The organism is Kitasatospora sp. NPDC004272, from assembly GCF_053603035.1.
In genome coordinates, this window is record NZ_JBSGET010000024.1 from 1 (window position 1) to 56,568 (window position 56,568).

Sequence of the window (56,568 nt, forward strand, 5' to 3'; positions counted from 1 at the left end):
GGGGGGGGGCGGTGGGGGGGCGCCCCCCCCCCCCCCCCCGCGCGCCGGCGCCCTACTGCTCGAAGCGCTCGCGCAGCGCCCGCTTGAGGATCTTGCCGCTGGAGGTGAGCGGCATCGCCTCGACGAAGTGCACCCGGCCGGGCTTCTTGTAGGAGGCGATCCGGCCGCGGGTGAAGTCGATCAGCTCCTGCTCTGCGGGCCGCTCGGCGCCCGCCCTGAGCACCACGACGGCGGTGACCTGCTCGCCCCACTTCTCGTGCGGCAGGCCGATGACCGCGACCTCGGAGACCGCCGGGTGCTCGGCCAGGACGGCCTCGACCTCGACGGGGTACACGTTCTCCCCGCCGGTGATCACCATGTCCTTGAGCCGGTCGGTGACGTAGAGGTAGCCGTCCTCGTCCAGGCGGCCGGCGTCGCCGGTGCGCAGCCAGCCGTCGGCGGTGAACAGTTCGGCGGTGGCCGCGGGCCGGTTCCAGTAGCCGGGCGTGTTGTGCCGGGAGGAGACCTGGATCTCGCCGACCCCGCCGGGCGGCAGCTCGGCGCCGGTCACCGGGTCGGTGATCCGGACCCGGACGCCGTGCATCGGCCGGCCGGTCGAGTTCAGCAGGTACTGCCGGGGGCCGTCCGGGTCGTGCTCGTGGTCCAGCAGGCGCGCGGTGCTGCCGACCGTCTCGGTGAGGCCGTACTTCTGGACGAAGCCGCAGCCGAAGACCGCCATCGCCCGGCGCAGCAGCGGGGGCGTGACGGGCGAGGCCCCGTAGACGATCAGCCGCAGGCGGGAGAAGTCCCGCCCGTCGACGCCGGGCAGCAGGGTCAGCACGTGCAGCACGGACGGGACGAAGAAGGCGTGGGTGACGTGCTCGCGCTCCATCGTCTCGACCACGGCGGCGGGTTCGAAGTCGGGGAACATCAGCGTGTGGGCGCCGGCGCTGAGGGCGCTGCTCAGCCAGCCGAGGCCGGCGATGTGGAACACCGGCATGACGCAGAGGGCGACCGAGTCGGCGTCCCAGCGGTACTCGGCGAGGGCGTGCTCGTCCGCGTACAGGCTGCCGAGGGTGACCTGCACGCCCTTGGGGGTGCCGGTGGTGCCGGAGGTGTACAGCAGCAGGGTGACGGCTTCGGGGTCGAGGCCGCCGCCGGGGTCGTCGTCGGGGTGGGCGGCGATCCGCGCCTCGTAGGAGGCGGCGCGGCCGTCCGGGGCGTCCCCGGTGACCAGGACCTCCAGGCCGGGCAGCGCCTCGCGCAGGGCCAGCGCGGCCTCCAGGAAGGCGGGTTCGGTGACCAGGGCGCTCAGATCGGCGTCCCGGGCGACGGTCAGCAGTTCGGGGCCGGCCAGCCGCCAGTTCAGCGGGACGGCGACCAGTCCGGCCTTGCCGCAGGCGATCAGGACCTCGCCGCCCTCGGGGCGGGTGCGGGTCAGCGAGCCGATCCGCGCGCCGGGCGGGGCGGTGGCGAGCAGGGCGCGGGCGAGGCGGTTGGTGCGCGAGTCGAGTGCGGCGTAGCTGGTGGTGCGGCCCTCGCAGGTGATCGCCGGGGCGGTGCCCCGTTCCCGGGCGTGGCGGCGGACCACCTCGGGCAGGTGCTGGCCCATCCGGGCCTCCAATTCGTCGACGTTGACGCTCGGACGTGGTGGGGGGAGGTGCGGTGGAAGGGGGACCGCCCCCGGCGCGGCGGGCGGGGGCGGTGCGGTGCGGGCCGGTTCAGCCGCGGGGGCCGCCCGCGACGTACAGGACCTGGCCGGTGACGAAGCCGGCCTCCTCGCGGGCGAAGAACGACACCGCCTGGGCGATGTCCTCGGGGCGGCCGACCCGGCGCACGGGCGTCTTGGCGGCGGCCGCGGCCTGGAAGTCCTCGAAGCTCATGCCGACCCGCTCGGCGGTCTTCGCGGTCATCTCGGTGACGATGAAGCCGGGGGCGACGGCGTTGGCGGTGATCCCGAACTGGCCGAGCTCGATGGCGAGGGTCTTGGTGAGGCCCTGCATGCCGGCCTTGGCCGCCGAGTAGTTGGCCTGGCCGCGGTTGCCGAGGGCGGCGGTGGAGGACAGGTTGACGATCCGTCCGAAGCGGGCGCCGACCATGTGCTGCTGGCAGGCCCGGCTCATCAGGAAGGCGCCGCGCAGGTGGACGTCCAGGACGGAGTCCCACTCGTTCTCGTTCATCTTGAACAGCAGGTTGTCGCGGGTGATGCCGGCGTTGTTGACCAGCACGACGGGCGCGCCGAGCTGCTCGACGACGGCGGCGACGGCCGCGGTCACGCTGTCGCCGTCCGACACGTCGACGGCGACCGCGAGGGCCCGGCCGCCCCGCTCCTCGATCGCCGCGACGGTGCCGGCGCAGCTCTCGGCGTCCAGGTCGAGGACGGCGACGGCGTAACCGTCGGCGGCCAGCCGCAGGGCGGTGGCGGCGCCGATGCCGCGGGCGGCTCCGGTGACGACGGCGACGCGGGGGGTGGTGGCTTCGGACACGGGGATTCCTCGGAGGGTGGTAGGGGTGCGGGAGGGGCGGGGTTCAGGCGTAGACGCGGACGACGGTCTCGGCGACGCAGGCGGGCTTGGCGGAGCCCTCGATCTCGACGGTGACGGTGGAGACCACCTGGTGGCCGCCGGGCACCGGCTCGGCGGAGCTGATCGCGACCGAGGCGCGGATCCGGGCGCCGGCCTTCACCGGGGCGGGGAAGCGGACCTTGTTGAGCCCGTAGTTGACGCCCATCCGGACGCCCTCGGTGCGGTACACCTGCCGGGTGAGCGCCGGGATCTGCGACAGCGTCAGGTAGCCGTGCGCGATGGTGGCGCCGTACGGGCCCTCGGCGGCCCGCGCCGGGTCGGTGTGGATCCACTGGTGGTCGCCGGTGGCGTCCGCGAACAGGTCGATCTGGTGCTGCTCGACGGTGCTCCACTCGCCGGTGCCGACGTGGGTGCCGGCCGCGGCGGCGAGCTCGGCGGGGGAGGCGAAGACTCTCATGACGATCCGTTTCTCGGGGCGAACGTGACGGTGCCGGTGGCGGCGTGCCCGGCGCCCAGGTCGGCGCCGTCGGGGCCGCGCGGGGTGCCGTGCACGGTGACCGGCGCGGGGGCGAACAGCGGGCTGCGCGAGCGGTACGCGAACTCGGCGACCCGGCGGCCGGGGGCGTGCCGGCGGGGTAGTTCGAGCAGCGCGAGGGCGAGCAGCGGGCCGTGCACGACCAGGTCGGGGTAGCCCTCGGTGCCGGTGGCGTAGTCCCGGTCGTAGTGGATGCGGTGCGCGTTGTAGGTGAGCGCGCTGAACCGGAACAGCAGCGTCGGGTCGGGCCGCAGCTCGAACGACCAGGGCGCGTCCGGCACCGGCGGGAGGACGGCCGGAGCGGGCGGGAGGAGGGCCGGGGCCGGCGCCGGGGCGGGCTGCTTGTAGACGAGGTCCTGCTCCTCGGTGGTGCGCACCTCGCCGTCCACCAGCAGCTCGTGGCGCACCGTCACCAGCAGCAGCCACCCGGAGCCGCCCCGGCGGGTGCGGACCGAGGCGACCTGCGAGCGGCGGGTGACCAGGTCGCCGATCCGGAGCGGGGCGTGGCAGCGGACCCGGCCGCCGCCGAACATCCGGCGCCGGTCGGGCAGCGGCGGCAGGAACGGGCCGTCGTGCGGGTGGCCGTCCGCACCGAGTTCGGCCTGCGCGGGCCGCTCCAGCAGGTACAGCCAGTGCCAGAGCGGGGGCAGTTCGTCGCCGACGGCCCGGGCGGGCGGTTCCTGGTCGAACAGGGCGGCCAGCGCGACGGCGGGGTCGGCGGTGACGAAGCCGGTGCTCTCCACCGGTGCGGGCCGCCAGTGGGCCGCCGCGCGGGCGAACGCCTCGGGTGCGGCGGCGTCGGGGGCGCTCATCCGAGTGCGTCCGCGGTGCCGAGCAGGGCGGTGGCCTGGCTGGAGAGCACGCCGCCGTTGCCGTTGACCAGGGCGACGTCCACGTCCGGCTGCTGGCGGGCGCCGGCCTCACCGCGCAGCTGCCGCACCGCCTCGATGATCAGGAAGATGCCGTACATGCCGGGGTGGCAGTAGGCCAGGCCGCCGCCGTTGGTGTTGACGGGCAGCTCGCCGCCGGGGGCGATCCGGCCGCCGGAGACGAAGGCGCCGCCCTCGCCCTTGGCGCAGAAGCCGAGGTCCTCCAGGAACAGGATCGGGTTGATGGTGAACGCGTCGTACAGCTGGACCACGTCCACGTCGGCGGGCTTGAGGCCGGCCATCTCGAAGGCGCGGCGGCCGGAGTCGAGGGCGGCGGTGGTGGTGAGGTCGGGCATCTGCGAGATGGAGCGGTGCCAGTGGGCCTCGCCCGCGCCCAGCAGGTAGGCGGGCGCCGCCCGCAGGTCGCGGGCGCGTTCGGCGGAGGTGACGATCACCGCGCCGCCGCCGTCGGTGACCAGGCAGCAGTCCTTGCTGGTCAGCGGGTAGCTGATCAGCTGCGAGCCGAGCACCTCGGCGACGGTCAGCTGCCCCTTGCCGTGGGTGAACGCGGCCGGGTTGAGCTGGGCCCAGGCCCGGGCGGCGACCGCGACCTCGGCGAGCTGCTCCCGGGTGGTGCCGTACTCGTGCATGTGCCGGGAGGCGGCGAGCGCGTACATCGAGACGGGGTAGCGCGGCCGGTAGGCGTCCTCCCAGGGCAGCAGCTTGGTCGGCGAGACCAGCCGGCCGCCGTCGCTGCGCTGGGTGGAGCCGTAGGCGATCAGCGCGGTGGTGCACAGGCCGGCCTCGATGGCGGCGGCGGCGTGCAGCAGGTGGGAGACGAAGGAGGAGCCGCCGATGTTGGAGGAGTCGCTGTAGCGCGGGCGGATGCCCAGGTACTCGGCGACGTCCATGGTCGGCATCGGCAGGTAGGAGGAGGCGCAGAAGAAGCCGTCGATCTCCGACTTGGCGATCCCGGCGTCCTTCAGGGCGCGGGCGGTGGCCTGGCCGATCAGGTCGAAGTGGGTGAGCCCCGGGGCGACCTGGCCGAGGTCGGACTCGGCGACCCCGACGACGGCGGCCCGGCCGCGCAGGTCGGTGCCGCTCATGCGTCCTCCCCGTTCTCCAGCGGGACGAAGACGGCGAGCGGCACGCCCGCGTCCTCGACCACCCGCAGCCGGACCCGGTCGCCGATGGCGACCTCCTCGGGCGCGCGGCCCTCGACCCGGCTCATCATCCGGAAGCCCTCGTCCAGGTCGATCAGGGCCACGTTGTACGGGTCGGCGCCGCGCTGGTGCAGCACGGTGGTGGCGTAGACGGTGCCCAGGCCCGCGCTGGTGCGCCAGCCCGGGGACGGTTCGCCGCAGGTCGGGCAGAGCACCCGGGGGTGGAAGACGGCGCTCTCGCAGCCGTCGCAGTGCTGGAAGCGCAGTTCGCCGGCGGCCAGGCCGGCCGCGTACGCCAGGGCGGGGGCGGTGGTGGCGGCGGTGCTCATCGGCGGCCTCCGTCGTCGATCCGGTGGCGGGCGACGTGCTGCTTGGCGATGACGTTGCGCTGGATCTCGTTGGTGCCCTCGCCGACGATCATCAGCGGGGCGTCGCGGAAGTAGCGCTCGACGTCGAACTCGGTGGAGTAGCCGTAACCGCCGTGCACCCGCACCGCGTTGAGGGTGATCTCCATGCACACCTCGGAGGCGAACAGCTTCGCCATCCCGGCCTCCAGGTCGGCGCGCTGCCCGGAGTCGACCCGGGCGGCGGCGTCCAGGGTGAGCAGCCGGGCGGCGCGCAGCTTGGTCGCGGAGTCGGCCAGGTAGTGGCCGATCGCCTGGTGCTGCCAGATCGGCTGCCCGAAGGAGTGCCGTTCCTGGGCGTAGCGGGTGGCGTCGTCCAGGGCGGCCTGGGCGACGCCCAGCGCCCGGGAGGCGACCTGGATGCGGCCGATCTCCAGGCCGCGCATCATCTGGGCGAAGCCGGCGCCGGGGGTCTCGCCGAGCAGCGCCGACTCGGGCACCCGGACGCCGTCGAAGACCAACTCGCAGCTCTCGACGCCCTTGTAGCCGAGCTTGGGCAGGTCCTTGGAGACCTCGTAGCCGGCGCCCTGCTCGACCAGCAGGATGGAGTAGCCCTTGCCGGCAGCCGGTTCGGTGCGGGTGAGCAGGGCGATCAGGCCGGCCCGGCGGGCGTTGGTGATCCAGGTCTTGGTGCCGTTGATCGTCCAACTTCCGTCCGCCAGGACGGCCTTGGTGCGCATGGCCTGGAGGTCGGAGCCGCCGCCGGGTTCGGTGAGGGCCATCGCGGCGCGCAGTTCGCCGGTGGCGAGCCGGGGCAGGTAGGCCCGCTGCTGCGCGGGGGTGCCGAAGGTGCGGATCAGGTAGGTGACCACGGAGTGGCTGCCCATCGCGCCGGCCAGGGACATCCAGCCGCGCGCCAACTCCTGGGCGACCAGGGCGAAGCAGGCGGTGGAGACGTCGACGCCGCCGTGCTCGGCGGGGGCGAGCAGCCCGAACACGCCCAACTTCTTCATCTGCTCGATGAGTTGCTCGGGATAGGTGTTGTTGTGCTCCAACTCCTGTGCGACCGGGCGGACTTGGCGGTCGACGAAGTCGGCGACCACCTCGACGACGGCCCGCTCGTCCTCGCTGAGGGTGGCGGACAGGGGGATCTCGGTCATCGCCATCTCAGGCGGCCTCCTTCAGCAGGGCCTTGCCGATGATCAGTTTCTGGATCTCGCTGGTGCCCTCGTAGATGCGGAACAGCCGGGCGTCGCGGTAGCAGCGCTCGACGGCGGTGCCGCGCATGTAGCCCATGCCGCCGTGGATCTGCACGGCCAGGTCGGCGGCCCGGGAGACCATCTCGGAGCAGTAGAGCTTCGCGGCGGAGGGGCCGATCCGGCGGTCCTCGCCGCTGTCGTAGGCGCGGGCGGCCTCCAGCACCATGGCCCGGCCCGCGTACACGCCGGTCTGGATCTCGGCGAGCATCGCCTGCACCAGCTGGAACTCGCCGATCGGCCGGCCGCCCTGCCGGCTGGCGGCGGCGTACGCCACCGACTCGGCGAGCAGCCGCTGCGCCATGCCGACGCACATCGCGGCGATGTGCACCCGGCCGCGGACCAGGGACTTCATCGCCGCGCCGAAGCCGGCGCCCTCGGCGCCGCCGACCAGCGCGTCCGGGCCGACCCGGACGGCGTCGAAGAACACCTCGGCGGTCCAGGCGCCGGCCTGGCCGGTCTTGTGGTCCTTCGGGCCGACCGAGACGCCGGGCAGGCGGGCCTCGACCAGGAAGACCGAGATGCCCTTGGTGCCGTACGTCTCGGGCCCGGTGCGGGCGAAGACCACGAACAGGTCGGCGAGCGGCGCGTTGGTGATGAACCGCTTGGCGCCGGTGATCACCCAGTCGTCGCCGTCCCGGACGGCCCGGGTGGTCAGGCCGGACGGGTCGGAGCCCGCCTCGGCCTCGGTCAGCGCGAACGAGGCGACCTGGCCGGCGGCCAGCCGGGGCAGCCAGGTCTCCTGCTGGGCCCGCGTCCCGGCGTTGACCAGCACCTTGCCGGCGATGCCGTTGTTGGTGCCGAACATCGAGCGGAACGCCGGGGTGGTCCAGCCGAACTCGAACGCCAGTTGGACGTCCTCGGTGAGCGTGGCGCCGAGCCCGCCGAACTCCTCGGGCAGCGTGTAGCCGAACAGGCCCATGGCCGCGGTCTTCTGCCGCAGGTCCGCCGGGATGGCGTCGGTCTCCTCGATCTCCTCCTCGCGCGGCACGACCTGCTCGCGCACGAAGTCGCGGACGGTGTCCAGGACTTCCTTGAATTCACCGGCCTCCATGGGCGGTCCTTCCTCTCCGCGGGGGCTACGGGTTCAGAGCAGTTCGAGGATCGTGGCGTTGGCCATGCCGCCGCCCTCGCACATCGACTGCAGGCCGTAGCGGATGCCGTTGTCCTTCATGTGGTGGACCAGGGTGGTCATCAGCCGGGCGCCGGAGCCGCCCAGCGGGTGGCCGAGCGCCATCGCACCGCCGTTGGGGTTCATCCGGGCGTAGTCGGCGCCGGTGGCGCGCTGCCAGCCGAGCGAGACCGAGGCGAACGCCTCGTTGATCTCGTACGCGCCGATCTCGTCCAGCGCCAGGCCGGAGCGCTCCAGCACCTTGGCGGTGGCCGGGATCGGGCCCTTGAGCATGGTGACGGGGTCGACGCCGGTGACCACGCCGGTGTGGAAGCGGGCGATCGGCGTCCAGCCGTTGCGGGCGGCGATCTCGCTGGTGGTGATCAGCAGCGCGGCCGAGCCGTCGGAGATCTGCGAGGCGTTGCCGGCCGAGACGACGCCGTCCTCCTTGAACGGGGTCTTCAGACCGGCCAGCGCCTCGACGCTGCCGCCGCGGCGCACGCCCTCGTCGGTGTCGAAGACGCTGCCGTCGGCCAGCGTCACCGGGGTGATCTGGCCCTGGAAGCGGCCCTCGTCGATGGCGCGGGCGGCGCGCTCGTGCGAGTCCAGCGCGTGCCGGTCGAGTTCGGCGCGGGTCAGGCCGAACTCCGCGGCGATCATCTCGGCGCCGACGCCCTGGTTGAACCGGTAGTCGTCGTACCGCTGGGCGACCAGCGGCCCGTACGGGTGGCCGAACTGGCCGCCGGCCCGGGTGGAGCCCATCGGGACGCGGGACATCGACTCGACGCCGCCGGCGACCGCGATGTCGTACTGCCCGGCGATGACGGCGGCCGCGACCTGGTGCACGGCCTGCTGGGAGGAGCCGCACTGCCGGTCGACGGTCAGGCCGGGCACGTGCTCGGGCCAGCCGGCGGCGAGCACCGCGTAGCGGCCGACGCCGCCGGCCTGCTCGCCGACCTGGGAGACGCAGCCCCAGACCACGTCGTCCACGGTGGCCGGGTCGAGCCGGTTGCGCTCGGCGAGCGCCCCGAGCACGTGGGCGGAGAGGTCGACGGGGTGGATGCCGGACAGCGCGCCGCCCGGCTTGCCCTTGCCGACCGGGGTGCGGACGGCGTCGACGATGACTGCATCACGCATGACTGATCGCTCCTGAGGGTGTGGTGGGGGTCCGGCCTGGTTTAGCGGGGGGCCATCCGGATCGCGCCGTCGAGGCGGATCGTCTCGCCGTTGAGCATCGGGTTCGCCACGATCGCGGCGACCAGCTGCGCGTACTCCTCGGCGTGGCCGAGCCGGCTCGGGTGCGGCACCTGGGCGCCGAGCGCGTCGCGCACGTGCTGCGGGGCGCGGCCGAGCAGCGGGGTGTCGAACAGGCCGGGCGCGATCGTCATGACGCGGATCTTCTGCGCGGCCAGGTCGCGGGCGATCGGCAGCGTCATGCCGACGATGCCGCCCTTGGACGCGGAGTAGGCGCACTGGCCGATCTGGCCGTCGAAGGCGGCGACGGAGGCGGTGTTGACGATGACGCCGCGTTCGCCGTCGACCTCCTCGGCGCGGGCGGTCTCGGCGGCGGCGAGCCGGATCACGTTGAAGGTGCCGATCAGGTTGATCTCGACGACCCGGGTGAAGTCGGCCAGGTCGTAGGGGGTGCCGTCCTTGCCGACGGTGCGGCCGGCCTTGCCGAGGCCCGCGCAGTTGACGGTGATCCGCAGCGGGGCGCGGTCGGCGGCGGTGGCGACGGCGCGGGCCACCGCCTCGGCGTCGCGGACGTCGCCGGGGACGAAGTGGGCGCGCTCGCCGAGCTCGGCGGCGACGGCCTCGCCGTTGGACGTCGGCAGGTCGAGCAGGACCACGTGGGCCCCGTCGGCGTGCAGGCGGCGGGCGGTGGCCAGGCCGAGGCCCGAGGCGCCGCCGGTGATGAGCGCGGAGGATCCGTTGGTCTGCATGGTGCTCTCCCTGGGGGTGCCGGGCTCAGAGGCCGAGGGACTTGGCGATGATCGTCTTCATGACCTCGCTGGTGCCGCCGTAGATCCGCGAGACCCGGGTGTCGGCGTACAGCCGGGCGATCGGGTACTCGGTGACGTAGCCGTAACCGCCGTGCAGCTGCAGGCACTTGTCGATGACCCGGCCGGCGGCCTCGGTGCAGAACAGCTTGGCCTTGGCGGCGTCGACGACGCTGAGCTCGCCCCGGTCGTGCAGTTCCAGCGCCCGGTCGGCCATCAGCTGGGCGGCCTCGACCTCGGTGGCGCACTCGGCGAGGACGAACTTGGTGTTCTGGAAGGCGGCGACGGGCTTGCCGAAGACCGTGCGGTCCTTGACGTAGGCGGTGGCGAAGCGCAGCGCGGCGGCGGCGGTGGCGGCGCCGCCGATCGCGATGGTCAGGCGCTCCTGGGCGAGGTTGTGGGCGAGGTACTCGAAGCCCTTGCCCTCCTCGCCGAGCAGGTTCTCCACCGGCACGACCACGTCGCTGAAGGAGAGTTCGGCGGTGTCGGACGCCTTGAGGCCGATCTTCTGCAGCTTGCGGCCGACCGCGAAGCCGTCGCTGGCGGTCTCCACGCACAGGATGGAGAGTCCGGCCCGCCGGTCCTCGGCGGTGGCGGGGGCGGTGCGGGCGACCACCAGGACGAGGTCGGCCAGGGCGCCGCCGGTGATGAAGGTCTTGGCGCCGTTGAGCACGTAGTGGGTGCCGTCGGCGGAGAGCTTCGCGGTGGTCTGGATGTTGGCGAGGTCGGAGCCGGTGCCCGGCTCGGTCATCGCGATGGCGGTCATGAGGTCGCCGGAGACGAAGCCGGGCAGCCAGCGCTCCTTCTGCTCCTGGGTGGCGTAGGCCAGCAGGTAGGGCAGGATCAGGTTGGCGTGGACGCCGTAGTTGCCGAAGGAGACGCCGGCCCGGCTGGTCTCCTCCAGGATCACGGCCGTGTACTTGAAGCTGCTCTCGCCGGCGCCGCCGAACTCCTCGGGCACCTGGATGCCGAAGACGCCCAGCTCGCCGAGCCGGCGGTAGAAGTCCCGGGGCGGGTGGCCCTGCTCCTCCCACTCGGCGTAGACCGGCGCGACCTCCTTGGCGATGAAGTCCCGGATGGTCTCCCGGAAGGCCTCGTGGTCCTCGTTGAACACCGCACCGCGCACGGGTGGCTCCTTCTCTGTGGGGTCGGGCGTGGGTTGTGAGGCAGGTCCTACGGTCTCCCTGCTCCCCAACCTTTCGAACGATCGTTAAAATAGGTGGCAAGCGCATCCACTGTCCAGTGATGCCGTTCACACCACCCCCTCCCCTCCTCGCCGAGAGGCCCCTCATGAGCTCTCCCTCGCTGGCCGGACGCACCCTGCTGATGTCCGGCGGCAGCCGCGGCATCGGCCTCGCCATCGCCCTGCGGGCCGCCCGCGACGGCGCGAACGTCACGCTGATCGCCAAGACCGACGTCCCCGACCCCCGGCTGCCCGGCACCATCCACACCGCCGCCGCCGAGATCGAGCGGGCCGGCGGAAAGGTCCTGCCGTTCGTCGGCGACATCCGCGACGAGGCGGCCGTCGCCGAGGCGGTCGAGGCGACCGTCGAGCGCTTCGGCGGCATCGACGTCGTGGTGAACAACGCCTCCGCGATCGCGCTCAGCAACCCGGGCGAGCTCCCGCTCAAGCGCTACGACCTGCTGATGGACGTCAACGTCCGCGGCACCTTCCTGCTGAGCTCGCTGGCCCTCCCGCACCTGCTGCGCTCCGACCGGGCGCACGTCCTGACCCTCTCCCCGCCGCTGAACCCGGACGTCCGCTGGCTGAAGGACCACGCGCCGTACACCGTCAGCAAGTTCGGCATGACGATGGTCACCCTCGGCATCGCCGAGCAGCACCGCGGCACCGCCCTCGCGGCCAGCTGCCTGTGGCCCGCCACCATCATCGCCACCGCGGCCTCCGCGATGACCCGCGGCGAGGACGAGGCCCGCCGCACCAGCCGCACCCCGGCGATCATGGCCGACGCGGCCCACGCGGTCCTCACCGCCCCGGCCGCCGAAACCACCGGCCGCTGCCACGTCGACGAGGACGTGCTGCGCGCGGCGGGCGTCACCGGCTTCGACGGGTACCGGGCCGACCCGGCGAGCACCGAGCCGCTGCGCCGCGACATCTTCCTGTAGGAAGCGCCCGACCGCCCTCCGGCGGGGAGATCCGGTCGACACCCGGAACCCCGCCGGAGAGCACGGCGGGATGCCGAAGAACCGCCCCGCCGATCCGGAGGCCCGGCGGCGCGAGTTGGAGCGTGCCGCCCGCGCCGGGCGCACGACGCCGGGGCGGTCCGGCCCCGGCCGCGCCGCGGCCCCACCGTCCCCACCGCCGACCGGCGGGGCCGCGCACGACGCCGCCGCGGCGGCTCCCCCGCTCAGTCGGCGGCCCGCTCAGTCGGCCGCCCGCTCCAGCAGCGCCGCCGCCCGCAGGTAGACCGGGCGGTCGACCATCGCGCCGTCCAGGCCGACCGCGCCCAGCCCGGCGCGTTCGCCCGCCTCGTACGCCTCGACCACCCGGCGGGCCCGTTCGAGCTCGGCCGGCTGCGGGGCGAACTCCCGGTTGGCGAGGGCCACTTGGTCGGGGTGGATGCAGTACTTGCCGCGGAAGCCGAGGGCGCGGGCGTGCCGGGCCTGGGCGGTGAAGAGCGCGGCGTCCCGGTAGTCGGCCTCCGGGCCGTCCATCGCGCCGATCCCGGCCGCCGCGGCGGCGGCCGCCAGCCGGGCCCGCGGGTACTCCAGCTCCCGGGCCTCGCGGGTGCGCTGGATGCCCATCGAGGCGGTGTAGTCCTCCGCGCCGAGCGAGACGGCGGCCAGCCGCGGGACGGCCCGGCAGGTCTCCTCGACCCGGGTGAGGCCCTCGGCGGACTCGATCCAGGCGATGATCCTGATCCGGCCGGGTGCCAGGCCGCGCACCCGCTCCAGGAAGGTCAGGTAGTGGTCGGCGGCCCGCAGCACCTCCGGGCCGTGCACCTTCGGCAGGTGGACGCCGTCGAGGGCGGGGCCGACCACGGCGTCCAGGTCCGCCTCCAGCAGCCCGGTGTCCAGGCCGTTGGGCCGGACGTACAGCAGCCGCCCGCGCTTGGGGTAGTCGGGCAGCCGGCGGGCGACCAGGGCGCGGGCGGCCGCCTTGTCGCGGTCGGCGACCGAGTCCTCCAGGTCGAACAGCAGCGCGTCGGCCGGGACGTGCTCGGCCTTGTCGACGAAGCGCTCGCGGATGCCGGGCACGGACAGCATGGAACGGATCGCGGCGTGGGCGTCCAACGGGTACCTCCGGGAAAAGGGGCGGCGGGCCCGGCGCCGGCGGACGCGCGGGCCCGCCGCGGCGGGTGGGGTGGCGGGTGGTCAGGAGAACTCGGCGCGCACCGCGTCGGTGTGCGCGCCGAGCGCGGGCACCGCGCCCATCAGGGCCTCGCGGCCGTGCACGGTGACGGGCGGCAGCAGGCCGCGCAGCGGGCCGGAGGGGGTGTCGAACTCGCGCCAGCGGTCCCGGGCGGCCAGTTGCGGGTGGTCGGCGAACTCGCCGACCGAGCGCAGCCGGGCGTTGGCGATGCCCGCCGCGTCGAGCCGTTCCAGCAGTTCGTCGGAGCCGAGCGCGCCGAAGTGCTCCTCCAGGATCGCGGTGAGGGCGGCGTCGTTGCGGTGCCGCAGCGGGTTGTCGGCGAACCGCGGGTCGCGGACCAGCTCGGGCCGTTCCAGGACGCGTTCGCACAGCGCGACCCAGTCGCGGTCGCTCTGCACGCTGAGGAACACCTGGCCGCCGTCGCCGGCCCGGTAGTGGCCGTACGGGGAGATGGACGGGTGCCGGGCGCCGCTGCGGCCGAGCGGCGCGGGCCCGTACAGGCCGTGGAACAGCGGCTGGCCGAGCCACTCGCCGAGGGCGTCCAGCATGGAGACGTCGAAGGCGGTGCCCTTCCCGGTGCGCTCGCGTTCGTACAGGGCGGTCAGCACGCCGGTGTAGGCGTACATCCCGGCGGCGATGTCGGCGATGGAGATGCCCGCCCGGGCGGGGGTGTCGGGGGTGCCGGTGAGCGAGACCAAGCCGGTCTCGCACTGCACCAGCAGGTCGAACGCCTTCTTGCTGGTGTAGGGGCCGGTGTCGCCGTAGCCGGAGATGCCGCAGCGGATCAGCCGGGGGTGCCGCTCGCCCAGCTCCTTCGCGCCGAGGCCGAGCCGGTCGGCGGCGCCGGGGGCGAGGTTCTGGACGAAGACGTCGGCCCCGGCGAGGATCCGGTCGAACAGGGCCCGGTCGGCGGCCTCCTTCAGGTCGAGGACGACGCTCTCCTTGCCCCGGTTGCACCAGACGAAGTAGGCGGACTGGCCCTTGGCGGCCCGGTCGTAGTCCCGGGCGAAGTCGCCGCCGGGGCGTTCGACCTTGATCACCCGGGCGCCGAGGTCGGCGAGCTGGCGGGTGGCGAACGGCGCGGCGACGGCCTGTTCGAGGGAGACGACGGTGATGCCGTCGAGTGGTTGCACGACGCGCTCCTCCGGTTGGTCGGGTGCCTGGTCGAGTTGGAAGACCGGCAGGCGGTCGGGGCGCTGCTGCGAGTCGAAGCGGACCTTCGCCCCGACCCGGGCGCGGCCGGGCAGCAGCGAGCGCACCTGGGCCTTGACCCGGAAGCCCTCGGCGAGCTGGACGACGGCCACCCGGCGCGGCGGGTTCCCCTTGACCCGCTGCTCGGTGTGGCTGTGGATCCAGCCCGCCCCCGCGGTGTGCCGCCACTCCAGGTCGGTGCAGCCGCACACCCCGCACAGGCTGCGCTCCCGGGCCTCGCTGCTGCCGCACCAGGTGCACCGCTGGAAGCGCAGCAGGTCGCTCATCATGCCTCCGCGGTCCTTCCCCGTTCGCGCAGGACCCGCTTGAGGATCTTCCCGGCCGGGGAGACCGGCAGCTGCGGCAGGAACTCCAGGTGCCGGATCCGCTGGTAGGGGGCGACGTGCGCGGCGACGTGCGCCTTCAGCTCGTCCGCCAGCCCGGGCGTCGCGGCCGCCCCGGCCTGCAGCACCACGTACGCGGCGGGCAGTTCGCCCGCGGCGGCGTCCGGCAGGCCGACCACCGAGGCCTGGGCGACGGCGGGGTGCTCGCACAGCAGCGCCTCCAGCGGGCCCGGGTAGACGTTGTAGCCCTTGTAGATCAGCATGTCCTTCGCCCGCCCGACCAGGAAGTACCAGCCGTCCTCGTCCTGCCGGGCCAGGTCGCCGGTGCGCAGCCAGCCGTCCTCGAACTGCTCGGCGGTCAGGGCGGGTTGGTCGAGGTAGCCGCCGGTGATCTGCGGCCCGCGGGCCCACAGCTCGCCGGTTTCGCCGGTCTCGACGGGGGTGCGGCCGTCCGTGCCGCGCAGCTGCGCCTCGGTGTCGAACAGCGGGACGCCGACGCTGCCGCGCGGGGTGCCCGCGTCCGGTTCGAGCGGCGGGAAGAGCAGCCCCTGGGTGGCCTCGCTGAGGCCGTACGCCTCCATCACCAGGGCGTTCGGGAAGACCTGCCGCAGTTCGTCCATGGTGGCGGGCTCCAGCGGCGCGGCACCGGAGGAGAGCAGCCGGACGGCGCCCAGGTCGCGGTCGCGGATGCCGGGGGCGGCGAGCAGGGCGTGGAACAGCGAGGGCGAGCCGGTGACGGTGTGCGCGCCGTGCCGCTCGACGGCGTCCAGGTAGCGGGCGGGGTCGAAGCGGCCGAAGACCACGGCGGTGACGCCGCTGGCGACGAAGAGGTTCTGGGTGACGGTGCCCATCGCGTGGAACATCGGGGCGATCGCGACCACGGTCGCGCCGCCGAGCGGCACGGTGAAGCGGGCGTCGGCCGTCGGGACGCGGTGCAGCGTGATCCGGCCCTCGGCGTCGGTCCGCGGCACGGCGGCGCTGCGCCAGCAGGCCATCTGCAGCACGTTGGCGAGCAGGTTGCGGTGCAGCACCCGGATCGCCTTGGGGCGGCCGGTGGTGCCGCCGGTGAAGGCGAGGTGGGCGACGTCCTCGGGCCCGACGGGGGTGGCGGGCGCGGGGGCGCGGGTCAGCAGCTCGGCGAGCGGGACCACCTGCCCGGCGAGGCGCTCCGGCACCGCGGCCGCCGCGGCGGGGGCGGCCGCGGTGGGCTCGACCAGGACGGCCAGGCGCAGCCGGCCGCCCGCCGCCTCGGCGAGCTGTCCGGCGCAGGAGGGGTGGGTGAACGCGGCGGTGGCCCCGATGTCGGCGAGCTGGCTGCTGAGCGCGGCCGGGGGCAGCGCCGGGTTGAGGGCCGCCATGGTGGCGCCGGCCAGCAGCGTCCCGTAGTAGGCGACGGTGAACCAGGCGGAGTTCGGCAGGTGCAGCGCGACCACGTCGCCGGGCCGCACGCCGTGCTCGCGCAGGCCCTGGGCGGTGCGGCGGGCGCGCTCGTCCAGTTCGGCGAAGGAGATCCGCAGATCGCCGTCGACCAGCGCGGTGCGTTCGCCGTAGGTGGCGGCCGAGCCGGCGAGCAGGTCGGCGACGCTGCCGGCGGGGTAGGTCAGGCTGCGGGGCATGCCCGTGGGCCACGGTGCGGTCATCTGAGGACTCCCTTGTCCACCAGTGCGTCCAGCTCGGATTCGTCCATCCCCGCCCCGGTCATGACGGTACGGGTGTCGGCCCCGACGGTCGGGGGCGGGGCGGGTTCGCCCGGCGGCGTGGCGCCGAAGCGCGGGGCCGGGGCGGGTTCGGGGGCCCCGGTGGGGCCGGGGCGGAAGGTGCCGCGGGCGGCGTTGTGCGGGTGCAGCGGCGCCTCGCCGAGCGACAGCACCGGGGTGACGCAGGCCTGGGTGCCGGCGAAGTGCGCGGCCCAGGCGTCGCGGGGGCGGGCGGCGAAGCGGTCGGCGAGCTTCTTGCGCGCGGCGGGCCAGCGTTCGGTGTCGTGCTGCCGGGCGAGGTCCGGGTCGTCGGCGAGGCCGAGGCCGGCCAGCAGGTCGGCGAAGAACTGCGGTTCGATCGCGCCGACCGCGACGTGCCGGCCGTCGGCGCACTCGTAGGTGGTGTAGAACGGGGCGCCGCCGTCGAGCAGGTTGACGCCGCGCTCGTCGCGCCAGCGGCCGGCCGCGAGGAAGCCGTACGTCATGGCGAGCAGGGCGGCCGAGCCGTCGGTCATGGCGGCGTCCACGACCTGGCCGCGTCCGGTGCGGGCGGCCGACAGCAGGGCGGCGGCCACGCCGAGGGCGAGCAGCATGCCGCCGCCGCCGAAGTCGCCGACCAGGTTGAGCGGGACGACCGGGGCGCCGCCGGCCGGGCCGACGGTGTGCAGGGCGCCGGAGAGCGCGATGTAGTTGATGTCGTGGCCGGGTTCCTGGGCCTTGGGGCCGTCCTGCCCCCAGCCGGTCATCCGGCCGTACACCAGCGCCGGGTTGCGCGCCAGGCAGGTGTCGGGGCCGAGGCCGAGGCGTTCGGCGACGCCGGGGCGGAAGCCCTCGATGACGGCGTCGGCGCCGTCGACCAGGCGCAGCACGGCGGCGGCGCCCTCGGGGTGCTTGAGGTCGGCGGCGACCGAGCGGCGGCCGCGGTGCAGGACCGGGAAGCCGGGGCGGCCGGCGTCGGCCGGGCGGTCGATCCGGATCACCTCGGCGCCGAGGTCGCCGAGCAGCATCGCGGCGAACGGGCCGGGGCCGATGCCGCCGAGTTCGACGATCCGCAGGCCGGCCAGCGGGCCGGCCGCCGTCGGGCCGCCGGTCGCCGGGACGCCGGTGGACGGGGGGCCGCCCGCCGCGGGGACGCCGGTCACCGGCCGGTCCAGCGGGGGGCGCGCTTCTCGGCGAAGGCGCGCGGGCCCTCCTTGGCGTCCTCGGAGGCGAACACCGGGTCGATCAGGGCGCGTTGGCGCCGCCAGCGTTCGGCGGCGGGCCAGCCGGGGGCCTCGGTGACGATCCGCTTGGTGGCCCGGACGGCGAGCGGGCCGTTGGCGGCGATCTCGGCCGCGAGGGCGCGGGCGCCGGCCAGCGCGCCGCCGTTCGCGGTGAGCCGGTTGACCAGGCCGAGGGCGTGCGCCCTGGGGGCGTCCAGGAAACCGCCGGTGAGGGCGAGTTCCATCGCGACCTGGCGCGGGATCCGCTCGGGCAGGCGCATCAGCCCGCCGGCCGCGGCGACCAGGCCGCGCTTGACCTCGGGGAGGCCGAACCGGGCGTCCTCGGCGGCGACCACCAGGTCGCAGGCGAGGACGATCTCGCAGCCGCCGGCCAGCGCGTGGCCCTCGACCGCGGCGATCAGCGGCTTGGCGGGCGGGGCCTCGGTGAGCCCGGCCAGGCCCCGGCCCTCGACCACGGGGCGCTCGCCGCGCAGGAACGCCTTGAGGTCCATGCCCGCGCAGAACGTGCCGCCGGTGCCGGTGATCACGCCGACGGTGAGGTCGTCGCGGGCGTCGAGCACGTCGAGCGCGGCGGCGACGCCCTCGGCGACCGCGCGGTCCACCGCGTTGCGCGCCTCGGGCCGGTTGATGGTGATCACGGCGACGCCGTCGCCGTACTCGGTCAGAACCGCATCGGACACGGGGGCCCTCCAGGAGTGCGGGGATCAGCCAAACGACCATTCGAACGATCGTTAAACTAGAGCGGCGGTGCCGCCCTGTCCACCCCCGTGTGGCGCAGGCCACCCCGGCGGCCGCCCCGTGCACGGACGGGCCCGGGACGGCGGCACCCCTATGATCGGAGGGCGAAACGCCCAGGAACCGCGAGGACGCACCCGGATGAGCTCCACCACCCAGAAGCTGATCATCGAGACGGCACGGCAGGAGTTCGCCGAGCGCGGCTACGGCGCCACCTCGATCCGGGACATCGCCCGCCGCTCCGGCATGAGCCTGTCCGCCCTGTACCACTACTACCCCGGCAAGCAGGAGCTGCTGCGGGCGATCATCGACGAGGGCATGGACGAGTACTTCCACTCCTGCGACCAGGCGCTGGAGCGGGCGGGGGACGACCCGGCCGAGCGGCTAGCCGCCCTGGTGGAGGCCACCGTCCGGTTCCGCGCCGAGCACCCCGCCAAGAGCAGCATCACCATCACCGAGCAGCGCAGCCTGGAACCGGAGCACCTGGCCGCCTACGAGGCCCGCATCGCCGGGGCCACCCAGCAGTGGGCCGGCATCATCCAGGCCGGTCTCGACCAGGGCGTCTTCACCACCCCGCACCCCGACGACGCCCGCCGCGCCGTCATCGCGATGTGCAACGCGGTCGCCCAGTGGTACCGCCCCGGCGGCGAACTCGGCGAGGACGACCTGGTGGAGCGGTACGTCAGCCTGGCCCTGACGATCGTGGAGTACCGCCCGCGCGGCGTCGTGCGGCGCCCCGCCCGCTGACCCGCCCGCACCCCTCCCGGCGGCCCGCCCCGCCCACTCCTCCGGCCCGCCCCGTCCACTCCCCCGGCCCGCCCCGGGCCGTTCCGGCCGCACCCGTTGACACGGCCGGGCGGCCGTGGTTCGGTGCACCCACTCGCCACTATCGAACGATCGATAATCACTTCCTGGAGTGGACCGCGATGGCCGACGTCATTGAGCACGACCGCTTGTTCATCGGGGGGCGCTGGGTGGCCCCCGCCGGCGGGGACACCATCACCGTGGTGTCCCCGCACACCGAGGAGGTCATCGGCCGGGTCCCGCACGCCGGCCCGGCGGACGTGGACGCGGCGGTGGCCGCCGCGCGCGCGGCCTTCGACCACGGCCCCTGGCCGCGGATGTCGGTCCACGAGCGGATCGAGGTCGTCCTGCGGATCAAGGACGGCCTGGCGGCCCGCGCGCCCCGGCTGGCCGCGCTGATCTCCGCGCAGAACGGCTCGCCCGTCACCTGGGCGGCCACCGGCCAGGTGATGAGCGCGGTCGCCACCTACGGCACCACCGCCGGGGTGGGGCGCGAGTTCCCCTTCGAGGAGTGGCGGCACGGCATGGGCGGACCGCTGCTGGTCCGCAACGAGCCGGTCGGCGTGGTCGCCGCGGTCGTGCCGTGGAACGTGCCGCAGTTCGTCACCGCGACCAAGCTGGCCCCCGCCCTGGTCAGCGGCTGCACGGTGGTGCTGAAGGCCTCGCCGGAGACCCCGCTGGACGCCTACCTGCTGGCCGAGGTCGCCGAGGCGGCCGGGCTCCCGGCGGGCGTGCTCAACGTGCTGCCCGCCGACCGGGAGACCAGCGCCTACCTGGTGGCGCACCCGGGCGTCGACAAGGTCGCCTTCACCGGCTCGGTCGCGGCCGGCAAGGCGGTGATGGCGAGCGCCGCCGACCACCTGCACCGGGTGACGCTGGAGCTCGGCGGGAAGTCCGCCGCCGTGATCCTGGCGGACGCCGACCTGGCCCAGGTCGTCCCGGCCCTGATGGCGGGCTCGTACATGAACAACGGTCAGGCGTGCATCGCGCTGACCCGCGTCCTGGTGCCGGAGAGCCGGTACGAGGAGATCGCCGCCGCGCTCACCGCCGCCGTCGCGGCGCTGAGGGTCGGCGACCCGCTCGACCCGGCCACCCAGGTCGGCCCGTTGGTCACCCGGCGCCAGCAGCAGCGCAGCCTGGAGTACGTCCGGATCGCGCTGGCCGAGGGCGCCACGCTGCTGACCGGCGGCGGCGTCCCGGCCGACCGGGCGAAGGGCTGGTACGTCGAGCCGACGCTGCTCGGCGACGTCACCAACGACATGCGGATCGCCCGCGAGGAGGTCTTCGGCCCGGTCGTCTGCCTGATCCGCTACCGGGACGAGGAGGACGCCGTCCGGATCGCCAACGACTCGGACTTCGGCCTGAGCGGCGCGGTCTGGGCCGGGGACGCCGAGCACGGGCTCGACGTCGCGCGCCGCATCCGCACCGGCACGATCAACGTCAACACGATGCGGGTCGACTTCCTCGGCCCGTTCGGCGGCTTCAAGAACTCCGGCATCGGCCGCGAGTTCGGCCTGGAGGGCCTGCGCGCCTACCTGGAGCCGAAGACCGTCTACCTGCCGCAGTCCGTGCAGGTCCCCGCCCCGAGGAGGAACACCGTGCGTGCTGCCGTGCTCCAGCAGACCGGCGACGAGGTGCTCGACGTCCGCGACGACGTGACGACCCGGCCGGTCGGCCCCGGCCTGGTCCGGATCAGGATGCGCGCCGCCAGCCTCTGCCACTCCGACGTCTCCGGGATGAACGGCACCCTCGCGCTGCCGACGCCGTTCGTGCCGGGCCACGAGGGCGCCGGCGAGATCGTCGAGACCGGGGAGGGCGTCACCCACGTCGCGCCCGGCGACCGGGTGGTGGTCTGCTGGATGCCGCCCTGCGGGACGTGCGGCTCCTGCCGGCGCGGCGAGGGCAACCTCTGCCTCAGCGGGATGGCCAACGTCACGACCCCGACCTTCAGTTCCGGCGGCAGGCCGGTCTTCGGCTTCATCGGCACCGGCACCTTCGCCGAGGAGATCGTCGTCCCCGGCAACGCCGCGGTGCCGCTGCCCGACGACGTGCCGTTCGAGGTCGGCGCGCTGATCGGCTGCGGCGTCACCACCGGCATCGGCGCCGCGCTGCACACCGCGAAGGTCGCGCCCGGCTCCAAGGTCGCGGTGATCGGCTGCGGCGGCGTCGGGATCAGCGTGGTCCAGGGCGCCCGGGTGGCGGGCGCCGCCGTCATCGTCGCCGTCGACCCGGTCGCCGGGCGCCGCGGCTGGGCGCGGGAACTGGGCGCGACGCACGCCGCCGCCCCGGAGGAGTTCGCCGCGCTGACCGCCGAACTGACCGGCGGCGAGGGCTTCGACTACGTCTTCGAGGTGGTCGGCAAGCCCGCCACCGTCCGCACCGGCTACGACGCGACCCGCCGCGGCGGGACGCTCTGCCTGGTCGGCGTCGGCGCGCGGACCGACTTCCCGCAGATCAACCTGGCCGAACTGGTCATGCACGAGAAGAAGTTGCTGCCCTCCTTCTACGGGGGCACCGACGTGCTGGAGAACTTCGCGCGGATCATCGAGCTGTGGCGGGCCGGCGAGGTCGACCTGGAGAAGATGATCACCCACCGGGTGCCGCTCGCCGACGCCAACGAGGCGGTGCGCCAGATGCGCACCGGCGAGGCGCTGCGCACCGTCCTGACCATCGACTGAGCCCGGGCCGGGCCCGTCCGCCCGCCGCCCGACCGGCCCGCACCGGGGACGCCCCTCCGGTGCGGGCCTCAGCCGCGCGCCGGCCGCCGGACCGTGCGCGGGCGGTACTCGACCACGGTGAGCGCCAGGGAGACGTACCGCTCCGCCAACTCCTCGACGGTGGACGGTCCTTCGGGCCGGTACCACTGGGCGACCGCGTTGCACATCGCGATCACCGCGCGCCGGGCGTCGTCCGGGTACGGGGTCAGGAAGATCCCCTCCGCCACGCCCTGCTCGATCACCTCCCGGAACTGCCGGGTGCCGCGCTCCTCGCTCTCCCGGTAGCGCGCGAGGTGCTCGGGCTCCAGGCTCCGGCCCTCGGTCAGCACGATGCCGCTCTTCACGGGGTGGCCCGCCCGGAACCGGACCGTCGCCGAGACCAGCGCCTCCAGCCGTTCGGCCGGGTCCTCGCCGACCGCCGCGAGCGCCGCCTCGCAGGCGCCGAAGTAGGCCGCCATCCCGTCCTCCAGGATGGCGACCAGCAGTTCCTGCTTGCCCTTGTAGTAGTAGTACAGGGCGGACAGGCTGACCCCCGCCCGCCGCGCGATGTCCCGGATCGACGTCGCCCCGTACCCCTGCTCGGCGAACTGCGCGCGGGCGGCCTCGATGATGGCCGTGTGGCCTGCGGGTGCGGGTCGGCTGGGCACGGTGCTCCGATCTGCTGGGCGGACTCCGGCCCCCGGGCGGACCGGACGTCCGTCCGGTCCGGTCCGGCAGCGCCATCGTAGGGGAGAACGCCGGACGGCCCGCGCCGGCGCCTCCCGTGGGGGACGCGCGGACGCGGGCCGTGGCCGGGCGGTCGCCGGGCAGCCGCCGGGCAGCCGCCGCCGGGCCTCCGCTACGGGAGGGCGAGCCGGAAGCCGGGGCGGGGCGCCTGGAGCAGACCGAGGAGGGTGCCCAACGCCTCGGCGTCGCCGTCGAGTTCGGCGCGGCCCGCGGCGGCCTCGGCGGCGAACGTGGTGCGCCGGCCGAGGACGGCGGCCAGGACGGCGAGCGCGGTGCGCACGGTGAGCTGCGGCCGCTCACCGCCCGGGGCGCCGCCGCGCATCGGGGTCAGCACGCCGTTGGCGAGCAGCAGCGTCCAGACGTCCGTCCCGCCGTCCGCCTCCGCCGCGAACTCCCAGCGCAGCAGCAGCCGGTGGGCGGCGGCGCGGGGGCCGTCCACCCGCACCGCGAGCGCCTTGAAGAGCTGGTCGGCGGGCAGGCCCCAGGCGATGCCGCCGCCCGAGCCGGAGCCGCTGCCCGGCGCCCCGCGGTCGGAGGGGTCGCGCAGGTCGCGGGCGCCGCAGAGGTAGAAGTTGCGCCAGGTGCCGTTCTCGCAGCCGTGGGCGAGCCTCTCGAAGGTCTCGGCCTGCAGTTCGCGGGCCGTGCGGTTCTCCGGGTCGGCGAACACCACGTGGTTGAGCACCTCGGCCGCGAAACGCAGGTCGCCCGCGTCGATCGTCCGGCGGGCCTTCTCCAGCACGGCCGCGGCGCCGCCCATGAACTCCACGTACCGTTCGGCGGCCGCGACCGGCGGGTGCGGCCACAGGTGGGCCGGGTTGCCGTCGAACCAGCCCATGTACCGCTGGTAGACGGCCTTGGTGTTGTGGCTGAGCGAGCCGTAGTAGCCGCGCGCGTGCCAGGCCCGGGCCAGCTGCGGCGGGAACTCGGCGAGTTCCTCGGCGATCTCGGCGCCGGTGAGCCCCTGGTTCATCAGCCGGACGGTCTGGTCGTGCAGGTAGGCGTAGGCGTCGCGCTGCTCGGAGAGCACGGTCAGCAGTTCCGCCCGGCCCCAGGTCGGCCAGTGGTGGGAGCCGATCAGGACGTCCGCGCGGTCCGCGTACCGGGTGATGGTCTCGGTCAGGTACCCGGCCCAGGCCTGCGCGTCGCGGACCAGCGCGCCGCGCAGGGTCAGCACGTTGTGCAGGGTGTGGTTGGCGTTCTCGGCGACCAGCAGGACGCCGTGGTCGGGCAGCAGGAAGTTCATCTCGGCGGGCGCCTCGGTGCCGGGGGTGAGCTGGAACTCCAGCCGGACGCCGCCGAGTTCGAGGACCTGCCCGGTCGCGGTGACCAGGTCGGTGGGCGGGATCAGCCCGACCTTCCCGCTGGAGGTGCCCTGGCCGAGGCCGAAGCCGATCGCACCGTCCGGGGCGGCGGGCAGGCCCACGCCGTACATGTACTGGGCGCGGCGCAGCATCGCGGGCCCGGCCACCACGTTCTCGCTGACGGCCTCCTCCATGAAGCCGACCGGGGCCACGATCCGCACCCGCCCGCCGGCCGCGTCGGCGTCGGGGACGATGCCGCGCACCCCGCCGAAGTGGTCGGTGTGGCTGTGCGAGTAGACCACCGCGGCGACCGGGAGGTCCCCCCGGTTGCGGCGGTACAGCGCGAGGCCGGCGGCGGCGCACTCCTCGCTGATCAGCGGGTCGACGACGACCAGGCCCTCGGCGCCCTCGATGATCGTCATGTTGGAGACGTCCAGGCCGCGGACCTGGTAGACGCCCTCGACCACCTCGAACAGGCCGTGCAGGGAGTTCAGCCGCCCCTGCCGCCACAGGCTGGGGTCGGCGGTCGCGGGGCACTCCTCGGCGAGGAAGGCCCAGCGCTCGCCGTCCCACACCACCCGCCCCTCGGCGTTCCGGACCACGCACGGATCCAGCGCGTCGAGCCGGCCCCGGGAGGCGTTGGCGAAGTCGGTGGGGTCGTCCCAGTCGAGCCCGGCGGCGGGAGCGGGTGCGGGTGCGGACGCGGGCTCGGGTGCGGGTGCGGACGCGGGCTCGGGTGCTGCGGTCATGGTGCCTCGATTCGTGGTGCGGTACGGGCGGGTGCAGGACGAACGGGTGCAGGACGAACGGGTGCAGGGCGAACGGGTGCGGTGATCGGCAGGGCGCCCAGGGCGCGCAGGGCAGCGGGGCGGTGGGCGGGGCCGGTCCAGATCCAGGCCCACTTAGCGAACGTTCCATCACCGCTTGCCGCCGCACGAAACCATGACCATCCAGCCCTGTCAATCACTGCGGCAGCGCGGGATCAGCCCGAGCCGAAGGTTCTTTTTCGAACGATCGTTAAGATACGCTTGGCTTTCCGTAGCGCCGCAGCCGTTCCGACCTGAGGAGATCGCCATCACCACCATCCCCTGGGGCGTCGGCTCCGGTCTCGACCGGGTCCGGCGGCTCGCCGAGGACCTGCCCGCCTCCGACTACCTCCCGCACACCCACCTCGGCCTGGCCATCGACCGCGCCGAAAAGGGGCACGTGGAGCTGCGCTGGACGCCCGGCGACGCGGTCCTCAACCGGGCCGGCATCGTCCACGGCGGGTACATCGCGACCGCCCTGGACGAGGCCTGCGGCCTGGCCGCCGCCAGCGCCAGCGAACCCGCGACGCCGTTCCTGACCATGAGCCTGAACGTCGACTACCTCCGCCCGGTGCTGGCCGGCGACGTCTACGCCGTCACCGGGGCGGTGCTCCAGGCCACCCGCACCCGCACGCTGGTCCGGGCCACCGTCACCGACTCCCTGGGCCGCCTGTGCTGCCAGGCCTCGGGCGCCCTCACCCCGAACCGCAGGCTGCTCGCCGCCGCGGCCGCGAACACCTGACCCCGCGTCCGCCCGAGGGCCCGCGTCCGCCGGAGGGCCCGCGTCCGCCGGAGAACCGGCAGCCCGCCCAGCCCAGCAGGAAGCCGGCCGGCACCGACAGCAGCCCCGGGTACACCAGCGGGGACCAGGCGAAGTCCCGGCCCGGGAAGAGCGCGAGCGGGCCCCCCGACACCGTCGGCGACAGCGCCTGCAGCAGCACGGCGCACCCCAGCCCGCCGTACAGCGCCCACAGCGCGCCCGCCCGGCCGAAGTCCCGCCGGAAGAGCGCGTAGAGCGTCGCGGGGAGGATCGAGGAGGCCGCCGCGGTCAGCGCGAAGGTCGCCAGGAACTGCACGTTGGAGCGGTGCACGGCGAACGCCAGGCCGGTGCCGGTCAGGCCGGTGGCCGCGACGGCCCAGCGGGCGGTGCGCACCTCCCGGGCCTCGGTGAGCCGGCCCGCCCGCAGCGCGTGGGCGTGCAGGTCGTGGGCCAGCGCGGTGGCCGCGGCCAGGGTGAGGGCGGAGACCACTGCCAGGGCGGTCAGGAACACCGCGCACGCCACGGCGGTGAACAGCACCGCCCCGAACCCGCTCGCCGGGCCGCCGCCCAGCGTCCCGGTGAGCAGCAGCAGCGCGGCGTCCCCGCTCGGGGCGGCCCGCAGGATCGCCGGGCCGCCGACCATGGCGGCGGCGCCCAGCCCGAGCACGGCCGCGGTGGCGACGACCGCCCCGGCCACCGCGACCGCGATCCCGGCGCTGCGCCGGGCGGTGGCGCCGTCCGGGGCGCAGCCCAGCCGCATGGTGAGGTGCGGCATGCAGGCGCCGCCGAGGACGACCGTCAGTTGCAGGCTCAGGAAGTCCAGCCGCTCCACCGTCCCGTGCCCCCGGTAGGCCCCCGGCCGCAGGTACTCCCCCGGCCGGCCGCTGCCCCGGGCCGCCGCCGTCAGCAACTGCGCCGGGTGGCGGCCGAAGTGGGCCAGCAGGGTCACGGCGACGACGGCCAGTGCGGCGAGGAGCACGAAGACCTTGAGGACCTGGACGACGTTGGTGCCGCGCATCCCCGCGGCGACGGCGAAGCAGGTCATGACGCATCCGATCAGCACGGTGCAGGCCAGTTGCGCGCCCCGGCCGTCGGCCCCGGCGAGCTGGGCGGTCGTGTTCCCGGCCTGGACGAGCTGCACCACCAGGAAGGGCAGGGTGACGGCGAGCGTGGCCACGCCGACCGCGACCCGCGGCGCGCGTCCGGGCAGCCGGCGGGCGAGGACGTCGCCCAGGGTGAACCGGCCCGCCTCGCGCAGGGGTTGGGCGAGCAGGCAGAGCAGCCCGAGGGCCAGGACGCTGCACAGGGCGATGCTCAGCCCGTCGAATCCGGCGAGGGCGATCACCCCGGTGGTGCTCAGCAGCGTGACGGCCGAGACGTAGTCCCCGGCCAGGGCGAGCCCGCCCCGGAGCGGGGTCAGCCGGCCCTGCGCCGCGTAGAAGCCCCGCAGGTCGTCGTCGTCCGAACCGGCGAGCAGCCCGAACAGCAGCAGGACGCCGACGATGACGACGAAGGCGACCAGCACGGAGGCGTGCGCGGGGGCGGTCATCCGGCGACCGCCCCCGCGCGGCCCGCGCCGTCCGCGCCGTCCGGGGTGGCGGCGTCGAGGGCGGCGGCATCCGGGGCGGCGGCGTCGAAGGCGGTGCACCGTCTCTCGTGGTGCAGGACCGTGCCCAGCAGCACCAGCGCCTGGCCGGCCAGGAGCAGCACGCCGACCGTGACCGGGCCGAGCACCGGCGCGGCGAGCAGGTCGCCGGCGCCGTAGGCCGACAGGACCAGCAGGAGCAGGCCAGGGCCGTTGGCCAGTACGAAGGCCCGCCGGGCGCCGCCGGTCGGTGCGCCGGTCGGTGGGGGGAAGGGTGTCACGGGAGTCGTCCTCCAGCGGGGATCGGGGGTGGGAGCCGGGGATGGGAACCGGGGGCGGGGCGCCGCGCACTCCGGGGGCGCCGGTCCGCTCAGGACAGTGCTGGGCGGGTGCGGCCGTGTCCACCGGGAGGCCGCAGGACGTGGAGGGCGCCCATCCGGCGGGGGCCGCGCTGGGCGCTCGCACAGGCCGGGCTGCTCCGGGCCGAGCCGCTCCGGGCCGGGCCGAGCCGGACCGATCTGCCCCGGAGTCCCGGCCGCGGAGGTCTCGGTCCTGCGGCGGATGGGCAACGGCGTGGTGCGAGCCTTCAAACCTGTCGATCGTTCGTTTAGTATTCCGGGCGCGTCCCGGAACGGCCGCAGCACTCCGGCTCCCCCCACGACGCAGCCCGGCCGCAGGCACCGTTCGACCGCCCCCGCCGCCGGACCTGCCACAGGCCAAGGAGGATCCCCATGCCCGTACGGCACGTCGTCAGCCACGGACCCGCACCACGACCGGACGGTCCGGCGGCGGCCCCGCTCGCGGCCCCGGCCTCAGCTCCGGTCGCGGCCCCTGCCTCAGCCCCGGTCCCGGTCGCGGACACCCGGGAGGTGTTGCACTGGGCGACGGACGTCGTGCGCGGCGGGGTCGCGGACCTCGCCGCCGAGGTGATGGAGCGGCTGCGCGAGGCCGAGCCGTTCTACCGGGACAGCGCGATCGCGCCCGCGGACTCGCTGGAGGTGACGGGACGGGCGCTGCTGGCCGGCCTGGACTCCATCAAGTCGCCCGACCTGAGCAGTCGTTCGGCCCGGCTGGCCTGGCAGATCGGGGTGCGCCGGGCCCGCCAGGGCGCGCCGCTGCCCTCGCTGCTGCGCGCCTACCGGCTGGGGGGCGAGGCCCTCTGGGACCGCCTCGTGCAGGCCGCGTCCGACCGCCGGCCGCAGGACGCGTTCCTGATGGCCCGGGCGGCCGCCTCCGTCTGGGCCCTGGTCGACCGCGACTGCCAGCTGATGGCGGACGCCTACCGGGAGACCGTGGGCGAGTTGCGGACCCGGCCGGCCGAACGGGTCCGGGCGCTGCTGGACGTCCTGGTGGACGGCCGGATCGACGACCTCGGCGTGGCGGGCGCGGCGACCGAGCTCGGGGTCCCGGTGTCCGGTCGGTTCGCGGTCGCGATCGTGCGCACCCCGCTCGGCCGGCCGGCCGGGAGCGGCGGGGCCGTCCTGGCCGAGCCGCCCGGCGTCCGGCTGCTGCGGACCCCCCGCAAGCACGGCGAGGTGGTGATCGCCTTCCTCGGCGAGGCCGAACTCGGCGTCCTCACGGCCGCGTTCACCGCCGCCGGGCTCGGCCAGGTCGGCATCGGCCCGGTGGTCGACCGGCTGGCGGCCGTCGGCCGCGGCCACGAACTCGCGGCCCTCGCCCTGCGGACCTGCACCCGTGACCAGGAGGTGGCGTCCCTGGGGGCGCGGCTCCCGGCCGGTCTGGTGGTGGGCCGCCCCGACCTGGCCGGGGTCCTCCTCGACGGCGTGCTGGGCGCCGTCCTCGCGATGGACCCGGGTGACCGGGAGCCGCTGCTGGCGACGCTGGCGGCGTGGATCGAGTGCGGCGGTTCGGCCCGCGGCGCGGGCACCCGGCTCTACTGCCACCGCAACACCGTGCTCAACCGGCTGCGCCGACTGGAACAGATCACCGGCCGCTCCCTGGACCGCCCGCAGGACCTGGTGGAACTGGTCCTCGCCCTGGAGGCGTTCCGCACCGGTGCCGCCCTCCAGGGCTGACCGGCGGCGCGAACGCGGCTGCGAACGCCGGTGCGCGAGCCCGCCCTCCAGGGCTGACCGGCCGCGCGAGCACCGCTGCGAACGCCGGTGCGCGGTGCCGTCCGCGGAGGCGGGCCGCACCGCGCACCGGCGGCGGTCAGCCGTCCGCGCCGGGCTGGAAGCCGGCCAGCGCGGGGGCCTGGACCGGGCCCTCGACGACCGCGAGGCCGCCGGGCGTGCCCTTGGCGGGCTTGAGGACGAAGCTCTTGGTGCTGGAGGGCTTGGCCGGGTCGGTGAAGTCGTAGACGATCCCGAGTCCGGTGTCGAGCGAGGCGACCTCCGTCCGGGCGGCCAGGATGCCCTTGCGCGAGAGGTCCTTGTCGGCACAGGCCCGCTTGAGCACGGCGACCGTCGCGGAGCCGCCGTTGTAGCCGGCCAGCACGCCCATGTCGATGGTGGACTGCGGGAACTTGGCCCGGTAGTCCGCCACCAGCTTCTCGGTCGCGGGCAGGTCGGCGCCGATGGCCGGCGAGGGGCTGACGGTGTAGAGCAGCTTCTCCAGCGCCGGTCCGGCGGGGGTGTCCAGCAGTTGCGGGGCGTAGGAGGCCGCGTTGGCGAGGAAGGGCACCTGGGAGCCGGCGGCCGCGGAGACGCCGACCAGCGAGGCGACCTGCTTGGGCCCGGCACTGATCAGGACGGCCTTCACCCCGGCCGCCTTGAGGGCGGTGGCCTGCGCCGTCATGTCCTCGTCGGTGGGCTTGATCTTCTGCTCCACCAGCTCCAGTCCGGCTTGCTTCGCGGCGTAGCGGGATCCGGCGGCGGCGTCCTCGCCGAACTCGCCCTCGAAGTAGACGTGGCCGATCTTGTCGCCCGGCTTCAGGCCGGCCGTGCGGACCAGGAAGTCCACGCCGTTGACCATGTCCACGGAGTAGGTGGAGCCGACCAGTTGGAGGGCCGGCCGGCCGAGCAGGGTGGAGGACCAGCCCTGCGGGAAGGTCAGCAGGTTCTGCTTGGCGACGTCGTCCGTGATCGCGCTGACCACGGGCGAGCCGACCACCAGCGGGAGGGCCGCGACCTTCGGCTGGAGCTCGGTGAAGGCGGTGACGGCCTTCTGCACGTCGTAGCCGTGGTCCTTGACCTCCAGCCGGACGGTCCGCCCGCAGATGCCGCCGGCCTGGTTGACCTGGTCGAAGTAGAGCTGCTCGCCCTGGAGCGCGCTGCGGCCGAGGGCCGCGAACGGGCCGCTGAGGTCGGTCAACGCGCCCAGCGTGATCGTGCTGTCCGTGATGCCGGGGCCGGTCTTGACGCCGCCGCTGCCGGTGGTGTCCGCGCCCGCCCCCGACTTGGTGCTGCACGCGCCGGTCGCGAGCAGCACCACGGCGGTGGCGACGGCGGCGAGGGTACGGGTGGTGGTTCTCATCCGAGGGGCTCCTTGCTGGAGGTGCTGGAGGTACGGGGGGTGACGGGGGTGCGAGGGGTGGCCGGGGAGGGGGCCGGGGAGGTCGCCGGACGGCGGCGCGGCCGGGCGAGGCGCTCCCGGAGCAGTCCGGCCAGCCCGCCGGGGGCGAGCAGCAGGACGAGCAGGACGGCGGCGCCGTACAGGTAGCGCGCGGCCTCGACCGGGCCGAGCGCGGTGTCGGCCGCCGAGGGGTCGCCGACCAGCGGCAGCACGTCGGCGTAGTGCGCGAGCAGTTGCGGCAGCAGGGTGACGAGGACCGCGCCGGTGACGGCGCCCGCCACCGTGCCCAGGCCGCCGATGACGATCATGGCGAGGTAGTCGATGGACAGCGCCAGGCCGAAGTACTCGGGGACGACCCGGCGGAACAGCAGCGCCAGCAGCGCCCCGGCCGCGCCGGCGAACGTCGAGGAGACCGCGAAGGCGGCGGCCCGGTGCCGGGTCGGCGACACGCCCATCACGGCGGCGGCGACCTCGCTGTCGCGCAGCGCCCCCAGCGCCCGGCCCGGTCGGCCGCGCAGCAGGTTGCGGGCCGCCCAGCAGGCCGCGACGACCACGACGAGCGCGAAGTACCAGAGCCGTTCGAACGCGCCGAACGGGACGCCGAGCACCGACAGCCCCTCGGGCGACTCGTCCGAGAAGGACAGGCCGAGGACCTCCATCGGGGCGACCGAGCGGCCGTTGTAGCCGCCGGTCACCGAGGTGAGCTGCGCCATCGCGTACTGGCCGAGGGGGACCAGGGACAGCGTGGCGATGCCCAGGTACATGCCGCGCAGCCGGCCCGCGATCGGGCTCAGCGCCCCGCCGACGGCCCCGGCGAGGACGGCGGCGAGCCCGAAGGCGAGCAGCGGGGGCAGGCCCAGGCCGCCGAGGCGGACGGTGCCGGAGCGGCCGGGCTCCCCGGCCATCCAGGTGTAGCCGTACGCGCCGACGGCGAGGAAGAAGGCGTGCCCCATGGAGAGCTGCCCGGCCGCCCCGGTGAGGACGTTCAGGCCGATCGCGGCGACCACGGCGGCCATCGCGAACAGGCCGGTCTGGAGCCAGGACTCGGAGAGGTAGAACGGGAGGCACGCCAGCACGAGCACCAGCAGCACCGGCGCGGCCGTGCGCGGGGCGGTCGTCCGGCGCAGCAGCGTCCGGGCGCGGTGGAGGAGGTCAGACACGGGAGGTCTCCTTCGAGCCGAGCAGGCCGCGCGGGCGGACGAGCAGCACCAGGACCATGACGGCGTACGGGGCGACGCCCGCCAGGCCCTGGCCGGCCGTCCCGAGGTGCTGGTGGTAGCCGGCGACCAGGGCCTCGGTGACGCCGACGAGCATGCTGCCGAGCAGGGCGCCGCCGACCGAGTCGATGCCGCCGAGGATGGCCGCCGGCAGCGCCTTGAGGGCGACCGTGCCGGTCGCCCGGTCCAGGCCGGGGGCGGGGAAGGACGCCAGGAAGACCGCGGCGACGGTCGCCAGCACGCCGGCGACGCACCAGGCGAGCAACCGGACCCGCTGTTGCCGCACGCCCATCAGCGCGGCGGCCTCCCGGTCCTGGGTGGCGGCCCGCATCGCCAGCCCCCACCGGCTCCAGCGGAACGCCGCCAGGACCGCGCCGACCAGCACCACGGACACCGCGAGCGAGGCCAGCCGGGCGGCGGCCACCGGGAAGGGGCCCAGGTCGACGACCCGGTCGCCCCAGGGGTCGGCGAGGCCGAGGATGTCCGGGCCGAGGCGGCGGGCCAGCTCCGTGGAGAGGATCAGGTCGGCGCCGATGGTGAGGATGGTCAGGGTGTGGGCCGGCGCGTCGGGGCCCGCCGCGCGCAGCACCAGGGCCAGCAGCCCGGCCGCGGCGGCGGTGCACGCCGCGGCCGCGGCCAGCGCACCGGCGAACCCGAGGTCCGCGCGCAGGACGGCCACCAGGTAGCCGCCCAGCAGCAGGAGCGAGCCGTGGGCGAAGTTCATCGCGCCGGAGGCTTTGAAGACGACCACGAAGCCGACGGTGACCAGGGCGTAGACGGAGCCCAGGGTGAGCCCGTTGAAGAGGGTCTCGACGAAGGTGTTCACGCGCTCTCCTCCTGTTCCGCGCTGGCCTGCCCGCTGTCCTGCGCAGTGGCCTGCCCGCTGTCCTGCTCGCTGTCCTGCGCAGTGGCCTGCCCGGTGGCCGGGCCGGCGTCCTGCCCGCTGTCCTGCCCGCTGTCCGAGCCGGCGTCCGGACCGGTGGCTGTACCGGTGTCCGAGCCGGTGCCCAGGTAGGCGCGGACCACGGCGGGGTCGCGCTGGACCTCGGCCGGGGTCCCGCCCGCGATGCGCCGGCCGAAGTCCAGGACGGTGACCTCGTCGGCGATCCGCATGATCAGGCCCATGTCGTGCTCGACGACGAGCACCGAGACGCCCAGGGCCCGGCGCACCTCGGCGATGGTGTCGGCCATCGCCAGCCGCTCGGTGGCGTTCATGCCGGCCACCGGCTCGTCCAGCAGCAGGACCTTCGGCTCCGCGCACAGGGCCCGGGCCAGTTCGACCCGTTTGCGGTCGCCGTAGGACAGCAGGGCGACGGGGTGGTCGAAGTGCGCGCCGATCCCGACGAACTCGGCGATCTCCCGGGCCCGTTCGCGGTGGACGCGCTGTTCGCGCAGCGCGGCGGGCAGGCGCAGCGCCGAGGCGAGGTAGCCGGCCCGGGTGAGCAGGTGGCGGCCGAGCATCAGGTTGTCGGCGACGCTGCCGCGGGTCAGCACGATGTTCTGGAAGGTGCGGGCCATGCCCAGCGCCGCCGTCCGGTGCGGCGGCAGCGCGGTGAGTTCGTGCCCGCCGAGGCGGACCGATCCGGAGGCGGCGCGGTAGACCCCGGAGAGCACGTTGAAGCAGGTGGACTTCCCGGCGCCGTTCGGGCCGATGAGGGCGTGCACGCTGCCCGGTTCGACGGTGAAGGACGCGGCGTCCAGCGCCGTCAGCCCGGCGAAGCGGACGGTGACCCGGTCGACGACCAGGCGCGGCACGCCCGTCCCGTCCCCGGGGCTCACGCCGCCCACCTGCGCAGGGTCCGCGCCGGGGCGCCCGCGCCCGCACCCGCACCCGCCACGACCGATCGGCTCGCGTCCTCGCCCGCGCCCGCACCCTCGCCCAGGTAGAGGCGGCGGACCCGGTCGCTGGCGGCCAGTTCGGCGGACGGGCCCTGGAGGCGCAGTTCACCGACCTCCAACACGTAGGCGTGGTCGGAGAGTTCGAGCGCCATCGCGGCGTTCTGCTCGACCACCAGGATGCCGGTGCCCTGCCGGTTGATCTCCCGGACGAGTTCGGCGATCCGGGCGACCATCAGCGGCGCCAGTCCCAGCGAGGGCTCGTCCAGCAGGAGCAGCCGGGGCGAGGCCATCAGGGCCCGGCCCATGGCGAGCATCTGCTGCTCCCCGCCGGAGAGCAGGCCGGCCGCCTGCCCGCGGCGCTGCGCCAGTACCGGGAAGAGGTCGAGCACCCGTTCCTGCCGCGCCCGGCTGCGGGCCCGGGCCCGGCGACCGAGGCCGAGCGTGCCGCAGCGGAGGTTCTCCCGGACGGTCAACTTGGGGAACACGCCCCGCCCTTCGGGGACCTGCACGATTCCCGCGCGCACCGCGGCGGCGGCGTCCCGGCCGTCCAGCGGCGCGCCGTCGAAGCTGGCGCCGCCCCGGTCGACCGCCCCGCCGTGCAGGCGCAGCGTGCCGGAGACGGTCCGCAGCAGGGTGGACTTGCCGGCGCCGTTGGAACCGAGCAGGGCGACGATCCCCCGGTCGGGGACGGTGAGGGACACCCCGGTCAGGGCGCGGACGGACCGGCCGTAGCTGACGGTGAGGTCGTGGACTTCCAGTCCCGGCCGCGGCGGTGGGGGCGGGGTCGGTGGGGTCGGCGGGGCCATCGGGCGGTTCTCCTGGTTCTCCCGGCTCCGGGCCGCCTCGGGGCGCGCGCGGAGGGGCGGTGCGTGTGCGTGTGCGCGTACGTGTGCGGGGGCGCGTACGTGTGCGTGTGCGGGGGTGCGTACGTGTGCATGTACGTGTACGTGTGCGGGGGCGCGTACGTGTGCAGGGGTGGGGGCGGGCGGGTGCCCGACCGGGGTTCCGGCCGGGCACCCGGGCGGGGCGCGGTCAGATGGACGGCGGGACGTACAGGCAGGGGACGGGGCGCGGGTGCGCCGGGTCGAGCGCGTTCAGCACGTCGGTGAGCGCGATCGGGTCGAAGGCGACCCGGACGTGGCCGGCGAAGTCCAGGGCGCACTGGTCCTGGAGCACGATGTTGGTCACGCCCGGGCCGGAGAGCTGCTGGCTGGTGTAGGGCGTCGCGACGAGGTCGTAGCGGGTGGAGACGACCGTGTAGGAGACGCCTGGGACGGTGTCGCCGCCGGCGTTCAGGTTGTTCATGAAGGCGGAGCCGTTGGCCTGGTCGACGCAGGCGTCGCAGACCGTCCCGAACAGGAAGTTGGAGAAGCCGAGGGTGCCCAGCGCGTTCTCCAGCGTGGTCAGGCCGTCGAGCGTGGTGCCGTGGTTGGAGGGCGCCAGGCCCACCAGGGCGTTGACCTTCGGGGCGCCGCCGAGGAACTTCAGGTAGTAGCGCGGCATCATGCCGCCCTGCGAGTGGCCGACCAGGTCGACCTTGGCCGCGCCGGTGGCGGCCAGCACCCGGTCGACGAAGGTCGCGAGCTCGGCCGCCGAGTTCGCGACCGGGGCCACCGACTTGATCGGGCTGCCGGTCAGGCCGTTGTCGCCGTAGTTGATCGCGAAGACGCAGTACCCGTTGTTCTTCAGCAGCGGAGCGAGCGAGTCCCAGTTGAACCTGGCGTTCTCGAACGTGCCGGGCACCAGGACGACGGGACGGGGGTGGGCCGCGCTCGGCCGGCAGGACCAGTCGTCGGCGCCGGGCGGGGCGGAGTTCGGCGCCACGATGGACGGGGCCGCACCCGCCGCGATGACGTACGGGACGGGCAGGTCCGCGGCGGACGCCGGGGTGGCGGAGGCCACCGCCAGTGCGGGCAGCACGGCCGCGCAGCCGATCAGGGCTCGGGTGGACCTCCGGCGCAGCGCCGCGCCGATTCGGGTACCGAGGTGCATGGGGGCTCCTAAGTCGAGGGTCCGCCGGTGCCCGCAGCGAGGGGGCTGCACGGGGTGGTCCCGGCGGTCGCCACCCATCGTCGGGAGCCGCGCGGGGGGCCGACAGGCTTCGGCCGCAGCTCTGTTCGCCCGGCACAAACCGCCGGGGCCGGGTTGTGCCCGCGTCCACCCCGAGCCCCCGCGGGGTGGGGCCGGTGGGGCGGGGGACGCCTGCCGGGACGCCAGTTGTTCACATTGGAACCACGGTGTAGCGTCGGGCGAGCACGATCCGGTTCGAATTTGAACAACTTGCCCGCGGGCCCCGCACCGGACCGCCGACACCCCTACTCGCGGCCCCGGAAGGACCCGACATGACGCACCCCGAGAGCACCCCGCCGCCGCCCGCCGCCACCGTCCGCTCCCACGTGCGCGTCCCGCTCGCCTTCACCGACGGCTACCGCGTCGAGGCCGAGGTGCACACCTTCCACGGCCTCACCGACGGCGCCGAACACCTCGCCCTCACCCTCGGCACCCCGCCCCCCGCCACCGCCCCCCCTGGTGCGCCTGCACTCCGAGTGCCTCACCGGCGACGTCTTCGGCTCCGCCCGCTGCGACTGCGGCCCCCAACTGCGCGAATCCGTCCAGCGCATCGCCGAGACCGGCGGCCACCTGCTCTACCTCCGCCAGGAGGGCCGCGGCATCGGCCTCTACAACAAGCTCGACACCTACGCCCTCCAGCCCTCGTAGACCGCGATCACAATCAAACGGTTCAGGAACGCAATGGCACAGCCTCACTGAAACCTCAGGTGCGGGTCGGCCAGCCATGCACCAGGCTCATCAGCACCCCTTCGGGCGAGGGCACCACCAAGGGCCCTCTCGGCCTCCGGCATCAGACACCTGCACTGCGGTGATGTGCGGAGCGACATTGGTTGCACCCGCAATGGTCATACAGAAACGCCAAGTCCCCTGGGAAAAGGGGTTGGAACCTGACAAGGCGGCAGAAAGGCCCCCCGGCCGGGACCGCTTGAGATGGTCATGCATAGACATCGACGTCGACGCAGCCGACCTGCCGCCGGGGAGGGCGTGCCACCAACGGCAGTGGCGCAGCCGATACCTAGTGCTGTGACCGGGTAGGTTCGCCGGTTCTTGTCACCGAAGGCCCGGCTACTGTGTCTTGTGAAGCATCAGCGTTGATCAGGGAGGGCTGATGGCCGTCGAGGAAGCGGTGGCACGGCTGCGAGTCCACAACAGCGGCGAGGGGCTGCTGGAACTGGTTCTGGAGCCGTACGGCAGTGATCACTGGCTGGCGCCTGGTGAGACCTTCGTGGTCTGGACGTTCGGGTCCACGGATGATCTTCCCTGGTCCGGGACGACGCACGGCAATGAGCCCTTCGAGGTGGACCACCGGCCGGGTTCGGTGACGGTGCACTTCAATGGGCGCCACGGCCATGTTGCGGACGTGGACGGCAAGGAGATCGAGTGCGGCCACCGGCGGCCGGCGGCGGCGTGATCACTTGACGCACGGCACCATCGGTCAGGCCGCCTCCAGCAGCCGTCCGCCCCAGCGGATGCCTTTTTCACTGCGGATGCGGGCGCGTTCCTTGCGCTGGGCGGCCAGGACGTCGGGGTGGCGGGCGTTGGCGTTGCGCCAACGCAGGTAGGCGTGCAGGGCCCGGGTCTGGACCGGGTGGTTCGGATGGTTGGAGTTGGCGAGCGTGAACTGCCGCAACGGTCCGAAGTGTGCCTCTATCGGGTTGGCCCAGGAGGCGTTCGTCGGGGTGAAGCAGAGATGGACGTTGTTGTTCTTCGCCCAGCGCAGGATCTTCTTGCCGTTGTGGGCGGAGAGGTTGTCGAGGATCACGTAGACCGGGGCGCCGTCCGGGCGCGCTGCCCGGATCGACCTGAGCGCGACAAGGGTGTTCGAAGTGCCCTTGCGGCGGCGGTTGACGCCCCAGAGAGTGTCGTCGCCGACCGAGTAGCAGCCGTGGAAGTAGGTGACGCCGTGGGTGCGCTTGTAGGTCGCGGGCAGCCGCCCGGGCTTGCTCTGCTCGGCCCAGCCGCTGCCGGCGGTGGGACGGATGCCGAGCGGTCCGAACTCGTCGAACGCGAACGTGCGATCTGGGAAGTGCTCCAGGACGTGCTCGATCCGGTCGAGCTTGGTGTCGTACTCAGAGTCGGTGGACTCCTTCCAGGTCTTGGTGCGTTGGAAGGTGACGCCGCGGCGGGCGAGCAGACATCGCAAGGCCTCCCGGCCGATGCGGATCACCCGGCCGTGGACCCGGCGCAGGTAGGCGAGCAGTTTGCGGACGGACCAGCGGGTGAAGGGCTGACCGAGCTTGGTCGGGCGGGTGGTGGCCGTCTGGACGACGAAGTCCTCGTCGTCAGCGCCGAGCAGGCGGGGACGGCCTCCCGCCCACCGAGGGTCCAGACAGGCCAGGCCGATCTCGTTGAACCGATGGATGACATCCCGCACCGTGTCATCGTCCGCCTGCACGAGCTGGGCGATCACCGGGACCCGGTTGCCGCCGGCTGAGGCCAGCAGCATCATCGCTCGCCGATACCGCACCGAGCTGGTACTGCCGCGACGCACGATCCTCTGTAACTGCTGCCCCTCCTGATCGGACAGCCTTCGTCCCTTGACCGGTTCCGCCACCGTGCCCCCACTCCGTTGGATGCTCGCCTCATCCAACCGGTTCAGGCAGCACCACCGCCAACCCGGCGAACGTTGTCGGTCACAGCACTAGCGAAGGATGGGCGGTGATGCGGGCGAGCACGGCGGGCGTCCGATTCTCCCGTGATCGTCACAACAGCGGAGTCGATCCGGTCGGCTGCCGACGGGCCACAGCTACGCGCCCGCATGCATCTTGAGGAATTCCGTCAAGCTCCTGAATCGATCTCGACTCCGGAACGGTCGACGAACTGGCCTGCCGTCGTGCCTCCCTCGGTGTCGTGGGCATGGGTGAGGGCGTGCCGACTGCCCGTGGGTGGGTGACCGTGCCATGGGGCCGATCGGCTCGGTGCGGTGTCGGCTCAGTTCGCCGTGCCGGCCCCGGCGAGGTGGTCCTCGCGTTCCAGGTGGTCCTGGTGCTCCAGGGCGAGGCGGCCGGGTTCGCAGGCGGCGAGGGTGTCGGGGTCGGTCACGGGCGGGCGGCACGTCCGGTGCACGGATCCGGCTGCCTGGCTCAGCCAGGTGGTGTGGGGCTCGACTCCGGCGAACTCGGCCAGTCGGCGCAGGTGGTGGTGGCGTCGAAGGTACCGCTCGGCGCGGTGGTCAGCGAGCGAATGGACCACCGCTCACCCTGGTAGGAGGCTTCGACGCCGATGTGCTGCTCCAACGTCCCGGTGGCGGTGATCTCCACCGTGCCGGTGACGGAGAGGCGCACGGACAGGTCGAAGGCCGGCACGCGGACGACCGGCACGGCTCCGATGGTGAACGTGATCGGCGCGAAGGTGACGTGGGCGAGCTTCTGCTCGTCCGCGGCCAGGGCAGCGGTCACGCCCAGGGTGGCTTCCAGCGAAGCGCTCAGGTCGGCACCGGTGGTGAAGACGGCCTCGGAGACCTTCCCCAGTCGGTACGCAGGTCGAAGCTCCAGTCGGGCTCCAGGCCAACGGTGCCGCGCAGCGAGGTGGCCAGGGCGACCGGGGAGCCGGCGGGGCTGAGGGCGAGGCCGAAGGCGAGCCCGTCCTGCGAGGGAACGGCCCGCACTCCCGGGCGCAGGGCGCGAACCTCGGCGATGTCCTCGGGTCCCAGATGTCCTCGGGTCCCAGGTGCCCGGACAGGCCGGCCCGGCCCCGCAGCCGGTCGATCCCCTGCGGGGCGCCCGTTTCTCCGGTCGGCGAGGACCTCTTCACCACGGGATGTTCCGAAAATCCGTTCCCCGGGCTCCCGCGCCGACCGATCCGCATCGATTCCGCATTCTTTCGGGGCGCGCGGCCGGATCTCCGAAGAATCGCACAGCCCGCATGCGGCAAGCCCGGCGCACGCCGCCCCGGATATTTTTGACTTTCGCCACGCCCGCGCACCATGCCTCGAAGCACTACCAGGACTGGGCCGTAAGCAGACGAACGAAACCGTCGGAGCGAAGATGAAATCGATGTTTCGGGAAAGTGTCAAAGATCCACTAATTCTGCCCTGCCGTCGAAAACGGAAACCCACCACCGGAATTTCAACACCCCCCACTCCTTGTCCTCGCCTTTTTTCTACTCCACCTTGCTGGGAGTGCCGCAGATGTGGTTCATTTGCTGCGGGAAGAGTTCGACAACAAATTAGTCGAGTCTTCCCCGGCGCCCCGCGCTGTCCTGCCGACGTGCCGTTGCGGCCCGCAGCCCTGCCGTACCCGCCAGCCTTCGGAGCCGGGGCGGGCCAGGACGTCGGAACGTCCGGGCCGGCGCGGCGCCCTTTCGCCGGGCCCGGCGCCCCGTCCGCTACGAGTACCCGTGGAGATCCGTCCATGTCCGTGACCGCATCCGCCGCTCCCCCCGCCGTCCCCCCGGGAACCCCCGCTCAGCAGGTCACCGGGAGCCGCGCCCTGCTGGACGTCCTGGTGGACGAGGGCGTCCGGTACGTCTTCGGCAATCCCGGCACGACCGAACTTCCGCTGCTCGCGGAACTCGCCTCCGCCGGGATCGAGTTCGTCCACACCCTGCACGAGGCCGCGGCCGTCGGCATGGCCGACGGCTACGCCCGGGTGACGGGACGGCCGGCGTTCGTCAACCTGCACAGCACGGCCGGCCTGGGCAACGGCCTGGGCGTGCTGACCAATTCGGCCGCCGCCGGGATCCCGCTGGTGGTCACCGCCGGGCAGCAGGACTACCGCCACATCTGGCAGGCGCCGCTGCTGTCGGGCGACCTGACCGGGCTGGCCTCGTCACTGGTCAAATGGTCCCACGAGGCCAGGAGCCGGGAGGAGTTGGCGGTGATGGCACGCCGCGCCTTCCAACTGGCCGGCGCGCACCCGAGCGGGCCGGTGTTCCTGGCCCTGCCCGTCAACTTCCTGGACGAGCCGGGGCCGCCCGCCCCGGCCCGCTCCAGGGTCGGGGCCGCGGCCACCGGCGACGTCGGCGCGCTGGCGCGCTCCGTCCTGGACACGCCCCCGGGCCGGCTCGCGCTCGTCTACGGGGACGACGTCACCAACAGCGGCGCCGGCCAGGAGGGCGTCCTGCTCGCCGAGGCGCTCGGGGCGCCGGTGTTCGGCCCCAGCTGGCCCGGCAGCAACCCGTTCCCGACCACGCACCGGCTGTGGCGGGGCTTCCTGTCCGCGGACGCGGACGGCTTCGCCGCGCACCTGGGGCCCTTCGACCGGGTCCTGGTGGTCGGCGGCCGGGCCCTCACCGGGTACGTCCGCACCCCGGCGCCGCTGCTGCCCGCCCACCTCGCGGTGCTGCAGATCGCCCCCGATCCGGCCGCCCTGGGTCGGCAGGCCGCCCTGGAGGCCGGTGTCGTCGGCGACCTTCCCCCCACGCTGCGCGCCCTGCGCGCCGCCGTCGAGGGCCGGGTCCCGCAGCCGCCCGCGCTCCCCGCCGAACCGGCCCGCGAGCGTGCGGCGGAGCCCCCCGACCCCGGGGCGGAGCTCACCCACGAGTCGGTCGCCCGCTGCGTGTCGCGAGCCCTGCCCTCCGGTGCGCTGGTGGTGGAGGAGGCACTCTCCACCCGCCCGGCGCTGTGGCGCACCCTGCGGCTAGACACGGTGGGCCAGTACCTGGCCCCCGCCAACGCGGGCCTGGGCTGGGCGATGCCGGCGGCCTGCGGGGCGGCTCTGGGCGCGCCGGGGACGCCGGTGCTGTGCGTGGTGGGCGACGGCGCGGCGCTGTACACGCCCCAGGCGCTGTGGAACGCCGCCCGCCAGCACCTGCCCGTCACCTTCCTGGTGGTGAACAACGCCCGCTACCAGGTCCTCGACACCAACTGGCACCGGATGCGCCCGGACCAGGCCGCTCCCCCGCCGGTGCCGGGCCTCGACCTCGCCCCGCCCGCCATCGGCTTCACCCCGCTGGCGCTGTCCCTCGGCATCGAGGCGACCGTCGCCCGCACCCGGGGCGAACTCGACGACCAGCTGCGCGCCGCCTTCGACAGCGGCCTTCCCCGGCTGGTCGAAGCGGTCCTCACCCCCGAACCCGGCCACACCCCACCCCCGCGCCGGGGCGACTGACGGACCCACCGCCGCGTCCGCTCCGGGAAGCGAAGGGAGCGGACGCGGCGGCCAGTTCCGCTCGGCCGGGCAGATGGAACTGCGCCGCTTCGCACATCGCTGGCTTCGGTTCGTCAGGGTGAATCCGCGCGAAGTACCTGGCGGGCCCGGAGCGTGGCCCGGATGCGTGCTGCCCAGGGGCGGGCGGGGAGCCCGGGTCGGCCCCGGGGCACGGGCCGACCCGGGGACCGCCCCGCGCGGGGCGGGTCAGAAGGTCAGGTCGACGTCCCTGTGGGCGGTGCCGCCGTCCTCCCAGGGCTCCTGGGTCAGCAACCCCCATTCCGAGTAGTAGAAGTGCACGTCCGCGCTGAGCCGCCACGTGCCCTCCTGGAACCGCACCCGGCCGTCGCCGGCCAGGTAGGCCTCCTGGGCCGACCAGTTCCAGGGCAGGTTCCCGGTGGAGACGGCGCCGTCCGGGGCGGTCAGCTCGTAGGTGCCCTCCATGCCGGCCCGGCCGTCCCTGATCCACTCGCCCCTGAAGTTGTGGAACTTGGCCCACTTGATCGCGGCGACCGCCTGCACCGTGCCGTCGCCCATGTCCTCGATCCCGGCCGTCCAGCGGAACTCCCGCCTGCCGTCGCCGGGGTAGGAGTACTGGTCCTCGGCCCAGCGGTGCGGGCCGTCGACGACCTGGCGGTGGCCGGCCGCCGCAGCGGCGGGCACCGCGACCGCGTGCGCCGGTCCGACCGCGGCGACCGGTCCCAGCAGCGCCGCGACCAAGGCCGCGGCCGGGAGCAGCGCACGGCGAAGTGGCATGACTCACCTGTCCTTCGATCGGGCGGCGCGCCCCGCGCCGCGACGATCACCGGGCCGGCACGCGCACCACGGCGAATACGCCCGGGACACGCTCGCCGTCCACCGGCCGGACGCTCGGCGCTGCTGAGCCGTACGGCAACGACCACTACCGGGCCGCGGTGAGGACCGGCCGAGTCGGGAACGTCCGCGTCCCGCCGCATGAGGAATAGGGACCCCGCCTCTCGGCGACCGCCGGCGTGTTCACCCCGGTCGGCCCGTTCCCTCGCGGTCGACTGCTGACCGCGGTACCGCGGTGCGGTGCCGGGTCCTCGGGCAGCGCCGTCAGGTCTCCTGGAGCAGGTCGGCGTCGACGGCGGTGACGAAGGAACTGGCTCCGAACTTGTTGCGGGCGCGGACGGAGACCTCCGTGTCGGCGTGGTTGATGAGGAAGCTGTCCAGGCTGCCGATTTCGTAGGACCGGTCGGTGGGTGGTGGCGAGGACGCACGGCTCCACGTCTCGGTCGCTGACGAGCAGGTCGTAGCCGGGTGTGCCGCTGGCGGCGGTGTTCTCCGGTTCGTCCCGGCCGGCGGTCAGTTTACTGAGCTCCGAGCTCCGGAGGACCACGTTGCGGGGCTCCGAGGGGCCGGTGGTGCCGGTGCCGACGACGGCTCTGGCCGTGCGTGCGGGGCGGGAGGCCGTGGCGGCCTGAGTGGCGATGATCCCGGCCCGGGCGGGGCCGCCCGGGCCGTACCGGCTGCGACACGCCCCGGGCCTCCTCCGGGTGCGCCCGACGCGGACGTAGTGCATCGGGCGTACCCGGGGGTGGGCCGGGGTGCGCGGTCAGAGGCCGACGATCACCACGTCGCCGGTGAAGTCGAGTGCGGCGACGCCGGTGGTGGAGCAGGCGTCGAGCTGGGTGTTCAGGGCGACGGCGGTCGAGGTGACGGTGGCGCCCTGGAAGGTGCCGGCGGTGATGCTGCCGGCGAGTTCGACGACGGTGGTGCCGTTGACGACGCGGGTGTTGATCCGGGTGAAGCCGAAGGTGCTGGTGGTGGAGTTGTTCCAGGTGTAGGTCTTGCTGCCGGTCGGGAAGTTGAGCAGGTCGGTGCAGGTGAGGGTGGTCGTGTAGTGGTCCGAGGCGGTGGCGGAGGTGTAGCCGGTCGGCAGGCCGGCGCACGTCCAGGTGGTGGCGGCGTCGACGGTGACGGACTGCGCGGTGTCGGTGACCGCCGGGCTGTAGGTGGCGGTGGTGCTCACCGTGCAGTCGAGCGCGACGGTGGTGGCGTGGGCGGTGCCGACCGGCACCAGGACGGCGGACAGGGCGGCGGCGGGGCGGAACGGGGAACGCATGGTGCCTCCGGAAGTCGGCGGGCGGTGAGGGTGTCCCCATGATGGACCGTCAGGCGGCCTGCTGACACCGGCACACCGGGCACTGCCGACGCGCCCGGCGCGGCGCGTTCACACGGGCGCGTCGCGCCGGTGGGCACTCCGGCGCTTTCGCCGAATCGCCGTAGGTGGCGGCCGCGGGGCGGGACGATGCCGGTGGACGCGCCGGTTCCCCGCCGTGGGGGTGTTCCACGGCCCGTGCGGTCCACTCCGGGAGAAGCAGATGGACCGATCGGCGAAGAGCTGTGTCACCGTCCGCGGGGGCGACTACCAGGGGCTCCAGGGCGGGGTCTTCGGGTCGGGTGTGTCCGCGGAGTCCGCGGGGGCGTCCCGGTTGTGCCTGCACCGCCTCGTGCTGCCCGCGCACACCCGGGGCCGCCCGCACCTGCACGAGGGGCACGAGTCGGCGATCCTGATCGTGGAGGGAGCGGTGGAGGTTTGGTACGGCCCCGCCCTGGCCGAGCGAACGCTCCTGCGCGGCGGCGACTACTTCTACATCCCCCCGGACACCCCGCACCTGCCGGTCAACCACGGGCCCGTCGACCTCGTCGCGGTGGTGGCGCGCACCGATCCGCGCGAACAGGAGGGCGTGCGCCTGCTCGACCTGCCCGCCCACCTGCTGCGGCTGGCCGACACCCCGACCGCGGCCGGATAGGCCGGCCGCAGGGCGGGGGCCGGGCGGTGCGGGGGTCAGACGGTGCGGCGGTCGCCCCGCTCGTCGCAGGGGAGTTGGCCGCCGGGGGCGTCGGCGAGGAAGTCGCGCTCGGCCTGCCGCTCGACATCGGCGATGGCGGTGGGCTTGATGTCGACGATGCCGCCGAAGGGGCGGTCGACGTCGCGGATCAGCACCAGGGTGGTGGCCAGGACGGCGGTGATCACGGTGAGGGTGACCACCTGGCCGAGGTTGTCCCGGCGGGGCAGGCAGATGCCGAGGCCGACGACGGTGACGGCGAGGGTGGCGAGCAGGAACCACAGGACGGCGCTCGGGATCGTGCTGCCGGCCTCGGTGAGCCGTTCGTCGCGGGCCTCGGAGCGCTTGTCGTCGGCGCCGGCGAGAAGCTCGAAGAAAGGCTGGTCCTGCAGTTGGGAGAAGGTCTGGCGGAATTCCGCCGTCCAGACGCTGGGCGCGGCGGAGCCGTTGCCGTCGGCCATCGCCGGCCACTCCTGGACCCGCACCGCGCGGGCGTAGCAGACGGCGGCGGCCTGGATGCGGTCACGCTGGGCGGCGGGCGCGTACTCGGCGGTCTCGACGAGTTGGTCGAGCGCGCGGGCCTCGCTGCGGGCGGCGGCGTCGGCCTTGTCGTAGGAGCCGTTCGCGTTGACCAGGACGAACGCGAGGAGCAGGACGGCCATGGTGAGCAGTGGGCCGACGAGGTCCGTGACGGACATGCCGGTGCGGTCGTCCTCCCCCTTCAGCAGCAGCGGGCGCAGGTAGCGGTTGGCCGCGAGACCGGCCAGCAGGGCGGCGGCGGCGACGACGATGACCAGGAGCACGGGGGCACCTTCGGGAGCGGGGCGTCCCCGCCGGGCCCGGCGGGGAGGGTACCCGTCGATGGTCGCGGCGCGCCGGGACGGGGGACCGCGACACTTCCATGCGTGTACGCACATCGAGGAGCGCCGGCCTACTCCGAAGGGAGCAGCCCGACCGGTCCTGCGGCCGGCCCGCTCGGCGACGGCGACGGCGACTTCGCACGAGCTCTACACCGGCTCGACAGCGGCTCGACGGCGAATGGCCGCTCCGCTTCCGTGCTGAGACGACAGGTCAGGGTGTGACGATGTCGAAGGCCCGCTCCGGTTTGGTGACGTAGGAGAACAGGCGGGTGAGCAGGGCCGGGTCGCCCTCGGTCCCGATGCCGTCCAGGCCGTTGCCCGCCAGGACGCCCAGCAGTTGGGGCTTGGTCAGCGTCAGGGTGAGGCCGGCCGGTTCCGGCGCGGGCCCGTCCAGGGGGGTGCTGCGGTGGTGCAGGACGCCGTTGCTGAGGATCAGGCGGTAGCGGCGGCCCTCGTCGGTGAGCAGCAGGTCGACGGTGAGCGCGTCGTCCCAGGCGCGGGGGCCGTCCAGGGCGACGGCGATCGAGTCGAGCATCATGCCGACGGTCAGCGCCATCGCCATCTCGGGGTTGGTCATGTCGACGGCGTTGTTGACCGGCCCCTGGAGGAGTTCCTGCGCGCCGGTGAGGTAGAAGTTGCGCCAGGTGCCGTTCTCCGCGCCGCGGCCGAGGCGGGTGTACACCTCGGCCAGCGCGGCGCGGGCGCCCCGGTGCTCCGGGTCGGCGAAGACGACGTGGTTGAGCAGGGTCGCGGCGAAGCGCAGGTCCCCGTCGGCGGCGTACTCCCGGGCGCGGGCGACGGCCGGGTCCGCCCCGCCGGCCAACTCGACGTAGCGCTGCGCGAGTTCGACCGGCGGCAGCTCCCACAGGTGGGCCGGGTTGCCGTCGAACCAGCCCAGGTAGCGCTGGTAGATCGCCTCGACGTTGTGGCTGAGCGAACCGTAGTAGCCGCGGGCGCTCCAGGACCGCTCGATCGCGGGCGGGAGCTGGAGCTCCTCGGCGATCTCCGGGCCGGTCAGGCCCTGGTTGAGCAGGCGCAGCGTCTGGTCGTGCATGTAGCCGTAGAGGTCGCGCTGGACGGTGAGGAACTCCACGACTTCCTGCTCGCCCCAGGTCGGCCAGTGGTGGGAGGCGAAAGCGACGTCGTAGCGGCCCGCGAAGAAGGTGACGGCCTCGTCGAGGTAGCGCGCCCAGATCCGGGCGTCCCGAACGACCGCGCCGCGCAGGGTCAGTACGTTGTGCATGTTGTGGGTGGCGTTCTCCGCCAGGCACAGCGCGCGCAGTTGGGGGAAGAGGAAGTTCATCTCCGCCGGGGCCTCGGTGCCGGGGGTGAGCTGGAAGACGATCCGGACGCCGTCCACCGTCTCCTCCTGCCCGGTGCGGGTGATGTCGACGGTCGGCGGGATCAGCGAGATGGTGCCCTCGGAGGTGGCGATGCCCAGGCCCGTGCTGACCTGGCCCTCGGGTGACTTGGGCAGGTTGGAGCCGTACATGTAGACGGCGCGGCGGACCATCGCGTTGCCCGCGTAGACGTTCTCGCTGACCGCGTGCTCCAGGAAGCCCTCGGGGGCGAGGATCGGCACCCCCGCCTCGGTGCCGTGCGGCAGCACGCCGCGCACGCCGCCGAAGTGGTCGCCGTGGGAGTGGGTGTAGATCACGCCGGTGACCGGCCGGTCGCCGCGGTGCTTGCGGTAGAGGGCGAGCCCAGCGGCGGCGGTCTCGGTGGAGATCAGCGGGTCGATGACGACCACGCCGCGCTCGCCCTCGACCAGCGTCATGTTGGAGATGTCCAGGCCCCGGACCTGGTAGACCCGGTCGGTGACCTGGAACAGGCCCTGTACGGCGCACAGTTGGGCCTGGCGCCACAGGCTCGGGTTGACGGTGGGTGGGCACTCGCCGTCCAGGTAGGAGTAGGCGTCGACGTCCCACACCACCCGGCCAGCCGCGTCCTTAGGGTGGTGGTTTCGGTGCGGTGGGTCCAGGCGATGACGGCGAGCGGGGCCATGAAGAAGAAGAGGGTGCCGGCGTTCTCGCCGTGCATCGCGGTGAGTTGGACGGTGAAGGCGCAGAACAGGAAGGCGATCAGGGCGGTCGCGGCGGGGCCGGCCAGGCGGGGCAGCAGCAGGCCGACGGCTCCGGCGAGTTCGACCAGGCCGGTGAGGTACATGAACCAGTCGCCCGCCCCGATGGCGTCGAAAACAACGGTGGCGTCGTGGATCGCGAGCAGCTTGGGGGCGGCGCTGGCGAGGGCGAAGAACAGCGCGAGCAGGACGCGCAGGATCCGGACCGTCCACCGCAGGGCCCTGCCGGGCCGCTGCCCGGTAGCGGCGGCAGCGGTGGTGGCGGTGGTGGTGGCAGTGGTGGTGCTGGTCATCTGGAGTCTCCCCGGTGGGTCGTGGTCGTGGCTCTCGCAGGCTTCGACGGCCGCCGCCGCGTGAATTCATCGGCGTGGGGCGGAAGAGTTCTCCGGCGCCTCCGGTGGGCCCCGGGCGGGCCCCGACCGGCCAAGGTTCCGTTCGCGGTGGCCACGGTTGCGCGTACTTTCCGTGATCGCGTGGTGACGTGACGTCGAACGGGCAGCGGGAGGGCGGGCGTCCGCGTTGCGCGCGGGCCGTGGCGGGCGGACGGTGGAAGCGTCCGTGTCCGGCCACCGCTGCTGCTCTGCGTCCCGGAGAGCGCCCCATGAACCCCGTGCCTGCCAGCCCCGCCCCCGCCTCCTCCCCACCCGTGGCGGACCCACCCGTGGCGGACCCACCCGTGGCGGACCCGCACGCGACGGTCGCGGAGCTGGCCGGCCTGCTGGCCGGGGCGGCCCGGGACGGCGATCCGCTGGACGCGTTCCTGTACGCGGCGGGCATGCTGCAGGCCGCCGAGGACCGGCTCGCGGGGAGCTGGACGGCGCCGCGCCGCCTCGTCCGCCACCTGCAGGACGGTGCCGGCCCCGGCGGCGACCGGGCCGGTGCCGTCCTGGACCGGGCCGCGACGGGCCTGGCCTGGCACGCCCCCGCGCTGCGCCCGGCGGTGCGCTGGACGCACGCGCTGGCCCGCGCGATCGACGACCTGGCCGCCCTGGTGCTGCGCCCGGCCCCGTTCCCGTCCGTCCTGTACCGGCAGCTGGTCCGGCTGTCCGAGCCGGCGACGGGCCGGACGGCGGTGCGCCGGGTGCTCGGGTCGGCGGTGCGCCGTCCGCCGTCCTGCTTCTGCGGCTTCGACCAGTACCCGTCCGACCTGGTCGAGTTGGCCCGCCGCTTCGACGCCGCGCGGCCGCTGCCCGCCGAACTCCCGCTGCTGGTCGTCGGGGTGCGGACCTCCGGCAGCTACCTGGGTCCGCTGCTGGCGGCGGCGCTGCGGCAGGCCGGGCACCGGGCGGTGGCCGGTACGACGGTGCGGCCGGGGCAGCGCGTCCTGGCGGGCCGGGAACGGGAGTTGGCGTGGCTGCTGGCCGTGGGCGGGCACGCCCTGGTGGTGGACGATCCGCCGGTCACCGGGCGTTCGCTGGCGCGGGTCGCGGCGGACCTGTGCGCCCGGGGGTTCCCGGCCGGGGCGGTGAGCGTGCTGGCCGCGGTCGAGCGGGAGGCGCCGCCGATGGACGGCCACCTGTTCGTCACGCTCCCCGAACCGGACTGGCAGGTAAGGGAGTTGATGTCGTCGGCGGCCGTGGCGGAGCTGGTCGGGCGCCACGTCCCGGGCGCCGCCGGCTGGCCGCGCCTGGAGGTCGGCCCGGCCGTCCGCCCGGGGCGCGGCCTGCACCGCTCCCGGCCGGTGACCGGGTACCCGGCGGACGGGCCACCGGTGCCGCTGCGGGTGGAGACCGTCGGGCTGGGACACCTGGGCCGCCGGGCCGCCGACTACGCCGCCGCACTGCCCGGCCTGGTACCCGAAGTCCTGGCTCTGGAAAGCGGGTTGATGGTCCGCCGGGAGGTCGCCGAGGCGGCCGGGACGGCCGTCCCGGTGGAGGTCGCGGCCCGCTACGTGGCCACCCGGCAGCGGGTGCTGCCGGTCGGCGCGGACCGCAGCGGGCGGCTGGCCGGGCGCGGGCCGGTCTGGGAGGAGGCCGGACGCCTGTTCGCCCCGCTGTTCGGCCGCTGGGCCACCGCGCTGCGCCCGCTGCTGGCCGACCCGGTGGCCCGCGAACTCACCCGCGCCGCACGGCCGTACGTGGTGGACGGGCGCACCACGGCCGGGCGCTGGACGGGCCGGGGCGGGCAGTGGGCGAAGACGGACTGGGCGGAGGGCGCGTTCAGCCACCTGGACCTGGCGAGCTACGACCCGGCCTGGGACCTGGCGGGCCTGGCCGTCTCGTCCGGGGATCCGGAGCGGGCCGCCGGGGTCCGCTCCGCGTACGAGCGGCTGACCGGGGAGCGGATCGGCGCCGCCCGCTGGTGCCTGGCCCAACTGGTGCAGATCCAGCACGGGTTGACCGACGGACCGGCGGGGAGGTCGGCCCGGCGGCGGGCCTCCGCGCGGGCGGTGCAGGGGTTCCTCGCCGAGGAGTACCTGAGCGACCTGCCCCGGCCGCTGCCCGAGGACGGGCCGGGGGCGGGCTGGTGCGTGCTGGACGTGGACGGGGTGCTGGAGACCGACCCGCTGGGCTTCCCGGCCTCCTCCCCGCGGGGGATGCTCGCGCTGCGGGCCCTGCGGGCGCACGGCTTCCGCCCCCTCCTGGCCACCGGCCGTTCGCTGCCCGAACTCCAGGACCGCTGCCGCGCCTACGGGTTGGCGGGCGGCGTGGCCGAGCACGGCGCGGTGGCGCACCTGCCGGGCCGGGCGCCCCTGCCGCTCACCGACCGGGACGGCACCCCGGTACGGGAGTTGGCGTCCACCAGCGGCTCACTGGACGCCGACCCGCTGGCCCGCTGGACGGCCCGGCTCTCCCGGCGGCAGCCGGACGGGCGGTACACCGGCCTGGACGGGCCCACCGCCGAACGGATCGCCACCGCCGCCGGAACCACGGTCGTGGCGGGCGAGCAGCAGACGGACTTCCCCCCGGCGGGCGTCGGCAAGCTGACCGGAGTACGTTCCCTGCTGGCGGAGTTGGGTGACCCGGGGGCAGTGCCGGTGTTCGCCGCCGGGGACGGTCCGGCCGATCTGGACCTCCTGCGCTGGGCCCGGCTCGGCGTGGCCCCCGCCCACGCCCCGGCCGAACTGCACTCCGCGGCAAGGGTTTCCGCCTCGTCGTACCAGGCCGGCCTGGCGGAGGGCGTGACCCTGCTCCTCGGCCACCCCCCGGGCCGCTGCCCCCGCTGCCGCCCGCCCCGCCCCTCGCCGGGCAACCGCGCCCTGCTGGCACTGCTCGCCCTACCGGAGGCGGGCCTGCCCGGAATGCCGGAGCGACTGCTGCAACTGGCAGCGGCAGTGGGCAGGTTGACGGCCATCGGCGAACAGGGGCGGGGATGAACGGCACGGGAGCCGGGCCGAACGGCAACGGCCGGGTCCCCGGGCACGAGCTGATGGGGGTGCGGGAGGTCGCGGGCGGGTTGCTGCTGGTGCCGCCGGGGGTGGCGGGGTGGGCGGTGGACGAGTTGCGGTTGCGTTGGGCGGCAAGGGAGTTGGGGCGCGGCCGGTGGGAGGCGGTGGCGCAGGGCTACTCGGACGTGCTGGTGGCGCGTTGGCGTCCGGCGGACGGCGGGCCACCGGTGCTGGTGAAGTGCCCGCGCACCGGCGAGGCGGTGCGGTCGCTGGTCCGCGAGCGGGACGCGGTGGCGGTGCTGGCCGCCCAGTTGCGGCGCCCGGAGCTGCGCGCACTGCTGCCCCGGACGCTGGACTCGCGGTTGGGCGGCCGCCCGCCGGTGCTGGTGCAGGAGGTCCTGCCGGGCGTCCCGGGCGACGTGCTGCTCTCCCGCCGCCCCGAGCTGGCCGCCGCGCTGACCGCGTCCGCGTTCGCCGCCCTGGACGAACTGCGCGGCGCGACGAGCGGATCGAGCCGGGACGGGCGACTGGTGGACGGTTGGCTGGGCCACCGGCTGGCGGTGCTCTCCGACCGGGTCCGCTGGTGCCGGGGCGCGGAGGGCACCGCGGGCCTGCTGGCCCTGCGCGCCCACCTGCGCCGCGAGTTGACCGCACACCCGACCGAAGTGGCCTGGACGCACGGCGACTTCACCCCCGGCAACCTGCTCCTGCGCTCCCCCGCCCCGACCGGCCCCGGCCCCTCCTCCGCCACCGCCCCGGACGGACCGCCGTCCGTCACCGGTCTGGTCGACTGGGCGGACGCGCTCGCCGACGGTCCGGCAGTGGTCGACCGGGCGAGCTTCGCCCTGGCCCTGGGCTGGCTGCTGGAGGGGCGCTCCTGGGGGGAGCAGGTCGTCCACGCGCTGCGCACCGGGTCCCTGCACCGCCCCGAGACGGGCGAACTCCCGCTGTCCGGCATCCTGTTGGCCTGGCTGTGGCACGTCTCGGCCAACCTGGAGAAGTCCCGCCGCTTCGCCCGCAACCGGCACTGGCTGCGCGAGGTCATCGTCCCGGTCCTGCGTGAACTCGCCGGGAGCGCCCGGCCGGACGGGCCGCTCGGCGAAGCGGGCAGCAGCGCGGGCAGCGACACCGGCGGCCCGGGCGGCCCGGGCGGCACAGGCAGGCCGGGCGGCCCGGGCGGCGGGTGATCGACGCGCTCGCGCCCGAGTGGTCCGCCGCGGCGGTCCGCAGGACGTGCTCCGCCCGGTCGGCCGACAGTCGGTGGGCCTCCCCAGCGCGGCCGTCACCCCTGCGGCCGCGGCGAGTTGGCCCACGTCGAGGCCGTGGTGAGCGGGCAGCCCGGTCGGCGCCGGGCCGAGTGCGTGCGTCCCCGTCACGGCCGCGGCCCGGTCCGGCTCCCTTGCCGTCCTTCGGTACCGGCCTCACCTCCGGGCCGGTCGGGCTCAGCCGGGCGGCGGTTCAGTGCTGCCAGACGCCGACCCAGGCGACGTGCAGTTGGGCGCTGTCGGTGCCGGCGGGCGGGGCCTGTTCGAAGCCGACGGCAAGGTTGATCAGGAGTTCCATCGGGGTGTTCGGGATCTGCGCGGGGTCGGTGACCTGGAAGCGGGGGGTGCCGTCGACGTACCAGGTGATGCCGTCGGGTTCCCAGTCGACGGCGAGGACGTGGTAGCCGCCGGCGAAGTCGGCGGGGCCGTAGTGCTGGTGGGCGACGGTGTCCCGGCCCCGGGGGGTGGTGGTGTGCAGGTTGAGGTCGACGTAGCGGTTGGAGTTGATGAACTCGGCGACGTCGATCTCGGGGAGGCCGCCGCGGGTGGCGGCGGGGAGCAGCCAGAAGGCGGGGAACATGCCGGTGGGGTCGGCGGGGGCCTGGACGGCGGCGGCGACGTAGCCGTAGGTGAAGGTGTGCCGGGGCGGGGCGTTCCAGCTGTCGCGGCCGGTGGAGACCATGCCGGACGTCCAGGGGTGGGTCTTGCCGTCGCTGCCGGTGGTGGGGCGGCGCTGGGCGGTGAGGGTGAGCGCGCCCTCGGCGACCGAGACCTGGCCGGGGCGGTACCACTCGCTCTCCCGGTTGCCCGCGTTGGTGCAGCCGTCCTGGTTCCAGTCGTAGCAGGTCGTCCAGTTCGCCGGGTTCAGGGTGCGGCCGGTGAAGTCGTCCTGGAAGACGGGGTGCCAGGGGTGGGGGCCGGCGGGCGGCCGGGCGGACGGTTCGGTGGCCGGGAGCCCGGTGGGGGCGGGGGCGCCCTGGTCCTGCATGCCGCCGACGGCGGGTCCGCCGCAGGCGGCGGTGGCGGTGAGCAGCGCGGCGGCCGTCCAGATCCGGCCGCGGCCGGGACGCCGCCCCGGACGCCGGGCCGGACGCCGGGCCGGGGGCTCGCGACCGGCTTGACGGCCGGGCTCGTCGCCGGGTTCTCCCCCGGGCGGTCCGGTCGGCGGGCGCGGGTGGCGCAGGGCCGGCAGGGTGAGCGCGGTGGTGAGCACGGCGAGGGCCAGTACCACCCGGGCGGCGGTGAACTGCCGCGCCAGGTAGAGGGTTTCGGTGGTCAGGGCGGTGAGCGCGGCGCTGGCCGCGACGGCCAGGACGACCGTCGACCACCACTCGCCGGGGCGCAGCGCGGGCCGGGCGAGCCGGAGGAGCGCGGCGCCGGGGCAGCCGAGCAGGAAGACGGCGACGGCGGCCACCCGCAGCGGGTTGGCGGCGGGCAGCGCGGTCGCGGCGAGCGCGGCCCAGCCGGACCCGGCGAGCAGCAGCGGCCTGACGTCCGGGCGTCGCCGCCGGACGGTCTCGACGACGGCTCTGCTCATGGCGTGCCTCCTTCCGTCGCGGGGGCCGGCGCGGGCGCGGTGGGCGGCGGTCGGTACTGGTAGACGACGGCGTCGGCGCTGCGGTGGACGGCCCGCAGGGTGGGCAGGTGGGCGGCGGTGTACTGGATCTCGTCGGTCGCGCCGGCGGGGAGCAGTCCGGTCAGTTGGCAGGCGGCGAACTGGGCGCGGGTGAGCACCAGGTAGGAGGGCGTCCCGGCGGGGCCGGCGGCGAGGGCGTCGGTGAGGGCGGTTTCCGGGTCGGTGGTCAGGAGCTTGCGGTCGGCGGGGTCGGCGTCGACGAGGATGGTCCACTGGTGCTGGTCGTAGTGGAGTTCGCCGCCGGGTTCGTCGGAGGTGAGGGAGAGGATCCGGGAGCCGGGCGGGGTCGCTTCGGTGGCGTACCGGACGGCGGCGGCCTCCTGCGGGCTGAAGTGGTTGACGGCTTCCTTGCCGTAGTAGCCGAACAGCAGCCCGCCGAGCAGGGCGGCCAGGACGGTGCCGGTGACGGCGAGCCGGACGGGCGGGCGGGGCAGACCGGACGGGCGGGCCGAGCGGGGCAGACCGGACGGACGGGCCGAGCGGGCCGGGCCGGGCGGGCGGGGCGGGCCGGGGGCGAGCAGCGCGGCGATCAGGAAGGCGGTGACGGGGAGCGCGAACAGGTAGGCGCGGAACAGCATTTCGCCGTCGTAGCCGTTGGCGAGCAGCAGCACGAGCGGGGCGAGCAGCAGCAGCGGCAGGGTGGTGCGGCGGACCCGGCGGCGGCGCAGGACGGCGACGAGGGCGAGCAGGAGGACGGCGGCGGTGGTGGCCCGGTCGGTCCAGGAGGCGAGGACCTGTCCGGGTGCGGCGGAGCCGAGTTGGGCGAGGCCGGCGACGGCGTTGCGGTCGGGGGCGGCGAGGGCGGTGATCAGGCCGTGCAGGTTGGCGGCGACGAACGGGCGGGCGACGGTGGTGTCCCAGGCGACGGTGAGGGCGAGGGCGGCGGCGAGGACGGGCAGCACGGTGCGGCGGTTGCGGCGGGGCAGCGCGAGGACGGCGAGCGAGCTGACCAGCATGACGGGGGTGAGCTGGTGCGAGGAGGCGATCGCGGCGATCAGCACGAGCAGCAGCGCGTACGGGCCGGGCCGCCAGCCGAAGCGCCCTGATCCCCTTCCTCTCAGCGAGAGTTGACGCATCGTCAGAGCGATGACGGTGACGTACAGCAGGTAGGCGAAGGCTTGCGGGGAGAAGTAGTCCTGGCCGACCCAGGAGGTGGCGTAGTACAGCCAGAGGGCGCACCACACCAGTCGGCGGTCGCGGGTGAGGCTGCGGAAGAGCAGCAGGAGCGGGCCGAGCAGCAGCAGGTTGGCGATCAGCGGGTACCAGGAGGCGTAGCCGAGGGCGGAGTGCAGGCCGGTGGCGCGCAGCACGAGGGCATTGAGGGCGAAGAAGCCGGGCCACTGGTTGTAGACGTCGAGCTTCCCGGCGTCGGGGACGGTGCCGCCGTGGCGGAGCATGGCGTCGACGACGGCGACGTGCTTCCAGGCCCAGGAGTAGCGCAGGGTGGGGTAGAGCAGGCTGGGGGTGGCGTGCACGAAGGCGATCAACGCCAGGACGTACCAGGCGAGTCGGCGCTGCGGCAGCCGGGGGGTGCGCAGGGCGGCGAGGAAGCCGGCGGTGAGGACGGCGAGCGCGGCGTAGTAGGCGGGCGGCAGGGCCTGGAGCAGGCCGAGGTCGCCGATCCGGTCGAGGCGGGTGGTGCGCAGGGCGAGCAGCCAGAGCAGGACGGCCAGCGGCAGCGCGGCGCGGACCGTCCAGGACCGCCAGGAGAAGGGCCACCGACGCGAGTCGGATGCGGCGGACGAGTCGGGCGCGGCGGCCGGGCGCAGCGGGGTGGCGCCGGCGGGCGGGGCGCCGGCGGGGGCGGTCCTGGCGGGTGCGGTCACGGCGGTCTCCTGACCTTCCTGGCGTTCCGGGCGTTCCTGCTGTTCCTGGCGTTCCTGCTGCTCCTGGCGTTCCTGGCCTTCCTGATGCCTAGGGCGTTCCGGGCGTTCGGGGTGTTCCTGGTGCTCGCCGCCGGGCGTCACCGGCTCGGCGGGCCGCCGATGGGGCGGCCCAGGCGGGCGCGCAGGCGGCGGTAGGCGCGCCAGCCGAGGGTGGCGGCGCTGTCGCGGAGCGGGCCGGTGCGGGTGGCGCGCAGGTGGGTCCAGTCCTCGAAGGTGCGGGCGGGGGTGGTGCGCATGACCATCAGGCGGCAGATCCGCAGCGGGTCGTCGGCGGGCGAGCTGAGCGCGTTGCCGACGGCGGCGGCGGAGGTCCAGCCGGCCCGGGCGGTCTCGCGGCGGACGGCGGGGCTGTGGTAGCCGTGGGGGTAGGCGAAGGCGGTGGCGGGGTGGCCGAGGGCGTCCTCCAACTCGTGTTTGCTGCCGGTGACTTCCTGCCGGAGCCGGTCGGGGCGGGCGGTGTCGAGCGGCAGGTGGGTGCGGGAGTGGCCGCCGATCTCCAGGCCGAGGGCGTCGAGGGTGGCGACCTGCCGCCAGTTGAGCATCGGGATGGGGGGCAGCAGGCTGCCGCCGGGGAGGGCGCCGGGGGCGTGGATGGCGCCGGTGGTGAGGTAGACGGTGGCGGGGAGGCCGCGGTCGGAGAGGATCGGGGCGACCGTCCAGTAGAAGTCGGCGTAGCCGTCGTCGAAGGTGAGGACGGCGCAGCGGGCGGGCAGCGGGGGTCCGCCGTGCAGGGCGGCGACCAGGCGGGCGAGCGGAACGACGGAGAGTCCGGCGTCCTGGAGGCGGTCGAGCTGGGCGCGGAAGGCGTGCGGGGGGACGGTGTAGGGGGCGAGCCAGTTCGGCGGGTCGTCGGACACCGAGTGGTAGAGCAGGACGGGGACGGCGTTCACGGCGCACCCCTTTCCTGATGGTTCGTCAACTGTCGTGCGGTGCCCGCGAGGTAGCCGCCGGTGGTGAGCAGGACGCCGGTGGCGAGGGCGGCGGCGGTGCCGAGGCGGCCGTGCAGCAG

At 74.7% G+C, this 56,568-nt stretch carries 48 protein-coding genes and 3 pseudogenes (1 of these 51 only partly in view); 12 read left to right on the top strand and 39 right to left on the bottom strand.

The features are described from left to right. Positions 1-52: 52 nt before the first annotated feature. From ACWEO5_RS10475 to ACWEO5_RS10525, 11 genes are all read right to left on the bottom strand, one after another. Complete coding sequence (locus tag ACWEO5_RS10475) at positions 53-1,591, bottom strand: long-chain-fatty-acid--CoA ligase (RefSeq protein WP_452162034.1); 1,539 nt, start codon at positions 1,589-1,591, stop codon at positions 53-55. Positions 1,592-1,700: 109 nt separating this feature from the next. Further along, positions 1,701-2,465 (bottom strand): 3-oxoacyl-ACP reductase FabG, encoded by a 765-nt coding sequence (gene fabG, locus ACWEO5_RS10480; protein ID WP_452162035.1) that lies wholly within the window; start codon positions 2,463-2,465, stop codon positions 1,701-1,703. A gap of 43 nt (positions 2,466-2,508) precedes the next feature. Further along, positions 2,509-2,961 carry a MaoC family dehydratase gene (locus ACWEO5_RS10485; RefSeq protein WP_452162036.1) on the bottom strand — a complete coding sequence of 151 codons (453 nt, stop codon included), beginning with the start codon at positions 2,959-2,961 and terminating at the stop codon, positions 2,509-2,511. After that, on the bottom strand, positions 2,958-3,851 hold the full coding sequence (locus tag ACWEO5_RS10490; RefSeq protein ID WP_452162037.1) for an FAS1-like dehydratase domain-containing protein: 894 nt from the start codon (positions 3,849-3,851) through the stop codon (positions 2,958-2,960). Before ACWEO5_RS10490 ends, ACWEO5_RS10485 begins: the two co-directional genes overlap by 4 nt. Further along, positions 3,848-5,014, bottom strand: coding sequence for a thiolase (locus tag ACWEO5_RS10495; protein ID WP_452162038.1), 1,167 nt, complete (start codon positions 5,012-5,014; stop codon positions 3,848-3,850). Before ACWEO5_RS10495 ends, ACWEO5_RS10490 begins: the two co-directional genes overlap by 4 nt. Beyond that, positions 5,011-5,400, bottom strand: coding sequence for a Zn-ribbon domain-containing OB-fold protein (locus ACWEO5_RS10500; protein ID WP_452162039.1), 390 nt, complete (start codon positions 5,398-5,400; stop codon positions 5,011-5,013). The genes ACWEO5_RS10495 and ACWEO5_RS10500 overlap by 4 nt, the downstream gene beginning before the upstream one ends. Beyond that, positions 5,397-6,581, bottom strand: a complete 1,185-nt coding sequence (locus ACWEO5_RS10505; protein WP_452162040.1) for an acyl-CoA dehydrogenase family protein — start codon at positions 6,579-6,581, stop codon at positions 5,397-5,399. The genes ACWEO5_RS10500 and ACWEO5_RS10505 overlap by 4 nt, the downstream gene beginning before the upstream one ends. Position 6,582: 1 nt before the next feature. Beyond that, positions 6,583-7,725: an acyl-CoA dehydrogenase family protein gene (locus ACWEO5_RS10510; RefSeq protein WP_452162041.1), complete on the bottom strand. Its 1,143-nt coding sequence runs from the start codon at positions 7,723-7,725 to the stop codon at positions 6,583-6,585. Between the two features lie 33 nt (positions 7,726-7,758). After that, on the bottom strand, positions 7,759-8,919 hold the full coding sequence (locus tag ACWEO5_RS10515) for a thiolase family protein (protein ID WP_452162042.1): 1,161 nt from the start codon (positions 8,917-8,919) through the stop codon (positions 7,759-7,761). Between the two features lie 41 nt (positions 8,920-8,960). After that, entirely contained in the window at positions 8,961-9,725 is a 765-nt protein-coding gene (locus ACWEO5_RS10520; RefSeq protein ID WP_452162043.1) for an SDR family NAD(P)-dependent oxidoreductase, read from the bottom strand. 25 nt (positions 9,726-9,750) lie between these two features. Continuing rightward, on the bottom strand, positions 9,751-10,908 hold the full coding sequence (locus ACWEO5_RS10525; protein ID WP_452162044.1) for an acyl-CoA dehydrogenase family protein: 1,158 nt from the start codon (positions 10,906-10,908) through the stop codon (positions 9,751-9,753). A gap of 164 nt (positions 10,909-11,072) precedes the next feature. Here ACWEO5_RS10525 and ACWEO5_RS10530 point away from each other — a divergent pair, with 164 nt between their 5' ends. Next, a complete protein-coding gene (locus tag ACWEO5_RS10530) occupies positions 11,073-11,906 on the top strand; it encodes an SDR family oxidoreductase (protein ID WP_452162045.1) in 834 nt (277 codons plus the stop codon). A 258-nt stretch (positions 11,907-12,164) separates the two neighbouring features. Here ACWEO5_RS10530 and ACWEO5_RS10535 read toward each other — a convergent pair whose 3' ends face one another. The 6 genes and pseudogenes from ACWEO5_RS10535 to ACWEO5_RS10560 form a co-directional block, all read right to left on the bottom strand. Next, positions 12,165-13,034 carry an HpcH/HpaI aldolase/citrate lyase family protein gene (locus tag ACWEO5_RS10535; RefSeq protein ID WP_452162046.1) on the bottom strand — a complete coding sequence of 290 codons (870 nt, stop codon included), beginning with the start codon at positions 13,032-13,034 and terminating at the stop codon, positions 12,165-12,167. An 81-nt stretch (positions 13,035-13,115) separates the two neighbouring features. Beyond that, positions 13,116-14,246, bottom strand: coding sequence for a CaiB/BaiF CoA transferase family protein (locus ACWEO5_RS10540; RefSeq protein ID WP_452162087.1), 1,131 nt, complete (start codon positions 14,244-14,246; stop codon positions 13,116-13,118). 90 nt (positions 14,247-14,336) lie between these two features. Next, a pseudogene (locus ACWEO5_RS10545) lies at positions 14,337-14,594 on the bottom strand (Zn-ribbon domain-containing OB-fold protein); the annotation flags it as partial. Beyond that, a complete protein-coding gene (locus ACWEO5_RS10550; RefSeq protein ID WP_452162047.1) occupies positions 14,591-16,288 on the bottom strand; it encodes a class I adenylate-forming enzyme family protein in 1,698 nt (565 codons plus the stop codon). The pseudogene ACWEO5_RS10545 and the gene ACWEO5_RS10550, both read right to left, overlap by 4 nt. Then, on the bottom strand, positions 16,285-17,487 hold the full coding sequence (locus ACWEO5_RS10555) for a CaiB/BaiF CoA transferase family protein (RefSeq protein ID WP_452162048.1): 1,203 nt from the start codon (positions 17,485-17,487) through the stop codon (positions 16,285-16,287). The genes ACWEO5_RS10550 and ACWEO5_RS10555 overlap by 4 nt, the downstream gene beginning before the upstream one ends. Then, positions 17,484-18,248, bottom strand: a complete 765-nt coding sequence (locus ACWEO5_RS10560) for a crotonase/enoyl-CoA hydratase family protein (protein ID WP_452162049.1) — start codon at positions 18,246-18,248, stop codon at positions 17,484-17,486. Before ACWEO5_RS10560 ends, ACWEO5_RS10555 begins: the two co-directional genes overlap by 4 nt. A gap of 196 nt (positions 18,249-18,444) precedes the next feature. On the opposite strand from ACWEO5_RS10560, the gene ACWEO5_RS10565 reads away from it, so the two are divergent. The 3 genes and pseudogenes from ACWEO5_RS10565 (at position 18,445) to ACWEO5_RS10575 (ending at position 21,785) form a co-directional block, all read left to right on the top strand. Then, positions 18,445-19,050 carry a TetR/AcrR family transcriptional regulator gene (locus tag ACWEO5_RS10565; RefSeq protein WP_452162050.1) on the top strand — a complete coding sequence of 202 codons (606 nt, stop codon included), beginning with the start codon at positions 18,445-18,447 and terminating at the stop codon, positions 19,048-19,050. Between the two features lie 179 nt (positions 19,051-19,229). Continuing rightward, positions 19,230-20,669, top strand: a pseudogene (locus ACWEO5_RS10570) (aldehyde dehydrogenase); the annotation flags it as partial. Between the two features lie 93 nt (positions 20,670-20,762). After that, entirely contained in the window at positions 20,763-21,785 is a 1,023-nt protein-coding gene (locus tag ACWEO5_RS10575) for an alcohol dehydrogenase catalytic domain-containing protein (protein ID WP_452162088.1), read from the top strand. Between the two features lie 68 nt (positions 21,786-21,853). Here the strand turns inward: ACWEO5_RS10575 and ACWEO5_RS10580 are convergent, their stop codons facing one another. Together ACWEO5_RS10580 and ACWEO5_RS10585 are read right to left on the bottom strand one after the other, a co-directional pair. Further along, positions 21,854-22,471 (bottom strand): TetR/AcrR family transcriptional regulator, encoded by a 618-nt coding sequence (locus ACWEO5_RS10580; RefSeq protein WP_452162051.1) that lies wholly within the window; start codon positions 22,469-22,471, stop codon positions 21,854-21,856. Between the two features lie 191 nt (positions 22,472-22,662). Then, on the bottom strand, positions 22,663-24,600 hold the full coding sequence (locus ACWEO5_RS10585; protein ID WP_452162052.1) for an alkyl/aryl-sulfatase: 1,938 nt from the start codon (positions 24,598-24,600) through the stop codon (positions 22,663-22,665). 175 nt (positions 24,601-24,775) lie between these two features. Between ACWEO5_RS10585 and ACWEO5_RS10590 the strand changes: the two genes are divergently transcribed. Continuing rightward, on the top strand, positions 24,776-25,399 hold the full coding sequence (locus tag ACWEO5_RS10590) for a PaaI family thioesterase (RefSeq protein WP_452162053.1): 624 nt from the start codon (positions 24,776-24,778) through the stop codon (positions 25,397-25,399). Here the strand turns inward: ACWEO5_RS10590 and ACWEO5_RS10595 are convergent. Beyond that, positions 25,353-26,966, bottom strand: a complete 1,614-nt coding sequence (locus ACWEO5_RS10595; RefSeq protein ID WP_452162054.1) for a sodium:solute symporter family transporter — start codon at positions 26,964-26,966, stop codon at positions 25,353-25,355. The two genes, ACWEO5_RS10590 and ACWEO5_RS10595, sit on opposite strands and share 47 nt — an antisense overlap. After that, positions 26,963-27,283 carry a hypothetical protein gene (locus ACWEO5_RS10600; RefSeq protein ID WP_452162055.1) on the bottom strand — a complete coding sequence of 107 codons (321 nt, stop codon included), beginning with the start codon at positions 27,281-27,283 and terminating at the stop codon, positions 26,963-26,965. Before ACWEO5_RS10600 ends, ACWEO5_RS10595 begins: the two co-directional genes overlap by 4 nt. 591 nt (positions 27,284-27,874) lie before the next feature. Here ACWEO5_RS10600 and ACWEO5_RS10605 point away from each other — a divergent pair. Continuing rightward, positions 27,875-29,038 carry a PucR family transcriptional regulator gene (locus tag ACWEO5_RS10605; RefSeq protein ID WP_452162056.1) on the top strand — a complete coding sequence of 388 codons (1,164 nt, stop codon included), beginning with the start codon at positions 27,875-27,877 and terminating at the stop codon, positions 29,036-29,038. Positions 29,039-29,174: 136 nt separating this feature from the next. Here the strand turns inward: ACWEO5_RS10605 and ACWEO5_RS10610 are convergent, their stop codons facing one another. From ACWEO5_RS10610 to ACWEO5_RS10635, 6 genes are all read right to left on the bottom strand, one after another. Beyond that, positions 29,175-30,437 (bottom strand): ABC transporter substrate-binding protein, encoded by a 1,263-nt coding sequence (locus tag ACWEO5_RS10610; protein ID WP_452162057.1) that lies wholly within the window; start codon positions 30,435-30,437, stop codon positions 29,175-29,177. Continuing rightward, a complete protein-coding gene (locus ACWEO5_RS10615) occupies positions 30,434-31,636 on the bottom strand; it encodes a branched-chain amino acid ABC transporter permease (RefSeq protein WP_452162058.1) in 1,203 nt (400 codons plus the stop codon). Before ACWEO5_RS10615 ends, ACWEO5_RS10610 begins: the two co-directional genes overlap by 4 nt. After that, complete coding sequence (locus tag ACWEO5_RS10620; RefSeq protein ID WP_452162059.1) at positions 31,629-32,519, bottom strand: branched-chain amino acid ABC transporter permease; 891 nt, start codon at positions 32,517-32,519, stop codon at positions 31,629-31,631. The genes ACWEO5_RS10615 and ACWEO5_RS10620 overlap by 8 nt, the downstream gene beginning before the upstream one ends. Then, the gene (locus tag ACWEO5_RS10625; RefSeq protein ID WP_452162060.1) at positions 32,516-33,472 is read right to left on the bottom strand and encodes an ATP-binding cassette domain-containing protein; all 957 of its coding nucleotides are present in this window, start codon (positions 33,470-33,472) and stop codon (positions 32,516-32,518) included. Before ACWEO5_RS10625 ends, ACWEO5_RS10620 begins: the two co-directional genes overlap by 4 nt. After that, a complete protein-coding gene (locus tag ACWEO5_RS10630; protein WP_452162061.1) occupies positions 33,469-34,338 on the bottom strand; it encodes an ABC transporter ATP-binding protein in 870 nt (289 codons plus the stop codon). Before ACWEO5_RS10630 ends, ACWEO5_RS10625 begins: the two co-directional genes overlap by 4 nt. Before the next feature lie 226 nt (positions 34,339-34,564). After that, a complete protein-coding gene (locus tag ACWEO5_RS10635; protein ID WP_452162062.1) occupies positions 34,565-35,524 on the bottom strand; it encodes an esterase/lipase family protein in 960 nt (319 codons plus the stop codon). Positions 35,525-35,874: 350 nt separating this feature from the next. On the opposite strand from ACWEO5_RS10635, the pseudogene ACWEO5_RS10640 reads away from it, so the two are divergent. Then, a pseudogene (locus tag ACWEO5_RS10640) lies at positions 35,875-36,241 on the top strand (GTP cyclohydrolase); the annotation flags it as partial. Positions 36,242-36,710: 469 nt separating this feature from the next. Then, positions 36,711-37,013, top strand: coding sequence for a hypothetical protein (locus ACWEO5_RS10645; protein WP_452162063.1), 303 nt, complete (start codon positions 36,711-36,713; stop codon positions 37,011-37,013). A gap of 24 nt (positions 37,014-37,037) precedes the next feature. On the opposite strand, the gene ACWEO5_RS10650 is transcribed toward ACWEO5_RS10645, so the two are convergent. The 3 genes from ACWEO5_RS10650 to ACWEO5_RS10660 form a co-directional block, all read right to left on the bottom strand. Then, complete coding sequence (locus ACWEO5_RS10650; RefSeq protein WP_452162064.1) at positions 37,038-38,156, bottom strand: IS630 family transposase; 1,119 nt, start codon at positions 38,154-38,156, stop codon at positions 37,038-37,040. A 529-nt stretch (positions 38,157-38,685) separates the two neighbouring features. Next, positions 38,686-39,000, bottom strand: coding sequence for a hypothetical protein (locus ACWEO5_RS10655; protein WP_452162065.1), 315 nt, complete (start codon positions 38,998-39,000; stop codon positions 38,686-38,688). 26 nt (positions 39,001-39,026) lie between these two features. Next, complete coding sequence (locus ACWEO5_RS10660; protein WP_452162066.1) at positions 39,027-39,209, bottom strand: hypothetical protein; 183 nt, start codon at positions 39,207-39,209, stop codon at positions 39,027-39,029. A 745-nt stretch (positions 39,210-39,954) separates the two neighbouring features. Between ACWEO5_RS10660 and ACWEO5_RS10665 the strand changes: the two genes are divergently transcribed. Next, entirely contained in the window at positions 39,955-41,652 is a 1,698-nt protein-coding gene (locus ACWEO5_RS10665; RefSeq protein WP_452162067.1) for a thiamine pyrophosphate-binding protein, read from the top strand. A 246-nt stretch (positions 41,653-41,898) separates the two neighbouring features. Here the strand turns inward: ACWEO5_RS10665 and ACWEO5_RS10670 are convergent, their stop codons facing one another. Together ACWEO5_RS10670 and ACWEO5_RS10675 are read right to left on the bottom strand one after the other, a co-directional pair. Next, positions 41,899-42,447, bottom strand: coding sequence for a hypothetical protein (locus tag ACWEO5_RS10670; RefSeq protein WP_452162068.1), 549 nt, complete (start codon positions 42,445-42,447; stop codon positions 41,899-41,901). A gap of 820 nt (positions 42,448-43,267) precedes the next feature. Further along, positions 43,268-43,777 (bottom strand): hypothetical protein, encoded by a 510-nt coding sequence (locus tag ACWEO5_RS10675; protein ID WP_452162069.1) that lies wholly within the window; start codon positions 43,775-43,777, stop codon positions 43,268-43,270. Between the two features lie 259 nt (positions 43,778-44,036). On the opposite strand from ACWEO5_RS10675, the gene ACWEO5_RS10680 reads away from it, so the two are divergent. Next, positions 44,037-44,468 (top strand): cupin domain-containing protein, encoded by a 432-nt coding sequence (locus ACWEO5_RS10680; protein WP_452162070.1) that lies wholly within the window; start codon positions 44,037-44,039, stop codon positions 44,466-44,468. A gap of 35 nt (positions 44,469-44,503) precedes the next feature. Here ACWEO5_RS10680 and ACWEO5_RS10685 read toward each other — a convergent pair whose 3' ends face one another. From ACWEO5_RS10685 to ACWEO5_RS10695, 3 genes are all read right to left on the bottom strand, one after another. After that, positions 44,504-45,307, bottom strand: coding sequence for a bestrophin-like domain (locus ACWEO5_RS10685; protein WP_452162071.1), 804 nt, complete (start codon positions 45,305-45,307; stop codon positions 44,504-44,506). 268 nt (positions 45,308-45,575) lie between these two features. Beyond that, complete coding sequence (locus ACWEO5_RS10690; protein WP_452162089.1) at positions 45,576-47,141, bottom strand: alkyl/aryl-sulfatase; 1,566 nt, start codon at positions 47,139-47,141, stop codon at positions 45,576-45,578. Further along, positions 47,138-47,737: a DoxX family protein gene (locus ACWEO5_RS10695; RefSeq protein WP_452162072.1), complete on the bottom strand. Its 600-nt coding sequence runs from the start codon at positions 47,735-47,737 to the stop codon at positions 47,138-47,140. The genes ACWEO5_RS10690 and ACWEO5_RS10695 overlap by 4 nt, the downstream gene beginning before the upstream one ends. Before the next feature lie 368 nt (positions 47,738-48,105). Here ACWEO5_RS10695 and ACWEO5_RS10700 point away from each other — a divergent pair, with 368 nt between their 5' ends. Both ACWEO5_RS10700 and ACWEO5_RS10705 read left to right on the top strand, forming a co-directional pair. Then, entirely contained in the window at positions 48,106-50,760 is a 2,655-nt protein-coding gene (locus tag ACWEO5_RS10700; protein ID WP_452162073.1) for an HAD hydrolase family protein, read from the top strand. After that, positions 50,757-51,959 carry a phosphotransferase gene (locus ACWEO5_RS10705; RefSeq protein WP_452162074.1) on the top strand — a complete coding sequence of 401 codons (1,203 nt, stop codon included), beginning with the start codon at positions 50,757-50,759 and terminating at the stop codon, positions 51,957-51,959. Before ACWEO5_RS10700 ends, ACWEO5_RS10705 begins: the two co-directional genes overlap by 4 nt. Positions 51,960-52,230: 271 nt before the next feature. Here the strand turns inward: ACWEO5_RS10705 and ACWEO5_RS10710 are convergent, their stop codons facing one another. The 4 genes from ACWEO5_RS10710 to ACWEO5_RS10725 all read right to left on the bottom strand — a co-directional run. Beyond that, entirely contained in the window at positions 52,231-53,574 is a 1,344-nt protein-coding gene (locus ACWEO5_RS10710) for a glycoside hydrolase family 16 protein (RefSeq protein ID WP_452162075.1), read from the bottom strand. Beyond that, positions 53,571-55,499, bottom strand: a complete 1,929-nt coding sequence (locus ACWEO5_RS10715) for a glycosyltransferase (RefSeq protein ID WP_452162076.1) — start codon at positions 55,497-55,499, stop codon at positions 53,571-53,573. Before ACWEO5_RS10715 ends, ACWEO5_RS10710 begins: the two co-directional genes overlap by 4 nt. Before the next feature lie 137 nt (positions 55,500-55,636). Then, entirely contained in the window at positions 55,637-56,449 is an 813-nt protein-coding gene (locus tag ACWEO5_RS10720; RefSeq protein ID WP_452162077.1) for a polysaccharide deacetylase family protein, read from the bottom strand. Continuing rightward, positions 56,446-56,568, bottom strand: the end of a protein-coding gene (locus ACWEO5_RS10725; protein WP_452162078.1) for a glycosyltransferase family 2 protein. It continues 810 nt past the right edge of the window; only the last 123 of its 933 coding nucleotides appear in the window; the start codon falls outside the window, past its right edge — the gene reads right to left on this strand; it ends in the stop codon at positions 56,446-56,448. The genes ACWEO5_RS10720 and ACWEO5_RS10725 overlap by 4 nt, the downstream gene beginning before the upstream one ends.

Coding starts and splice junctions, on each gene's coding strand:
- ACWEO5_RS10710 (WP_452162075.1), bottom strand. CDS start 53,574: ATGAGCAGAGCCGTCGTCGAGACCGTCCGGCGGCGACGCCCGGACGTC.
- ACWEO5_RS10670 (WP_452162068.1), bottom strand. CDS start 42,447: ATGCCACTTCGCCGTGCGCTGCTCCCGGCCGCGGCCTTGGTCGCGGCG.
- ACWEO5_RS10530 (WP_452162045.1), top strand. CDS start 11,073: ATGAGCTCTCCCTCGCTGGCCGGACGCACCCTGCTGATGTCCGGCGGC.
- ACWEO5_RS10645 (WP_452162063.1), top strand. CDS start 36,711: ATGGCCGTCGAGGAAGCGGTGGCACGGCTGCGAGTCCACAACAGCGGC.
- ACWEO5_RS10595 (WP_452162054.1), bottom strand. CDS start 26,966: ATGACCGCCCCCGCGCACGCCTCCGTGCTGGTCGCCTTCGTCGTCATC.
- ACWEO5_RS10475 (WP_452162034.1), bottom strand. CDS start 1,591: ATGGGCCAGCACCTGCCCGAGGTGGTCCGCCGCCACGCCCGGGAACGG.
- ACWEO5_RS10505 (WP_452162040.1), bottom strand. CDS start 6,581: ATGGCGATGACCGAGATCCCCCTGTCCGCCACCCTCAGCGAGGACGAG.
- ACWEO5_RS10675 (WP_452162069.1), bottom strand. CDS start 43,777: ATGCGTTCCCCGTTCCGCCCCGCCGCCGCCCTGTCCGCCGTCCTGGTG.
- ACWEO5_RS10490 (WP_452162037.1), bottom strand. CDS start 3,851: ATGAGCGCCCCCGACGCCGCCGCACCCGAGGCGTTCGCCCGCGCGGCG.
- ACWEO5_RS10665 (WP_452162067.1), top strand. CDS start 39,955: ATGTCCGTGACCGCATCCGCCGCTCCCCCCGCCGTCCCCCCGGGAACC.
- ACWEO5_RS10635 (WP_452162062.1), bottom strand. CDS start 35,524: ATGCACCTCGGTACCCGAATCGGCGCGGCGCTGCGCCGGAGGTCCACC.
- ACWEO5_RS10550 (WP_452162047.1), bottom strand. CDS start 16,288: ATGACCGCACCGTGGCCCACGGGCATGCCCCGCAGCCTGACCTACCCC.
- ACWEO5_RS10565 (WP_452162050.1), top strand. CDS start 18,445: ATGAGCTCCACCACCCAGAAGCTGATCATCGAGACGGCACGGCAGGAG.
- ACWEO5_RS10515 (WP_452162042.1), bottom strand. CDS start 8,919: ATGCGTGATGCAGTCATCGTCGACGCCGTCCGCACCCCGGTCGGCAAG.
- ACWEO5_RS10585 (WP_452162052.1), bottom strand. CDS start 24,600: ATGACCGCAGCACCCGAGCCCGCGTCCGCACCCGCACCCGAGCCCGCG.
- ACWEO5_RS10495 (WP_452162038.1), bottom strand. CDS start 5,014: ATGAGCGGCACCGACCTGCGCGGCCGGGCCGCCGTCGTCGGGGTCGCC.
- ACWEO5_RS10695 (WP_452162072.1), bottom strand. CDS start 47,737: ATGACCAGCACCACCACTGCCACCACCACCGCCACCACCGCTGCCGCC.
- ACWEO5_RS10520 (WP_452162043.1), bottom strand. CDS start 9,725: ATGCAGACCAACGGATCCTCCGCGCTCATCACCGGCGGCGCCTCGGGC.
- ACWEO5_RS10705 (WP_452162074.1), top strand. CDS start 50,757: ATGAACGGCACGGGAGCCGGGCCGAACGGCAACGGCCGGGTCCCCGGG.
- ACWEO5_RS10485 (WP_452162036.1), bottom strand. CDS start 2,961: ATGAGAGTCTTCGCCTCCCCCGCCGAGCTCGCCGCCGCGGCCGGCACC.
- ACWEO5_RS10690 (WP_452162089.1), bottom strand. CDS start 47,141: ATGACGCTGGTCGAGGGCGAGCGCGGCGTGGTCGTCATCGACCCGCTG.
- ACWEO5_RS10630 (WP_452162061.1), bottom strand. CDS start 34,338: ATGGCCCCGCCGACCCCACCGACCCCGCCCCCACCGCCGCGGCCGGGA.
- ACWEO5_RS10500 (WP_452162039.1), bottom strand. CDS start 5,400: ATGAGCACCGCCGCCACCACCGCCCCCGCCCTGGCGTACGCGGCCGGC.
- ACWEO5_RS10610 (WP_452162057.1), bottom strand. CDS start 30,437: ATGAGAACCACCACCCGTACCCTCGCCGCCGTCGCCACCGCCGTGGTG.
- ACWEO5_RS10510 (WP_452162041.1), bottom strand. CDS start 7,725: ATGGAGGCCGGTGAATTCAAGGAAGTCCTGGACACCGTCCGCGACTTC.
- ACWEO5_RS10680 (WP_452162070.1), top strand. CDS start 44,037: ATGGACCGATCGGCGAAGAGCTGTGTCACCGTCCGCGGGGGCGACTAC.